Below are 56,711 nucleotides of genomic sequence, written 5' to 3'. Positions count from 1 at the left end.
ACGCAGTAATGAGTGAGCCGACTGGTCATCGGCGGCGCGAAGAGCCGGGGTTCCCCCCGTACCTACGGCTCAGCGCATATGGCGCGGGCGGGGCACGTTCCCCCGGTCCCGCCCGCGCCCTTCCTCCGACCCCGGAGTCCGGAGTCCCGGATCACCAGTGGACGACCACCTTGTCGCCCACCCGCACCTGCTCGAAGACCTGCGCCAGCCGCGCCTTGTCCCGGACGTTCACACAGCCGTGCGAGCCGCCGTTGTAGCCGCGCGCCGCGAAGTCGGACGAGTAGTGCACCGCCTGGCCGCGGCTGAAGAACATCGAGTACGGCATCTCGGAGTGGTACAGCGTCGACGTCCACGTCCGCTCCTTGCGGTCCACCTTGAAGGTGCCCTCGCGGGTCGGCGTGTTGACGGAGCCGAAGCGGACGTCCATCGCCGAGACGACCTTCCCGTCGATCATCCAGGCCAGCGTCCGGCTCTCCTTGCTGATGCACAGCACCCGGCCCGTCATGCAGCGCGGGTCCGGCGCGTCCAGCTCGTTGGTGGTCGGCGGCCGCAGCTCGTTCTGCGTCGGCTTCCGCGTCATCGCGACGAGCGCCTCCCAGGTCGCCTCGTCCACGGCGCCCGTCGCCGGCAGCCCCCGCTTCCCCTGGAACGCCGACACCGCCTCGGCGGTGAGGGCGCCGTAGAAGGCGGTGGGGCTGCGGTGGAAGTACCCGAGCTGGCGCAGCCGCGCCTGGAGCTCCCGCACCTGCTCGTTCTCGGTGCCCTTCGCCATCAGCACCCTCTCCGCCGGGGCCGCCGAGGCGGACGGCTTGCCGTCGCCGTCCTGCGACGGGGACGCGGACGCGGAGGGCGAGGCGGACGAGGCGGACGCGGAGGGTGAGGCCGACGAGGAGGAGGGGGAGGGCGAGGGGGACACCGGTGACACGGCCGCCGCCGGTTCCTGCGCGGCCGGCGACGTGGCCGACCCGGCCGCCCCCACGGCCTGGGCGGTACAGCCGGTGGCCAGGGCGATCGCGGCGGCGGCGAGCAGCCCTCTGCCTACGGCGGTCGAGCGACGGTGCATGGGAACCCCCCGGGACGGAACGTGTGTAGGTAGGGATCCTTCCCCGTCCTCCCCGGTTGCCCGACATCGGGGTGGTGTGACGATGCTGTGACGAAGGCGGGCCCGGGAGGACGGAGGAAGGCTGTGAGGAAGGTCCCAGCGTGCGGCCCTCCACCGGCCGCACGCCCGCCGCTACAGTCCGTCGCGAGGGTCGGTACCTGCGAGTAGGTCTATCGGAAGGCACAGCACATGGCGCGCGAGTCGGAGTCGGGACTGCCCATCGAGCCGGTGTACGGGCCGGACGCCCTGTCCGGCTGGGACGCGGCGGAGAAGCTGGGCGAGCCGGGCTCGTACCCCTTCACCCGAGGCGTCTACCCGACGATGTACACGGGCCGCCCCTGGACCATGCGGCAGTACGCCGGCTTCGGTACGGCCGTCGAGTCCAACGCCCGCTACAAGCAGCTGATCGCGAACGGCACGATGGGCCTGTCCGTCGCCTTCGACCTGCCCACGCAGATGGGTCACGACTCGGACGCCCCGATCGCGCACGGCGAGGTCGGCAAGGTCGGCGTGGCGATCGACTCGATCGACGACATGCGCGTCCTGTTCGACGGCATCCCGCTGGACAGGGTGTCCACGTCGATGACGATCAACGCCCCGGCCGCGCTCCTGCTCCTGCTCTACCAACTGGTCGCCGAGGAGCAGGGCGTGCCCGCCGACAAGCTCACCGGCACGATCCAGAACGACGTGCTGAAGGAGTACATCGCCCGCGGCACGTACATCTTCCCGCCGAAGCCGTCCCTCCGGCTGATCGCCGACATCTTCAAGTACTGCAAGGCCGAGATCCCGAAGTGGAACACCATCTCGATCTCCGGCTACCACATGGCGGAGGCCGGCGCCTCGCCCGCGCAGGAGATCGCGTTCACCCTCGCGGACGGCATCGAGTACGTCCGCACGGCCGTCGCCGCGGGCATGGACGTCGACGACTTCGCGCCCCGCCTGTCGTTCTTCTTCGTCGCCCGGACGACGATCCTGGAGGAGGTCGCCAAGTTCCGCGCGGCCCGCCGGATCTGGGCGCGGGTCATGCGCGAGGAGTTCGGCGCGAAGAACCCCAAGTCGTGGATGCTGCGCTTCCACACCCAGACCGCCGGCGTCCAGCTCACCGCCCAGCAGCCCGAGGTCAACCTGGTCCGCGTCGCCGTCCAGGGCCTCGCGGCCGTGCTCGGCGGCACGCAGTCGCTGCACACCAACTCGTTCGACGAGGCCATCGCGCTGCCCACCGACAAGAGCGCCCGCCTCGCCCTGCGCACGCAGCAGGTCCTCGCGTACGAGACGGACGTGACCGCCACCGTCGACCCGTTCGCCGGCTCGTACGTCATCGAGAAGATGACCGACGACGTGGAGGCCCTGGCCCTCGGCCTGATGGCGAAGGTCGAGGACCTGGGCGGCGCCGTCAGCGCCATCGAGCGCGGCTTCCAGAAGAGCGAGATCGAGCGGTCCGCGTACCGCATCGCCCAGGAGACCGACAGCGCCGAGCGGGTCGTCGTCGGCGTCAACCGCTTCACGCTCGACGAGGAGGAGCCGTACGAGCCGCTCCGCGTCGACCCGGCCATCGAGGCCCAGCAGGCCGAGCGCCTCGCCAAGCTCCGCGCCGAACGCGACCAGGACGCGGTCGACGCGGCCCTCACCGAGCTGAGGAAGGCCGCGCAGGGGACGGACAACGTCCTGTACCCGATGAAGGACGCCCTCAGGGCCCGCGCCACGGTCGGCGAGGTCTGCAACGCGCTGCGCGAGGTGTGGGGGACGTACGTCCCGACGGACGCCTTCTGAAACCCCTTCTGACCTGGTCCGTTCCACGGCGCGGACCCGGAGGCGGAGTGGCGCGCGGCTGTGCGACACTCCGCCTCATGCTGGGTGTCACCGATCTGCCGACCTATCTCGCCGGCCTCCTCCTCATCATCCTCCTCCCGGGGCCGAACTCGCTGTACGTGCTGTCCGTCGCCGCCCGGAGCGGCGTCCGGAAGGGGTACGTCGCCGCGTCCGGCGTCTGGTGCGGCGACACGGTGCTCATGACCCTGTCGGCCGCCGGCGTCGCCTCGCTGCTCCAGGCCAACGCCGTGCTGTTCGGGATCGTGAAGTACGCCGGTGCCGGCTACCTGACGTGGCTCGCCGTCGGGATGCTGCGGGCCGCGTGGTCGATGTGGCGCGACCGCGACGACTGGTCGGGGCCGCGGCGGGAGCCGGACGCCGCGGGGCCGGAGGCGGGGGAGCGGCCGCTGCGCCGGGCCTTCGTGATCAGCCTGCTCAACCCCAAGGCGATCCTGTTCTTCGTCGCGTTCTTCGTCCAGTTCGTCGACCCGGCGTACCCGTACCCGGCGCTGTCCTTCGTCGTCCTCGGCACCCTCGCCCAGATGGCGAGCGTCCTCTACCTGTCCCTCCTGATCTTCGCCGGCACGCACCTCGCCGCCGCGTTCCGCCGGCGCAGGCGGCTGTCGGCCACGGCGACCTCGGCGGCGGGCGCGCTGTTCCTGGGCTTCGCGGCGAAGCTGTCCCTCGGCGGCGCCTGACCGGCCGGCGCGGCACCGCCCTCCGGCCGGCGGCGTCCGGCCGGGGCCGGTGGCGGAGCCGGCCGCTTGACCCTGACACCGTGTGAGGCCGTGTCGTAGGAGGCGTCATGTTCACCATCGGAGAATTCGCCCGGCACGGCCGCGTGTCCGTCCGCATGCTGCGCCACTACGACGCCGTCGGACTGCTGCGCCCCGCCCGTGTCGACCCGTACAGCGGCTACCGGTTCTACGAGGCCGGGCAACTGGCCCGGCTCAACCGGGTCATCGCGCTGAAGGACCTCGGCTTCACGCTCGACCAGGTGCGGTCGATCGTGGACGACGAGGTCGGCGCGGACGAGCTGCGCGGGATGCTGCGGCTGCGGCGGGCCGAGCTGGAAGCGGCGGTGGCCGAGGCCACCACCCGGCTCGGGCAGGTCGCGGCGAGGCTCCGAGCCATCGAGAGCGAGGGACACATGCCTCCACAGGACGTCGTCGTCAAGAGCCTCCCGGCCGTGCGGCTGGCCGAACTGAGCGGGACCGCCGCGAGCTTCGCGCCCACCGACATCGGCCCCGTCGTCAGCTCCCTGTACCAGGAGCTGTGCGCCCGCCTGGCCGCCGCCGGGGTCACCGGCTTCGGCCCCGGCCTCACGTACTACGAGGAGTCCCCGGAGGGCGACGGCGCGATCCTCGCCCACGCCGGGATGATCGTCCCGCCCGGCACGGCCGCGCCGGACGTCGACTTCGTCGAGCTCCCGCCCGTCGCCCGCGCGGCCACCGTCATCCACCGCGGGCCGATGGACGAGGTCCTCCCCACGGTCCAGACGCTCGCCGCCTGGACCGCCGCCCACGGCCACCAGGTGACGGGCCACAGCCGCGAGCTGTACCTGGAGTGCCCGGAGGACACGAGCAAGTGGGTGACGGAACTCCAGGAACCCCTGGCCGACCAGGACCACCCGCCCCTGGCCGACTAGAGCCGACCAGGGCCGACCCGGGACCGCCCGCGCCGCGGGCCGGCTAGGACGCCGGCCCGCGGCGCGGGCGGCGCAGGTGGTGGGCGCGGCGGCGGGCGTAGCGGGCCAGGCGGCGGGCCGTGCGGTTGCCGGAGGCCGGCAGGCCGCCCGGGAGGCCCAGGGCGGTGAGACGGCGGCGGCGGAAGTACCGCGCCACCTGGGCCGGGGCGGCCCCCGACAGGTGGCGCTCGGCCGCCGGGCGCAGGTCCGGGCGCACCCGGGGCTGCATCGCGTACCCCACCGCCTCGACCAGCGCGGTCACCTCCGCGTCCACCTCCCGCGGCGCACCCGCGCCACCCGCGTCCAGGTCCGGCAGGAGCACGTCGGCGAGGGTCACCGGCACCCGGTTGCTGTTCTCGTACGGCGTGAGCCGCTCCAGCAGCGTCCCGGTGCCGGTCCGCGCCACCGGGATGCCGTGGAACCGGGCCGCGGTGAACAGCGCCGTCGAGAAGCAGCCCGCCACCAGGTCGGGCCGCATCCGCCGGAACACCACCTCCGCCAGCACCGGCCGTTCGAGGACCGTCAGCTCCGCGCCCAGCGCCTCCGCCTCCCGCTCCAGCGTCCGCGACCAGGACGGCGGGGCCACCGGGTGCGGCTTGAACACCAGCCGCCGGTGCCCGAGCGCGACCGCGCCCCGCACCATCCGCAGGTGCAGCGCCTCCTCCTCGGCGGGGGAGAGGATGTCCAGTGCGGCCAGGTACTGCCCGAGCAGCAGCGCGCCGCCCCCGGCCGGGACCTCCCGCAGCTCCTCCGCCTCGGCCAGCTCGTCCAGCACCTTCGTGAACGCGCCCTCCGGGACCACCACCGGCTCCGCCCCGAACTCGGCCAGCAGCAGCGGTCGCAGCCCCGGCACCAGCTCCGGGTGCAGCACCCGCCGCACCCGCTCCCCGACCAACGGGTCGAGCCGGACCCGGGTCGGGCCGTAGCTCATCAGCCCGTCCGCGTACACGTCGAGGGGCGCGTCCGGGAACAGCTGCGCCAGCGCCAGCGCGGGCGCCACCTGCAGCGACTCCACCACCAGCTCGACCCGCTCGTCGCCCAGCCCCCACAGCAGCCGCAGGTACCGCTCCCACAGCGGCACGTCGTCGGGGCGGGGCGTCCAGCCGGCCGGGTGCAGCGGCGCGATCGTCCCGTTCCAGGACCGCACCCTGTCGAAGCGGCCGCGCAGCCGCTCGAACCCCGGCATCCGGTCGAGCGACGGGGTCGTCTCGGGCACCGCCGCGTTGTTCGACACCAGCAGCACCCGCCGCCCGGCCGGCGGGAGGCAGCCGGCGTCCAGGGCGGCGGCGAGCGTCGCCGCGCCGTACAGGCTGGAGGCGTACAGCAGCTGGACCGTCATGCCGGCACCCCCGCGCCCACCAGGGCGGGCCGGCGCCGCAGCCGGCGCAGCACCGCGGCCCGCTCCGCGTCCATCCGGTCCAGGGCCTCCGCCAGCACGTCCTGCGGCATGCGGCGCAGCGCCGCCGCGCTCCACGTCCGCAATTTCCGCGCGACGACCGGTTCGAACCGTTCCACGGAACCCATGTGGTGGGCGATGATCGCGCAGTACGTGCGCACCGCTTTCGGCATCAGCCGGTCGGCCTCCGGGTCTTTCGCGGTTTCCTCGAGTACCTGGTCGAAAGCCTTGATGAAATCCAGCTGACGTATGTCGCCGATTTGTGTGAGGGAGGAGGAGACCCCGCGCCGGTAGAAGATTCCCGGAGATCCCCCCACCACCGCGAAGGAATCGGCCTCGCGGTGCAGGCGCCAGATCCACGGGCGGTCCTCCGCCGTGCGCAGCCCGTCCGTGAAACGCAGCAGCCCGCGCTCCGCGAGCCGCCGGTGGTACATCCCCGCCCAGGCGTACGGGTAGTCGACCGACGTGGACCGGTCGGCCGGTCCGATCGCGTCGCGCGGCCGCAGCACCTCGCCGCGCCGGCCCACCGGGACCCGCTGGAGCGACCGCTCCGGGCCGGTGCAGCGGACATGGTCGGTGCGCACGAAGTCACACCCCAACTCCTCGATCACGGAGAGGACTTGGGCATAGTGACCGGGCGCCAGCCAGTCGTCGCCGTCCAGGAACGCGACGTACTCGCCGCGCGCCGCGTCCAGCCCGGTGTTCCGGGCCGTCGCCAGGCCCCTGTTGCGTTCGTGCCGCAGCAGCACCGCGCCCGGGACCTCCCGCGCGGCCCGCCGGAGGATCTCCGGCGTACCGTCCGTGGAACAGTCGTCGACCAGCAGGAATTCGAAATCGTCGCGGGCGTTCGCGCGCAGGCTTCGGAGGGCGTCGGGCGCGTATCTCTGCACATTGAAGAACGGCACGACGACGGAGAGCTTGACCACCCCCCGGACGTTAGGGGGCGGGCCCCGCATTCTTCCCCACAGGGGAAGGGATGCGCGGTGAACACTGGGCGGCGTACCGCTGAACCGGACGGCCGCCGGGCGCTGTTCACCGTTTGTTGCGATCGAGTTGGGCCGCGCACCGAAATGGATTCCTAACGTCCTCGGCGTGCCTTCGCCCACTCTTCGGATCGCCGTTCTCGCGGACTCCGACACCCGCTGGAAATGGGGCGCGCTCACCGCGCGCCGGATCGCCCCGCCCGACACCGCGGGCCCGGACGTCACCGGGTACGCGCTGCGCGGCCGCGCCACCCCGACCGCCCGGCAGCTCGCCGAGGCCGGTCTGGGCACGCCCCGCGAGGTGACGGGCGCGGAGTTCCTGCGGGCCCTCGGGGAGGAGGCGTACGACGTGGTCGTCCTCGCCCTCGTCGGCGGCACCGTGCAGGCGCTCCTCCACGGACTGGCCCGGACGGCCCCGCGCCGCCGCCCCGTCGTCGTCACCGGCTACGTCGGCGTCGTCTACGAGAAGCTCGCCGACGGGCTGCTGCTGCGGCACGGCGCCGACGTCGTCCTGGCGAACTCCCCGTACGACGCGAGGCGGTTCCGCAGCGTGTACGAGGGGGTCGGCGCCGACGCGTCGGCGGTCGTCGAGGCCGCGCTGCCGTTCCTCGGCGGGACGCCCCACCGGCCCGTGCCGGGGCGGCACACCGTCGTGTTCGCCGCGCAGCCCTCCGTACCGGCGTCGCGCGCCGACCGCCTGTACCTGCTGCGCCGGCTGGCCGGCCACGCCCGGCTGCACCCGGGCCGCGAGGTGCTGCTGAAGCTCCGCTCCAAGCCGGGCGAGCACACCACGCACATCGAGGAGCTGCCGTACCAGAAGCTCGCCCGCACCCTGCCGCTGCCGCCCAACCTGCGCCTGGTGTACGGGCACATGGGCGAGGTCCTGGACCGGACGGACCTGCTGGTCACCGTCTCGTCGACGGCCGCCATGGAGTCCCTGCACCGGGGCGTGCCGACGGCCGTCCTCACCGACCTGGGCGTGCGCGAGGCGCTCGGCAACCACCACTTCGTCGGCTCCGGGCTGCTCACCTCCTGGGACCGCCTCGACGCCAGCCACCACCCGGTGCCGGACCCGGCGTGGCTCGCCGACCAGGGCGTGGCGCCCGCCGAGGGCGGCGCACGGGACCCCGACGCGGCCTTCGCGGCGGCCCGCCGGCGCGTCGCCGACCTGCTGGCGCGGGACACCCTGCCGCCGATCGCCCCGTACTACACGGCCGCCTCCGCCCCCGGCTACCTCCCCGGCATCCTCGCCCGCCACCGCCTGGACGCCGAGGCGCCCGAGCCCGGCGCGCGCGGCGTGCGGCGGGTCCTGCGCGACGTGGCGCGCGGGGCCGCGCGGGGCGCGTACCGGCACGGCGTCCAGCACGTGGCGCCCGTCATCCGCCGGCTGGGGGAGCTGTGAGCGCCCCGCGCACCGTCCTGGCGGTGATACCGGCCCGGGGCGGCTCCAAGGGCGTCCCCGGCAAGAACCTCGCCCCGGTCGGCGGCGTCCCCCTGGTCGCCCGCGCCGTCCGCGCCTGCCTGGGCGCCCGCCGCGTCACGCACGTGGCGGTCTCGACGGACGACCCGGACATCGCGGCGGTCGCGGCGGGCGCCGGCGCCGAGGTGGTCCACCGCCCGGACGGCCTCGCCGGCGACACGGCCACCAGCGAGGCGGCCGTCCTGCACGCCCTGGACGCCCACGCCTCCCGGCACGGCCGCCCCGCCGACGTGGTCCTCCTCGTCCAGTGCACCAGCCCGTTCCTCACCTCCGGGGACGTCGACGGCGTCACCGCGGAGGTCCTCGACCACGGCGCCGACACGGCCCTCACGGTCGCCCCCTCCCACGGCTTCCTCTGGCGGCACGGCGCCCCGGCGGACCCCGCCGACCGTGACGCCGTGGGGGTCAACCACGACAAGGCGCACCGCCCCCGCCGCCAGGACCGGAGCCCCGAGTACCTGGAGACGGGTGCCGCGTACGCCATGGACGCCGCCGGGTTCCGCGCCCGCGGGCACCGCTTCTTCGGCCGCACCGCCCTCGTCCCGACCGACCCGGCGCGCGTCCTGGAGATCGACGACCCGCACGACCTCGCCCGCGCCCGCGCGCTGGCGCCGCTCCTCGACCCGGTGGACACCCCGACCCGCGCCGACGTGGACGCGGTGGTCCTCGACTTCGACGGCACCCAGACCGACGACCGGGTCCTGATCGACTCCGACGGCCGCGAACTGGTCGCCGTCCACCGCGGCGACGGCCTCGGCGTCGCCGCGCTCCGCCGCGCCGGGCTGCACCTGCTGATCCTCTCCACCGAGAAGAACCCCGTCGTCGCCGCCCGCGCCCGCAAGCTCCACGTCCCGGTCCTGCACGGCATCGACCGCAAGGACGCCGCCCTCAAGCACTGGTGCGAGGAGTACGGCGTCGACCCCCAGCGGGTCCTGTACGCCGGCAACGACGTCAACGACCTGCCCTGCCTCGGCCTCGTCGGCTGGCCGGTGGCCGTCGCCGACGCCCACGCCGCCGTGCGCGCCGCCGCCCGCGCCGTCACCACCGCGCGGGGCGGCGCGGGCGCCGTGCGCGAGATCGCCGCCTGGCTGCTCGGCCCCGGACTCGACCCCACCGCCCACCCCCGCTCCCCCCAAGGAAAGTGACCATGAACGACCAGCGCACGCGCACCCTCGGCAGCCGCACCGTCGGCCCCGACCACCCCGTCTACGTCACCGGCGAGATCGGCATCAACCACAACGGCGACCTCGACAAGGCCCTCGCCCTCGTCGACGCCGCGGCCGACGCGGGCTGCGACGCCGTGAAGTTCCAGAAGCGCACCCCCGAGATCTGCACCCCCCGCGACCAGTGGGACGTCGAGCGCGACACCCCCTGGGGCCGGATGACGTACATCGACTACCGGCATCGCGTCGAGTTCGGCGAGGCCGAGTACCGCGCCATCGACGAGCACTGCCGGGCCCGCGGCATCGACTGGTTCGCCTCCCCGTGGGACACCGAGGCCGTCGCCTTCCTGGAGAAGTTCGACGTCCCCGCCCACAAGATCGCCTCGGCGTCCCTCACCGACGACGAGCTGCTGCGCGCCGTCCGCGCCACCGGCCGCACCGTCGTCCTGTCCACCGGCATGTCGACGCCCAGGCAGATCCGGCACGCCGTCGAGGTCCTCGGCTCCGACAACATCCTGCTCTGCCACGCCACCTCCACCTACCCGGCGAAGGCCGAGGAGCTGAACCTCCGCGTCATCGAGTCCCTGCGCCGCGACTACCCCAACATCCCCATCGGCTACAGCGGCCACGAGACCGGTCTGCAGACCACCCTCGCCGCCGTCGCCCTCGGCGCGGTCTTCGTCGAGCGGCACATCACCCTCGACCGCGCGATGTGGGGCTCCGACCAGGCCGCCTCGGTCGAACCGCAGGGCCTCACCCGCCTCGTGCGCGACATCCGCACCATCGAGACCGCCCTCGGCGACGGGGTGAAGCGGGTGTACGAGTCGGAGATGGCACCCATGAAGAAGCTCCGCAGGGTCCTGGCCCCGGCATGAACACCGCCCTCGCCGAGAGCCCCGTCCAGGTCCTGAACGTCCTGGAGTGGGCGTACGCGCGGCCCGAGGGGTCCGAGCCGCTCACCCTCGTCGTCCTCCCGCCGACCGACCCCATGTCGCGGGGCCAGCTGCGCCGCATGGCCCGGCTGGCCCGCGACGAGGGCGTCACCGTCCGCTGGCACGAGGCCCGCGGCGGCGCGGGCCGGGGCGGCGGCCCCGCCCGTACGCTCCGGGACCTCGCGCCGCTGCTGCGGGGCGCCGGCCACGTCCTGGTCGGCGACCCGTTCTCGCGGTACGTGCAGCTGCTGCTCGGCGTGTTCCCGCCGCGCCGCGTCACCGTCGTCGACGACGGCACGGCCACCATGGAGTACGCCGCCCAGCTGTCCCGCGGCGAGCGCCTGGTGCGCTGGCACCGGCGCGGCGGCCGCAGCCCGCGCGAGTTGGCCCTCGCCCCGGTCACCGCCCTGGCCCGCCGCCGGCTGGCGCCCGGCCGGCACCGCACGGTCGAGATCTTCACCGCCCTGCCGGTGGAGGCGCCCGAGGGTACGGTGGTGAGCGGGAACCGTTTCGACTGGACCCGCGCCCGCTTCGGGCCGCCGCGGCTCACCGGGGGCGCGGACCTGGTCGGCACGTCCCTGGTGGAGACCGGTGTGGTCGACCCCGACCGGTACGTGGAGGCCGTCGCCGCCCTCGCGGCGGCGCACGGGGTGAGGCGCTACTTCGCGCACCGCCGCGAGAGCGTGACCAAGCTGCACCGCATCGCCACGACGACCGGACTGGAGATCGTCCGCCCCGAGCTGCCGCTGGAGGTGATCGCACGGCGCGGCCCCATCGCACGCACGGTGCTCAGCTTCCCGTCCACGGTCGTGCACACCCTCCCGGCGGCCCTCGCCGGCACGGGCGTCGCGATCACCGTCTGCGACGTGGCCCCCGAGTGGCTGCGGGCGGGCGCCCCGCCCCGGGCGCGCGGCTTCCTCGCGGCGGTGACCGAGACGGCGCGGTCGGCGCACGGACTGTCGCTCACCGGAGCGTGAACGGATGTCGACTGCGGGCCCCGTCCGAGGGTAGAGGAAGATCAAAGCAACCCCCGAAACGCGTGAGCTTACCCACTTCGGTCCCCCCTCAAGCCCGATCGAGCGGGTTTCTTTCCCCTAACGGGCTGAAGTTTTGTAGATCACACGTAAGTTGGGGGGTGAAGCCGCCTACCCTGTGATGGGTGAACAAGTTGATGTCCCGCGAGCCCGAAGCCGACGTTCCCGGCGAAACGCCCCTCCTCGGTACGCTGCCGGAGTCCCTCCGTACCGAGCTGATCGCCTTCCGCCGGGATCTGCACATGCACCCGGAGCTCGGCAACCAGGAGTTTCGCACCACCGCCGCCCTCAAGGCCCGGCTGGAGGCCGCCGGTCTCCACCCCCGGGTCCTCCCCGGCGGCACCGGGCTCATCTGCGACATCGGCACCTGGGACGGCCACCGCCCCATGCTCGCCCTGCGCGCGGACATCGACGCCCTGCCCATCCCGGACACCAAGGTCGACTGCGCGTACCGCTCGACCGTGCCGGACCGCGCCCACGCCTGCGGCCACGACGTCCACACCACCACGGTCCTCGGCGCCGGCCTCGTCCTCGCGGACCTGCACCGCCAGGGCCTCCTGCCGCGCCCCGTGCGCCTCCTCTTCCAGCCCGCCGAGGAGGTCCTCCCCGGCGGCGCCGTCGACGCGATCGAGGCGGGCGTCCTGGACGGCGTCGGCCGGATCATCGCCGTCCACTGCGACCCGCGCGTGGACGCCGGCAAGATCGGCCTGCGCGTCGGCCCCATCACCTCCGCGTGCGACCGCCTGGAGGTCACCCTCGACGGCCCCGGCGGCCACACGGCCCGCCCGCACCTGACCACCGACATGGTCACCGCCGTCGCGCGGGTCGCCGCCGACGTCCCGGCCCTCCTCGCCCGCCGCATCGACGCGCGCTCCGGCCTGGTCCTCACCTGGGGCCGCATCGAGGCCGGCCACGCCCCCAACGTCATCCCCCAGCACGCCGAACTGGGCGGCACGGTCCGCTGCCTCGACCTGGAGGCCTGGCGCGGCGCGCCGGACCAGGTGCACGCGGCGATCGACGAGGTCGCGACGCTGCACGGCGCCAAGTCCCAGATCAACTACGTCCGGGGCGTCCCGCCGGTCGTCAACGACCCGGTCGTCACGGAACTCCTGCGCGAGTCCATGGAGCGCCGCCGGGGCCCGTACTCGGTGGAGAACACCGAGCAGTCCCTGGGCGGCGAGGACTTCTCCTGGTACCTGGAGCACGTCCCCGGCGCCATGGCCCGCCTGGGCGTCCGCCGCCCGGGCGACCCGACCCACCTCGACCTGCACCGGGGCAACTTCGACGTGGACGAGGCCGCGATCACGGTGGGCGTGGAGCTCTTCACCGCCGCGGCCCTGATCGACGCGGGCGCCTGACCCCCACGGCCGCCCCGCCCGGCGCCCCGCGTCACCCGCGGGCGGCCCCGTGGCCTGCGGGCGGCCGGACCGGGCCCCACGTTCGCCTCCTCGGTGCCGGTGCCGGTGCCCCGGCACCGAGGTCCCGCGCCCGTACGCCGGTACGCGCGCCGGGCCCCTCCGGGCCCGCCCCGCCGGACCCGGGCCCGGTTCCCGTAGGGGCTCCCCCACCCGGTGAGGACGCGACACACGTACGCGGTGACCACCGGTGTGTCGGCCGGGCGCCCGCGCGGTCCGGATCGTCTCCACGAGGACGTCGGCCCGGCGGTCTCACCGGTCCGTGAGGGCGCCGGTGCGGTGGGCGAAGGCCCGTACGCCGGGCAGGGCGCGGTCGTGACGCACGAGTCCGGCTACCAGGGCCCGGACAGAGCTGCGGCGGACCTCTTGCGGCGCAGCCCGTTCGGCGGCCAGGAGCGCCTGGTAACAGTGGTCGGGCTTGCCCCACTGGTCGAAGGCGCGGGCGACGTCGATCCAGTACCGAGCCTGCCGCTCGGTGGTGGGCAGGGCGGTGGCGTCGACTCGGCGGGCGTGCTCGACTGCCTGCCCCACGTCGCCGAGGAGGTGGCTGACGGAGATCTGGTGGAGGACGACCTGGCTGGGACCGAAGACGTTGCCTCGGAGCAGCGCGTCCTGGCCGAGCTGCCCGGCTGTGGCCTCGGCCTCGGCGATGAGGGCGCGTGCGGCGTGCCGGTCGCCCTGCTTGGCGGCGGTGTAGGCGGCGGTGGCGTACAGGTTTCCCTGGACGGAGAGCCGTTCGGTCAGGTCGGTGGTGCGGTCGCCGGTCAGCTGCTGTGCGGCGGCCACGGCGACTTCCGTGGCGCGGCCGTGGTGACCCTGGCGGCGCCATACGGACGAGACCATGCGATGGGCCTCGGCGACCGCAAGGGCGTCCGCGCCGTTGACGGCCGCGGTGAGGGCGCGGTCGGCGGTGACGGCGGCCAGGGCGTCTTCGTCGAGCTTGATGCACAGCCGGGTCGCGGTGGTGTAGAGCTCGGCGACCGCGGTCGCCCCCCTCTCCGGGTGGCCGTCCTCGCCGAGGGCCTGGGCGAGCGCGATCCGGGCCGGGAGGGCGCGGGCGAGAGCGTCGTAGCGGCAGGCGCCGAAGTCCCGCCGGGAGGCGTTCACCGCCGCGACCACGGACGACGGGGTGGGGTCCAGGGCGGAGGCGTGGCCGCGCTGCCGGTGCAGCAAGAGGTCCTCCAGCCCTGACAGGCTCGGCTTCGCCGGAGCGTGGGCGGCGGCGGAAGGCCCCAGAACCGCACTGGTGGTGGCTCCGGCCACAGCGGCCAGGAGTCGACGGCGTCGCACTGGATCGTCCCCCTCTTCACCGAACAGGGTCTGCGGGCCCACCCTAGTGGCGCCGGACCGGTCCGGCGCCGCTGGTCGGTGTCGCGGCGCGAGCCCGAGCAGGTGTGGCGGAATGTCCAGACAACCGGCGAGCCGCCGAAGCAGCAGGACGTCCCGCATCGGCTGCTTGCCGCGCTCCATCCGGGACAGGGAAGCGGCGGTGTACCCGACCTGTCTGCCGAGATCGGCGAGGGTGATGTCAGCCGCGCGGCGGGCCAACCGAACGATCGCACCGGCGTCACGGCGGGCGAGGGCATCACGCATGGCTACTGACTGCCAGATCGGATGAGTGCTGTCCACGGCTCACCTCCTGCTGGGCACATTGTCCCGCCAAAGCACCGCTTTTTTACGAGGAGTTGCAAGCCGTTTACGCCGCGTGCAAATCGGGTGCGCGCCATACGGGTGCACCTGCCCTCGGCAGGCGGACTGCGGTGTCCTCGTGAGCACGGGCGGCACGTACGGAGCGGGTCGCAGACGATCCCCAAGGGGTGAGAGACATGAAGGAGAGCGCGGCGGTGCAGGACACATGGGCATCGGTCACCCACGCGACGCCTCTGAAGCGCGACGTGATGTACGACGACCGCGCCCAGCAGGCTGCCCTGGGCATCCAGCTCCACCACACCGACGGCCGGACCACCGAGTCGGCGTTGGTCCTGACCCCCGACCAGGTGGAGCTGTACGCCATCCAGTTCCAGCAGCTCATCGCCAAGCGCGAACAGGCCCGTCGGGCGGGCTGGTGACACCGAACACCTCACCACAGCGTGGAGGCGCCGTGTACGACAGCCACACGGAGGAACTCGTCGGCAGGACCGTGCTGGTCACCGGTGGAGCCGGGCTGATCGGCAGCCGGATCACCGGTTGCCTGCGCCGGGCCGGGGCCCGCCCGATCTCCCTGTGCTCGCTGGACGCGTACCCCCGACACACCTACCGCGACCTGTTCGGCGTCGACCCCACCCGTCCGGACGTCATCGTCGGCAACATCCAGAACCCGGGCCTGCTCAGGAAGGTGCTGGCCGAGTGCGACTACGTGATCCACGCCGCCGCCCTCGCGGATGTCGCCGCGTGCACCCGCACACCCATCGCCGCGATCCACACCAACGTCATCGGAACTCAGGTACTGCTTGACGCGGTGGCTGCCTGCGAGCGGATCCGCCGGCTGGTCTTCGTCTCCTCTGCCAGCGTCTACGGCAATGGAGCCCCGGAGGGCCGGGCACGTCCGTGCGAGGAGCACCGGACGGTGCGGAAGCTGCTGGAAACGGTGTACGGCCGGGTGCCGCCGCAGTTCCACGAGCACACGGCTTTGCGGCCGATGTCCGTCTACGCCAACACCAAGGCATGGGGTGAGACGCAGACCACCCTCATCCTGGGCTCTCGAGGCACTTCATACACGATCGTGCGGTACTTCTCCGTCTACGGTGAGCCGCAGGTGATCAAGGAGAACAGCCATTCGTGGGTGGTGGCCTGGTTCGCCACCCGTGCCGCTCTGGGGCTGCCGTTGCATCTCAACGGCGGCGGTCACCAGGTCCGGGACCTGGTCCACGTCGACGACGTCGCCGCTGCCACCGTACGAGCCCTGGTCGCCCCGCGAGCCCACAACGAAACGGTCAACATCGGCACCGGCAACCCCACGACCATCCGAACCGTGGCCGAACTGGTCGCCGAGCGATACCCGGGGACCCGATTCGTGGAGACGCCGATGCCGCCTGGTGACCCGCTCGGTGGCTACGCGGCCACCCACCGCATGGAATCGGTGCTCGGCTGGCGACCGGCGATCACCGTCAAGGAGGGGGTGATCCGCTACACGAACTGGTTGAGCAAGACGCCCGGAGCGATCCCCGGGTGGCTCCGGGCCGAATCCGAAGGCTCGACTGCCTGATCAGACGATCGGCGGCCGGCCCAGGCGGGTCATACGCCGGACTGTGGACCATCGCATCGGCCGACGGGGCGGGCACGCGGTGCGCACACCCTCGGCGAAGCCGCCGAACCAGGCCCGCAGATCCGTCGCAGAACGGGTGCGGACGATCGTGAGTCCGATCCAGACACCCAGGTAGACGGGGACGAGGAGGGCTGGAAGGTGCCTCTTGGCGAGCCAGACCCGATTGCGGGCGACCATGCGGTGGAAGACCGCGTGCCGGGTCGGCGACGTCCACGGATGTCGGAGCACCAGACGGGGCTCGTAGAGCACCTTCCAGTCCGCGTCCAGCGCCCGCCAGGAGAGGTCGGTCTCCTCGTGTGCGTAGAAGAACGGCTCAGGCCAGTCACCGACCTCCTGAAGCATCCGCATGGACAGCCCGTGCCCGCCACCGAGGAAAGTGGTGACCGGCCCGCCCCGCATCGGATCCGCCGCACGTAGGCGCGGAACGTGACGGCGCTGGGTGCGGCCCCGCTCATCGGCGATACGAAAACCGACGATTCCCAGACGCGGGTCCGCCGCGAACAGGCGGGTAAGCCGAGTGAAGACATCCGGGCTGATCAGCAGACCGTCATCGTCCAGGTTCACCACCACATCGACGTCGCCGAACTCCCTCAGCCGGGCCAGAGCGACGTTGCGGCCACCGGAGATCCCCAGGTTCTCCGGCAGCTCGATACCTGTCACCTCGTCCGGCAGGGACGGCAGCGGCGAGCCGTTGCCGACGACCACCACCCGCGTGGCAGGTGTGTCCTGCCCGGCGACCGACTCAAGGAGCTCGGCCAGCTCGGCAGGTCGTGTGCCCATGGTCAAAATGGCGACGCCCACGCGCGGGTGCCTCACGGACGAACTCTCCGTTCCTCGGTTCCGGTGCCGGTGATGCTAGCCATTCCGGGGCTGAGCCACTCACCACATCCCGAAAGGCCACCGATGCCGGACATCCACCTCGGCGACTACCTCACCGTCCCCACCGGCGGAATGCTGGCCGGTACCCCCTACGAGCAGATGGAGGAGACAGAACTGACCGACTTCCTCGTGCTCTGGGAGGACTGGCACCGCCAGGCCCTGTCCCGCCTCCCGTACCGCGTCCACCCCACCGCGCAGATCCACCCGACCGCGCTCATCGGCGATGACGTGATCATCGGTCCCCGTGTACGGGTGTGGGAGTTCTCCACCGTCCGTGACGGCTCTGTGCTCTGCTCCGACGTCTCGGTCGGTTTCAACTGCGAAGTCACCCGCTCGTTCCTCGGTGAACGGGCGATCCTCGGCCACCGCATCGGGATCAACCGCACCCTCGTCGGCGCTGACGCCCACCTGTCCGCCAACCTGACGGTCGCGGCCATCAGCATGTGGAGCACCCACATGAGCAACCCCGAGCGAGAGATCGTCCTGCGCACTCCTGACGGTCTCTACCGGTGCGGCACGCCGCGCTTCGGCGCACTGATCGGCGACCGGGTCCAGACCGGCAACAGCATCAGTCTCGGCCCCGGTCTCGCGCTCGGCCGCGACTGCCGGATCGCCAGCGGAGTCACCCTCGCCGCGCGAACCATCCCCGACCACAGCGTCGTCACCGCACCCCACACCTCCGAAACCCACGTCCGTCGGCGACCCGTACGCCGCGGGAGGAGCTTGGCGGCCGGCTCGCAGGACACCTAGCGGACTCGGTCTCCCGCGTCCGTCCGGGAACCGCGTCAGGCGGCGCCGTGCGTGCCGGTCGAGTGCGCGGGTGCCGCAAGGGGATCACCGTCTGCGGCACGGGAACACCTCGGCCGGAACGCCGCCCGTGGTCCCCACCCGACGGCCCAGCAGGCGCACCCCCCACACGAGGGGACCGCTGCGCGCAGGGAGGGCCGCCACCCGCGCGCTCGTCGTTCGGCGGGGGAGCGGGACCCGGAGCCGGCCCCGTACGGCCGTCGCCCGACTGGCCGGAACCCGCCGTTGCTCCGGCCGGGTGAACCTCCGTCCGTCCGCCGGGCGCCGCGTGGACAACCCGTGGTCGGCGGGACACGCTGGGGAGTCCCGTACCAGCTTCACCCTGCCGGAAGGCGGCCTGCGGGCGGCCTGTTCGCGACGAATCGATAACGGCTTCCGTACAGGGCTTTATCTGACATCTACGCGCGTTACGATCGCGGCGAAACCAGCGCCGGAAGAGGCGCTTCGGTCAGGTCGAAGGAGCCCCCCTTGCGCCGGATCACCAGGATCGCCACCGCGGGCATCGCGTCCGCGGCGCTCGCGCTCAGCGTGTCCGCCTGTGGCAGTGACAAGAAGTCGGACACCGCCGGCGACGCGAAGGACGGCAAGGCCGCCATCGCGTACGACATCGGTGGCCGCGGCGACCAGTCGTTCAACGACGCCGCGTTCGCCGGTCTGGAGAAGGCCGAGAAGGAGTTCGGCATCTCCGGCACGGAGGCCGAGCCCAGCGAGGGCGAGGGCGACCCGGACAAGGTCCAGCGCCTCACCTCGCTCGCCCGCGCCGGCAACAACCCGGTCATCGGTGTCGGCTTCGCGTACGCCCCGGCCATCGCCGAGGTCGCGCCGAAGTTCCCGGACACCACGTTCGGTCTGATCGACGACACGTCGAAGACCGGCAAGAACATCGCCAACCTGGTCTTCAACGAGGAGCAGGGCTCCTACCTGGCCGGCGTCGCCGCCGCCAAGGTGACCAAGTCGAACACCGTCGGCTTCATCGGCGGCGTCGAGACCCCGCTCATCAAGAAGTTCGAGGCGGGCTTCGTCCAGGGCGTCAAGGACACCAACAAGAACGTCAACGTCAAGGTCCAGTACCTGACGCAGCCGCCGGACTTCGGTGGCTTCTCCAAGCCCGACCTGGGCAAGGCCGCCGCGCAGGGCCAGATCGACGCGGGCGCCGACGTGATCTACGCGGCGGCCGGCCTCGCCGGCTCCGGCTCCATCGAGGCCGCCGCCAAGGCCAAGAAGTGGGCCATCGGCGTCGACTCGGACCAGTACAACCAGTCCGGTCTCGCCGCGTACAAGGAGTACATCCTCACCTCGGTGACCAAGGACGTCTCCGGCTCCGTCTACAACCTGATCAAGTCGGTCAAGGACGGCAAGCCGCAGAGCGGTGAGGTCCGCTACGGCCTCGACGCGAACGGCGTGGGCCTGTCCACCTCGAACCCGGCCTTCACCAAGCTGACCGAGGTCACCGCCGCGGTCGACAAGGCCAAGGCCGACATCGCGTCCGGCAAGGTCAAGGTCAACACCGCCCCGTAACCCAGTCACGGGGCCGGGACCCCGACCCAGGGGTCCGGAGGACGGTGTCCCCACCGCCCTCCGGACCCCGGGTCACGTCCTGGCCATGGGTTTTTGGCATCAGGGATCGCTACGCGCGTAGAACCCTCTCCGGCGCGATAACTTCGGCCACACCGAGCCCCACCGTGCCCAGCGTGCCCGCCCGTCCTCCTGCTTCTTCGCTCCTTTCTCGCCAAGGAGAGTGCGTCATCAACGCGTCCAGCCCCCCTGCCGTGGAACTGCGCGGCATCACCAAGCGCTTCCCCGGCGTCGTCGCCAACCACGACATCGACATCACCATCCGCAAGGGCACCGTCCACGCCCTGGTCGGTGAGAACGGTGCCGGCAAGTCGACCCTGATGAAGATCCTCTACGGCATGCAGAAGCCGGACGAGGGCACCATCACGATCGACGGCAACCAGGTCTCCTTCGCCAGCCCCGCCGACGCCATCGCGACCGGCATCGGCATGGTCCACCAGCACTTCATGCTGGCGGACAACCTCACGGTGCTGGAGAACGTCGTCCTCGGCGGCGAGAAGCTCCACGGCATCGGCTCCCGCGCCCGCGACAAGATCAAGGAGATCTCCGACGCGTACGGGCTGAACATCCGCCCCGACGCGCTCGTCGAGCAGCTCGGCGTCGCCGACCGCCAGCGCGTGGAGATCCTCAAGGTCCTCTACCGCGGCGCCCGCACGCTGATCCTCGACGAGCCGACCGCCGTGCTCGTCCCGCAGGAGGTCGACGCGCTCTTCGACAACCTGCGCGAGCTCAAGGCGGAGGGCCTCACCGTCATCTTCATCTCCCACAAGCTGGGCGAGGTGCTGTCCGTCGCCGACGACATCACCGTCATCCGGCGCGGTACGACGGTGGGCACGGCCGACCCGAAGACCACCACGCCCAAGCAGCTCGCCGAGCTGATGGTCGGCAGCGAGCTGCCCTCGCCCGAGACCCGCGAGTCGACGGTCACCGACGTGCCGATGCTCCAGGTCGACGGCCTGCGCCTCGCGCAGACCGACCCCGACGGCGTGGTCCGCGAGGTCCTCGGCGGGATCACGTTCACCATCCACAAGGGCGAGGTCCTGGGCATCGCCGGCGTGGAGGGCAACGGCCAGACCGAGCTGATCGAGGCCCTGATCGGCATGCGCGCCCCCGACGGCGGCGTCATCACCCTCGACGGCCGGGACGTCTCCCGCGCCTCCACGCGCAAGCGCCGCGAGGGCGGCATCGGCTACATCCCCGAGGACCGCCACCGCCACGGCCTGCTGCTGGAGTCCCCGCTGTGGGAGAACCGCATCCTCGGCCACGTCACCGAGGCGCCCAACAGCAGGCGCGGCATCCTCGACCCGAAGGCGGCCCGCCAGGACACCGAGAGGATCGTGCGCGAGTACGACGTGCGCACCCCCGGCATCGAGGTCACCGCTGCGTCCCTCTCCGGCGGCAACCAGCAGAAGCTGATCGTCGGCCGCGAGATGAGCCACAACCCGAAGTTCCTGATCGCCGCCCACCCCACCCGCGGTGTGGACGTCGGCGCACAGGCGCAGATCTGGGACCAGATCCGGGAAGCCCGCCGCGAGGGCCTCGCGGTGCTGCTGATCTCCGCCGACCTGGACGAGCTGATCGGGCTCTCCGACACCCTGCGGGTGATGTACCGCGGCCGCCTGGTCGCGGACGCGGACCCCGCCACGATCACCCCCGAGGAGCTGGGCTCGGCCATGACCGGCGCCGCCACCGGCCACCTTGAGCACAACCACGACGCGGACGGTGAAGGCCGATGAAGAAGTTCGACAAGGACAAGGTGCTGCTGGGCATCGCGGGCCCGGCGCTCGCCCTGGCCGTGGCCTTCGTCCTCACCACGCTCGTCCTGCTCGTCTCGGGCCTCGACCCGATCGAGCCCTACAGCCTGATGATCCAGGAAGCCGAGTACCCGGACATCCAGGTCCTCATCCTGAACCAGACGGGCACGTACTACCTGGCAGCCCTGGCCGTCGCCATCGGCTTCCGGATGAACCTGTTCAACATCGGTGTCGACGGCCAGTACCGCCTCGCCGCGATGGTCGCCGCCGTGGTCGGCGCGTCCGTCGAGCTGCCGGGCCCGCTGCACGTCCTGCTGATCGTGCTCGTCGCGGTCCTCGTGGGCGCCTTCTGGGCCGGCGTCGCCGGCTTCCTGAAGACCACCCGCGGCGTCAGCGAGGTCGTCTCGACGATCATGCTCAACGCCATCGCGACCAGCCTGATCGCCTGGCTGATCCTGCCCGCCAACCTCGGCGAGCAGCTGAAGGGCTCCAACGACCTCACCACCGGCGAGATCGCCGAGTCGGGCTGGATGACCGGCCTGGCGGTCGAGGGCGGCAACATCTACGGCTTCACCTTCGTCGCCTTCGCCCTCGGCGTCGTCTACTGGTTCGTCCTCAACCGCACCCGGTTCGGCTTCGACCTGCGCGCCACCGGCGCCAGCGAGTCCGCCGCCCAGGCGAGCGGCGTCGACGCCAAGAAGATGGTGCTCACCGCCATGCTGATCTCCGGCGGCATCGCGGGCCTCACCGGTCTGCCCCTGCTGCTCGGCCAGACCCACACCTACAGCCTGGCCTTCCCGGCCGGTGTCGGCTTCACGGGCATCACCATCGCCCTGCTCGGCCGGAACAACCCCCTCGGCCTCTTCTTCGCCGCGCTGCTCATCTCCTTCCTGGAGAAGGCGTCCGCCTCGCTGGACCAGTACGGCTACCCGAAGGAGATCACCACGATCATGAAGGGTCTCATCGTGATCGCGGTGGTCGTGTCGTACGAACTCGTCCGGCAGTACGGGCTCCGCCGGCAGCAGCAGAAGGTGGGCGAGGAGCTCGCCGCCCAGGCCCGCAAGAACAAGGAGGACGTGGCGGCATGAGCGAGTCCACGAGCACTGTTACCCCCGCGGCGACCGCGCCGCGGAAGGGCGGCGGGCGCCGCAGGCTGTCCCTGCCCGTCATCCTGCTGATCATCGCGGCCGGTCTCGCGCTGTTCTCGCTGGTCCGCGTCATCAGCGGCGCCAACGACCTGACCTCGGTCGGCCAGGTGTCCGGCGCCCTCCAGCTGGCCGTGCCGATCGGCCTGGCCGGCCTCGGCGGCCTGTGGGCCGAGCGGGCCGGCGTGGTCAACATCGGCCTCGAGGGCATGATGATCCTCGGGACCTGGTTCGGCGCCTGGGCCGGCTACCAGTGGGGCCCGTGGACCGGCGTCCTGCTCGGCCTCGTCGGCGGCGCGCTCGGCGGTCTGCTGCACGCGGTCATGACGGTCAGCTTCAACGTCAACCACATCGTCTCCGGTGTGGCGATCAACATCCTGGCCCTCGGAGCCACCCAGTACCTGTCGAACTTCACGTTCGCCGAGGCCCCCGGCGGCTCCTCCAAGCAGTCCCCGCGCATCGAGGCGATCGACCGCATCACCGTTCCCGGGCTGTCGGACTGGCTGGGCGACCTCCAGGCCAGGCACTGGTTCTTCGTCTCCGACCTGGCCGGCGTGATCGGCGGTGTGATCACCAACCTGTCGCTGCTGACCGTGGTCGCGCTGCTGCTGATCCCCGCCACCTGGTGGATCCTGTGGCGCACCGGCTTCGGCCTGCGGCTGCGCTCCTGCGGCGAGAACCCGGTCGCCGCCGAGTCCCTGGGCGTCAACGTCTACAAGTACAAGTACATCGCCGTCCTCGTCTCCGGCGCCCTCGCCGGCCTCGGCGGCGCGTTCCTGGCGATCGTGTCGACCGGCATCTACCAGGAGGGCCAGACCGGCGGCCGCGGCTTCATCGGCCTCGCGGCGATGATCTTCGGCAACTGGATGCCGGGCGGCCTGGCCCTGGGTGCCGGCCTGTTCGGCTTCACCGACAGCCTCAAGCTGCGCGGCGGCGCCGAGAACGTCCACGCGATGCTGCTCCTGCTGGCGATCCTGCTGGTCATCGCACTGGTGTGGACGCTGTACAAGAAGAAGTACGTGGCGGCCGCCGTCTCCGCCGTCTCCGCCGCCGTCCTCTTCGCCTGGTACGCGATGACGGACACCCTGCCCAGCCAGTTCGTCGACGCCGCGCCGTACGTCACGACGCTGCTCGTGCTGGCCCTGTCCGCGCAGCGGCTGAGGATGCCCAAGGCCGACGGCCTGCCCTACAAGAAGGGCCAGGGCAAGTGACCGTCGCCGCGGAGCCGTCCTCCTTCGACTGGGACGCCCTGTACGCCGCCGCGCGGGACGCCATGTCCCACGCGTACGCGCCGTACTCCGGCTACCCGGTCGGGGCGGCGGCCACCGTCGACGACGGCCGCACGGTCACCGGCTGCAACGTGGAGAACGCCTCGTACGGCATCGGCCTGTGCGCCGAGTGCGGGCTCGTCTCCCAGCTCCAGGCCACGGGCGGCGGCCGGCTCACGCACTTCGTGTGCGTGGACGGCCGCGGCGAGACGCTCGTGCCCTGCGGTCGCTGCCGGCAGCTGCTGTTCGAGTTCGGCGGCGGCGAGCTGCTGCTGGACACCCCGGACGGCGTACGGACGCTGGACGAGATGCTGCCGCAGGCGTTCGGCCCCGCGCACCTCACCTAGGTCGTGTCTTCACAGTCCCCGAGTGGGGCGCGGCCCCTCCCTTCCCCCGGGTGGGAGGGGCCGCGCCACCCCCTGTCTCTATGCGCGTAGACGCTTCGTCGTAGCCCGCTGGAAGGAACACTGAGCCCATGGACGCGATTTCCGTCATCCGCACGAAGCGGGACCGGGGCGAACTGACCCCGGAGCAGATCGACTGGGTCATCGACGCGTACACACGCGGCGAGGTCGCCGACGAGCAGATGTCGTCCCTCGCGATGGCGATCCTGCTCAACGGCATGAACCGGGCGGAGATCGCCCGCTGGACCGCCGCCATGATCGCCTCGGGTGAGCGGATGGACTTCTCCTCGCTCTCCCGCCCCACCGCCGACAAGCACTCCACCGGCGGCGTCGGCGACAAGATCACGCTGCCGCTCGCCCCGCTCGTCGCCGCGTGCGGCGCCGCCGTGCCGCAGCTCAGCGGCCGGGGCCTCGGCCACACCGGCGGCACCCTCGACAAGCTGGAGTCCATCCCCGGCTGGCGCGCCCTGCTGTCCAACGAGGAGATGCTGCACGTCCTCGACACGACCGGCGCCGTGATCTGCGCGGCGGGCGACGGCCTCGCCCCGGCCGACAAGAAGCTGTACGCGCTGCGCGACGTGACCGGCACGGTCGAGGCGATCCCGCTGATCGCCTCCTCGATCATGTCGAAGAAGATCGCCGAGGGGACGGGCTCGCTCGTCCTGGACGTGAAGGTCGGCTCCGGCGCCTTCATGAAGAACATCGACGACGCCCGCGAGCTGGCCTCCACCATGGTCGGCCTGGGCACCGACCACGGCGTGCGCACGGTCGCCCTGCTCACCGACATGTCGACACCGCTGGGCCTGACGGCGGGCAACGCCCTGGAGGTCCGCGAGTCCGTCGAGGTCCTCGCCGGCGGCGGCCCCGCCGACGTCGTCGAACTGACCGTCGCGCTCGCCCGCGAGATGCTCGACGCGGCCGGCATCAAGGACGCCGACCCGGCGAAGGCCCTCGCCGACGGCTCCGCGATGGACGTGTGGCGCCGCATGATCGCCGCGCAGGGCGGCGACCCGGACGCCGAGCTGCCGGTCGCCCGCGAGCAGCACGTCGTGACCGCCGCCTCCTCCGGCGTCCTGACCCGCCTCGACGCGTACGGCGTCGGCGTCGCCGCCTGGCGCCTCGGTGCGGGCCGCGCCCGCAAGGAGGACCCGGTGCAGGCGGGCGCCGGTGTGGAGCTGCACGCCAAGCCGGGCGACACGGTCACCGCCGGCCAGCCGCTGATGACGCTGCACACCGACACGCCGGAGAAGTTCGACTACGCCCTGAAGTCCCTGGAGGGCGCCTGGGACGTCGCCCCGGCGGGCACCGCCTTCACCCCGCGGCCGATCGTCCTCGACCGCATCGCCTGACACCCGCGCGGCGGGCCGCCCGGCGGCCCGCCCCGCACGCGCCGGACCCGACCGCCTCGGCGGTGGGTGACAGGCGGGCGGCGGTCGCCCGCCCCGCACGCGCCGGACCCGACCCCCGCCGCGCCCGATGAGTTCCGGGCGCGGTGGGGGTCTGGTCTGGTGTGGATGACACGGATCCGATCGTTCTGCGCGTCGGCGGGCTGATCGAGCCCGCCGACGCGCCACGCCTGTGCGGCGAGCTGGCCGCGCTCCTCGACGGCGCCGCCCCGGGCGCGGCGGCCACCGTCGACGCGGCCGCGCTCGTACGTCCCGGCCTGGCCGCCGTCGACGCGCTCGCCCGGCTGCACCTGACCGCCCACCGCCTGGGCCACCCGCTCACCGTGCGGAACGCGCGGCCCGACCTGCGGGCCCTGCTGACGCTGGTCGGGCTCGCGGACCGGCTGCTCAGGCCTCCAGACGATCCGGGAGGCCGAACAGCGGGAACCACCGCTTCACGTCCAGGAAGGACGTGATCCCCGAGACCTTCCCGTCGACGACCTCGACGACCATGAGCGCCCACGGGGTGAACCCGCCCGCCGGGTCCGGGTGGTAGTGCGCGAACGCCGGCGTGCCGTTCGCCGCCGTCGCCACCAGGCGCGAGCCCCGGCAGACCGCGCCGACCCCCAGCATCCAGCCCACGATGTCGTCGTGGCCGCGCAGCCAGAGGTCGTAGGGCGGCATGGACAGCGTCGCGTCCTCGTGGAGCAGCGCCGTCAGCGCCGCCATGTCGTACGCCTCGAACGCCGCCACGTACCGGTCCAGGAGGTCCTTCTGCTCCTCGTCCAGCGGGTCGGCCGCGTCCGTGCGGGCCGGTCTCGACGCGGCGAGCGTCGCCCGGGCCCGCTGGAGCGCGCTGTTCACCGACGCGACCGAGGTGTCCAGCAGCTCGGCCACCTCGCTCGCCTTCCAGGCCAGCACCTCCCGCAGGATCAGCACCGCCCGCTGCCTGGCCGGCAGGTGCTGGAGCGCCGCGACGAACGCCAGGCGCACCGACTCGCGGGCCAGGGCCGCCTCCGCGGGGTCGGCGGCCTGCGGCAGCACCCGCCCGTCGGGCACCGGCTCCAGCCAGGTGGCCTCGGGGCGGGCGGTGAGCTGGGCCTGCGCGACGGGCGTCGACGCCGTGAGGTCCATCGGGCGGGCCCGGCGGTTGCCCGCGTGGAGCGCGTCCATGCAGACGTTCGTCGCGATCCGGTACAGCCAGGAGCGCAGCGACGAACGGCCCTCGAACCGGTCGAGGGCGCGCCAGGCGCGGACCATCGTGTCCTGCACGGCGTCCTCCGCCTCGAAGGCCGAGCCGAGCATCCGGTAGCAGTAGCCGGTCAGCTCCTTGCGGTACTCCTCGAGCCGGGCCTCCAGGACCTCCGGAGCCGCCACATCCGCCATCGCGTCCACCCCTGTCGCGCTGTGCCTTCCGTCTTTCGGGGAAGCTACCGGAGGGCACTGACAACGCGGCCCGGAGCGGCGCGTCACGTACCGGGCTTGCGCCCGTACACGAACACGTCGTCGCCGTTCCGCAGCAGGTTCCAGTATGCCTTCGCGTCGGCGGGCCGCATGTTGACGCAGCCCCCGGAACCCGGCGGGTTGTACATGGACTTGGTGGTCGAGTGGAACGCCTGCCCGCCGTCGAAGAACTGCGAGTACGGCATCCACACCTTGTAGATCGTCGACCAGTGGTTGAGGCTGCGGTGGTAGACCTTCCGCGCGCCCGTGCGGGTCTCCGCACCGTCCCGGCCCGTGCGGACCGGCACCGGCCCGTACACCAGCTTCGCCCCGTCCTGGACCCAGCTGAGCTGCCGGGTCAGGTCGACGCAGGCGATCCGGCCCTTGTTGACCGGGCAGGCGCCCGCCTTGTTGGGCGTCTTCCCGGCGGCCCGCTGCTTCAGGATCGTGTCCATCGTGCGCCAGGTCAGCGGACCGGCGTAGCCGGCGGCCGGCGTGATGCCGTGCGTCTTCTGGAACGACCGGATCGCCTGGCAGTCCGCCGTGGACTGCCGGCCGTCGACCGGCCTGCCCAGGAACTTCTCGACCTGCTTCTGGTACGGCCCGGCCTGCGTCGTGCACGACGACGCCGCCTGCGCGGGCCCCGCGCCCACGGCCAGCGCCAGCGGTACGACCAGCCCGGTCACGCCCAGTGCGGCGCCCGTGCGCCGCCGTGCCCCGCCCTTGACCCCCATGGTCCTTTTCCCCTCCTGCGCCCCGCGCTCTCGTCCGTCCCGTAGGACGTTCGGTGCGAAGGGGTGGTTACGTCAAGAGCCGACTCTTTTCCGTTATGGGAGCAGTACGCGGAGCGGACCGGCGGGCACGGAGCGCGACGGAGTACCGCCGGCGCGCGCCTCAGCGGGGCCCGCCCGCCGCGACGACCGCGCTCCGCCGCCCCGCCGGGCGGGCGCGGCCGGACTCCGGCCGTGTCCGCTCCGCCACGCGCGCGCGGTGCGTGCCGTACAGGGTGAGGGAGACGACGCCGAGGACGGCGACCAGGCCCAGCAGGACCGTGCCCGACCAGCCGCCCGCGTGGTAGGCGACGGCGCCGAGCGTGCCGCCCGCGCTGCTGCCCAGGTAGTACGCCGACTGGTACAGCGCCGACGCCTGCGCCCGGCCGGTGGTCGCCGCGCGGCTCACCGACGACGAGGCGACGGCGTGGCCGGCGAAGAACCCCGCCGTGATGAGCACCAGGCCCGCCAGCACGGCGGCCAGCGACCCGGCCAGCGACAGCAGCAGACCGGCCGCCGTCGTGGTCACCGCCAGGTACAGCGCCCCGCGCCGCCCCATGCGCCCGACCAGCCTGCCGGCCGCGGCGGACGACGCCGTACCGACCAGGTACACGAGGAACACCGACCCGACGACGCCCTGCGGCAGCGAGAACGGGGCCTCCACCAGCCGGTAGCCGATCACCGTGTACACGGCGCCGAACACCGTCATGAACAGCCCGCCGATCGCGTACAGCCGCAGCAGCAGCGGGTCCGACAGGTGCGTGCGCACCGTCCGCGCCATCGCGCGCGGGTCCAGCGGCGACGGCGCGAAGTGCCGCGCGGCCGGCAGCAGCAGCCGGTACGCCACGACGCACGCCACCGCCGTCAGCCCCACGGCGGCGAGCCCCGCCCGCCAGCCCCACAGCTGCGCCACCCAGCCGGTCACGATGCGGCCGCTCATCCCGCCGATGCTGTTGCCCGCGACGAACAGCCCGATCGCCGCGACCAGCGCCCTGGGCCGCACCTCCTCCGCCAGGTACGCCATCGCCGACGCCGGCACCCCGGCCAGGGCCGCGCCCTGGACGGCGCGCAGCACGACCAGCCACTCCAGGTTCGGCGCGAACGGCACGAGCAGGCCCACCGCGACGGCCGTCACCAGCGAGCCGGTCATCACGGCCCGGCGGCCGAACCGCTCCGACAGGGCGCTCATCGGCAGCACGCACAGCGCGAGCGCGCCGGTCGCGGCGGAGACGGTCCAGCTGGCGGCCGACGCGGTGACCGCGAAGTCGGCGGAGACGGCCGGGAGCAGGGCCTGGGTCGAGTAGAGGAGGGCGAAGGTCGCGACACCGGCGGCGAAGAGGGCGAAGCTCATCCGGCGGTGGCCGGGGCGTCCGGGGGCGAGGCGCGTGTCGGCGTCCACGGTCGTCGTGGACGCCTTGGTACTGGCGGGAGACATGCCTCGACCGTACGGAGCGCCCGGTTCATGCGTCCAATGCATGGAACGGCTTTAATCGTTCCCATGGTGCATGAGTACAGGTCACAGCCCCGGCTGTCACTGAACAGTAACGAAGAAGAAATCGGCCTGCTGCTCGCGCCTCGCCTGGCGTACTTCGCGGCCGTGGCCCGCCACGAGCACGTGACCAGGGCCGCGCAGGAGACGGGCGTCCCGCAGTCGACGCTGTCGCGGGCCGTGGCGCGCCTGGAGGAGGACCTGGGCGTCACGCTGTTCGCGCGGAAGGGCCGGGTCCTGTCGCTGACCCCGGCGGGCCGGACGTTCCTGCTGTCGGTGGAGCGGGCCCTCGGCGAGGTGGAGCGGGCCGCCGAGGCCGTGCGCGCCGACGTCGACCCGACGGCGGGGCGCGTCGCGTTCGGCTTCCTGCACACGATGGGTTCGGAGACCGTACCGGGTCTGCTGCGGGCGTTCCGCGTCGACCACCCGAAGGTCCGCTTCACGCTCGTCCAGAACTACGGCGAGGCGATGATCGAACGGCTCAGGGCGGGGGAGTTGGACCTGTGCCTGACCTCGCCGGTGCCCGACGCCCCGGACCTGGCCGCCCGCCGCCTCGACGAGCAGCGGCTGCGGCTCGTCGTGCCGGACGACCACCGGCTGGCCGGCCGCAAGCGCATCCGGCTCGCGGAGGCGGCCGACGAGGCGTTCGTGACCCTGGAGCCGGGGTACGGGCTGCGCCGCATCACCGACGACCTGTGCGCCGAGGCGGGGTTCCGGCCGCGCGTCGCGTTCGAGGGCGAGGAGGCGGAGACGCTGCGCGGGCTGGTCGCGGCCGGTCTGGGCGTCGCCCTGCTGCCGCCGCCCGCGGTGCCCCGCCCGGGCGTCGTCGAGCTGACGGTGACGGCGCCGCGCGCGGTCCGCGAGATCGGCGTCGCCTGGCAGGCGGGCCGCCCGGACACGCCTCCGGTGGCGGCGTTCAAGAAGTTCCTGCTGTCGCGCCGCGGCAGGCTCCTGGGCGTCTCCGAGCAGTAGGCGGGCGCCGTGCGGCATCGGGCGGCGCGCGCCGGGTACCCGGCGGCCATGACCAGGAACGACGACCAGAACCCCGTACGGCCGGACGACGCGGACCGGGAGCGTCGGGTGGACCAGCGCAGCGGCCACGAGGCGGAGGCCGCCGAGGCGGCCCGCCGGGCGGAGGAGGAGCGGGCGGCGTCGCGGCCGTTCAGCTATCCGCACCCCGAGCGCCGCCCCGGTGTCCGCGCCACCCGCCACATCGCGCGCGAGGAGGCCGACGCGGACAGCGTCCCCGGTGTCCCGGGCGGCTACGGCACGACCGGCGGCGGGCAGCCCGGCGGCAGTCCCGGCATCAACCCGGACCGCCGGGGCACCCTCGACCCGTCCGAGTACGCCGACACCATCGCCGGCGGCGAACCCGACCCGCGCCGCGACCCGAGGGAGGACTGAGTCAGGGCCGCAGCGAGCGCCCGAACCCGGCCGCCAGCGGCATCCGCAGGCCCAGCGGCGGCGGCGCCGCGAACGCGTCGGTGACCGGGCGGGTGTACGGGCGGTCGAAGAGGGACCCCAGCACGAAGTCCGCCGCCAGGGCGAGGACCTCGTCGTGGTGCTGGCGCAGTGCGTGCCCGTCGGAGTGGACCTCGAAGCGGCACGTCGACCGGTTCGCCTTCTTCGCCCGCACCGCCAGCCAGTACGACAGGTCGGGGTGGGCGGCGGCGTCCGTCGTGCCGTGCACGATCATCACCTGGCGGCCCACCAGCTGCCGGACCGGTTCCGGCTCGGCGGCCACGTCGTCCTCCGGCAGCCACGGCGCGAGCGCCAGCACGGACGCCACGGCCGCGTGCCCGGCCGCCCGCAGCGCGGCCCGTCCGCCCATGCCGTGCCCGACGAGGCAGACCGGTACGTCGCCGTGGCGCCGCACCACCTCGGTGACCGCCCACCGCGCGTCCGCCGCGAGCTGCGCGTCGGTGCCGTTCCAGCCGCGCCCCCGGTAGCGCACCACGTGCGCGGCCAGCCCCTCGTCCCGCCCCGCCCGCACGAGCCGACGCGCCAGCGGCAGCAGCGCGGCGTGGTGCAGCGGCGAGGGCCGGCGTGCCGACTCGGGCGCGCCGTCGGGGAGGAGGAGCACCACCCCGCCGACCGTCGCCGCCGAATCCGAACCCCCTACGGCCCGCCCCAGGCGGGGCTGCCGGGCGCGGCCCGGACCTACGAGTACGTGGTGTGCCATGGCAGAACAGTCTCAGAAGACGAGGTGTACGCCACCCGTACACGCGGTCACCGTTCCGTATCGGGTGTCCCCGCTCCCCCCTCCGGTCCCACCTGCCCCACAGAGCCGGAAAGTGATCCCCCGTCGGACCGCTCACACGAGCGAAGGGGCCCACCTGCGCAGGGAGGGGAGGACGCCCCCGTGAGCCGTTCACACGACCGGAGGGACACGACCCCGTGCCGGGGAGGGGGGAGGGTGCCCACGTGGGCCGCTCGTGGAGCCGAAGGGGCGCGCGGGTGTGCGGAGGGGCCACGCCTTGTGCCGGGGTGGGGGAGGGTGCCATGTGGGGCCGCTTGTGGAGCCGAAGGGGCGCGCGGGTGTGCGGAGGGGCCACGCCCTGTGCCGGGGAGGGGGAGGGTGCCCCATTGGGCCGCTCGTGGAGCCGAAGGGGCGCGCGGGTGTCGGGAAGACGAGCGCGCGCAGGCCCCGAGGAACGAGGGGCCGAGCACGGTCGACTTCCCGACACCCGCTGAAAGCGCCCCGGAGGCGGAACGAGCCCAGAATAAAAAGATGCCGAGTCAGAACCCCGCCCTCCCCACCCCCGACCAGATCCGCCGCGCCCCGAAGGTCCTGCTCCACGACCACCTCGACGGGGGGCTGCGCCCCGGCACGGTCGTCGACCTGGCCCGTGCGGGTGGTTACGACGCCCTGCCCGAGACCGAGCCGGACCGGCTCGGCAGGTGGTTCCGGGAGGCCGCCGACTCCGGTTCCCTGGAGCGGTACCTGGAGACGTTCGCCCACACCTGTGCCGTCATGCAGACCCGTGAGGCCCTCTTCCGGGTCGCCTCCGAGTGCGCGCAGGACCTCGCCGAGGACGGTGTCGTGTACGCGGAGGTCCGCTACGCCCCCGAGCAGCACCTGGAGGGCGGTCTCACCCTCGACGAGGTCGTCGCCGCCGTCAACGACGGTTTCCGGGAGGGTGAGCGCCGTGCCCGCGAGAGCGGTCGCCGCATCCGTGTCGGTGCCCTGCTCACCGCGATGCGGCACGCCGCCCGTGCCCTGGAGATCGCCGAACTGGCCAACGCCCACCGTGACGTGGGTGTGGTCGGCTTCGACATCGCGGGCGCCGAGGCCGGCTATCCGCCCACCCGGCACCTCGACGCGTTCGAGTACCTGAAGCGGGAGAACAACCACTTCACCATCCACGCCGGGGAGGCGTTCGGCCTGCCGTCGATCTGGCAGGCCCTCCAGTGGTGCGGCGCCGACCGCCTGGGCCACGGCGTCCGCATCATCGACGACATCCGGGTCGCCGACGACGGCACCGTCGCGCTGGGCCGCCTCGCCGCGTACGTGCGCGACAAGCGCGTCCCGCTGGAGATGTGCCCGACCTCCAACCTGCAGACCGGCGCCGCGGCCTCCTACGCGGAGCACCCGATCGGCCTGCTCCGCCGCCTCCACTTCCGGGCGACCGTCAACACCGACAACCGGCTGATGTCCGGTACCAGCATGAGCCGCGAGTTCGAGCTGCTGAGCGAGGCTTTCGGCTACACGCTCGACGACATCCAGTGGTTCACGGTCAACGCGATGAAATCGGCGTTCATTCCTTTCGACGAACGACTGGCGATGATCAACGATGTGATCAAGCCGGGATACGCCGAACTGAAGTCCGAATGGCTGTTCAGTCAGACCGCCACCACCAGCGCCTCTTCTGGAGAAGAGGACTGACACGGCGTCACGGCCGACGGGCGGGGACGGCCGGCGCGGGGAATTCCGGGCCGTCCTCCGTGTTTGCGGGCCGAGCCGCGCGGTGGCTAGGTTGCGGAGCTGCTCATCCCCGATTTCCCGCAAGGACGAATTTCGATGAAGCACTCCGCTGCCAAGACCCTCGGTGTCGCCGCGCTCGGCGCCGCCTTCGCCGTCTCCGCCGCCGGCAGCGCCTCCGCGCTCACCACGCTCCCCACCGACTCGGCCCTGAAGACCGCCAAGCAGGCGCTGCCGGTCGGGCTGGTCGCCTCCGCGCTGCCCGGCGGCCCGGACGGCAGGGCCGCCACCCGGCTGGAGGGCGCCCTCGACACCGTCGCCCAGGCCGCCTCCGCGGTCCCGACCAAGACCCCGCACGACCCGGTCACCAAGCTCCTGGGCGGCCTGCCCGTCGAGGGCACCTCCCCGGTCTCCGCCGGCCTCGGCTGAACCGGCCCCCCGACCCGTACGACGTACGACGGCGGTGGACGCGCCCGGAAGGGGCGCGCCCACCGCCGTCGTGTCGGGGGGAGGGGCTTCGGCGGGGAGGCGGGGAGGCGGGGACCGCGGCCGCTACCAGGCCGGGGTCGCGGACTTCTGCGCCGGCAGGAGTATCCACAGCGCCAGGTACAGCAGGAACTGCGGGCCCGGCAGCAGGCACGACGCCACGAAGATCACGCGCATCGTGGTCGCCGAGGTGCCGAAGCGCCGTGCCAGCGCCGCGCACACTCCACCGATCACGCGTCCGTCACGGGGGCGGGCAAGTGCGGCCATGGTGGGCTCCTTCGTGAGGTGCTTCGTGGAAGCCGCCGTCGGGCTTCCGATGACTCCATCCTCACCCGCCTACCCCGGACAAAGCATCGGACTACGGGGCGATCCCGACCCTGGGAATCCTCGGGGTAGCCCCCTGGGGTCCGTCCTCCCGGCGAAGGGCCCCGCCCTGCGGACGCTTCCTCCCCGGGACGGACCACCCACCGGCGCGCGGCCCGCCCGCCGTGCCGCCCGGCGCGGACATCCTGCGCCGCAGCCGCGCCCGGAACGCCGGCACCACGGCCAGGTGCGCCAGCGCCACCCCCGCCGTGTTCAGCAGCACCGCGTCCACGTCCACGACGCGGCCCGGCACCGCCGTCTGCAGCAGTTCGATCCCCAGGGACACCAGCGCCCCCGCCGCCACCGTCCGCACCAGCGACGCCCACGGCGCCACGTCGAGCCGCGCGTCCGCCAGCGGCAGCAGCACGCCCAGCGGCGCCAGCAGCACCAGCCCCTCACCGATCCGGCGCACCGCCTCGACCGGGCCCAGCGCCAGATCGGCCCTGATCCCGGCGAGCGGTTCCAGATTCGCCGCCGTCACCCACATCACGTCCAGCGGTCGCAGCGTCAGCCACCCCACGAGCACCAGATGGACGGAGAGAAGAGCGAGCCCCGCCACGCGGTAGCGGATGGCGGCCATGCCGCCCGGACCTTGACGCTGCACGCCCCCCAAGACGCGGCCACCGGCAGGATCGGTTCCGCCTTCCCGCTTTTGGCTCGTTCCGCCTCCGGGGCGCGGGCCGCCCGGCGCGGCCGCCCGCGCCCCGTCAGGGAGCCTGCGTCGGTACGGCCGACTCCGGGCGCTCCTTGACGCTCTCGTCGCACACGTAGCGCCGTACCGGGTACTTCCCCGGCCCGCCCAGCACCACGGCGCCGCGCACCGAGGTCACGTCCGCCTCCCCGTACGTGCACACGATCTGCGCCAGTGCCGCCGGCGGCAGGTCCTCCGGCTGCCGGCTCAGCCGCAGCGCGCCCTCCGGGTCGCCCGCGCGGCCCGCCGCCACCGTCAGCGGCCCCTCCACGTAGGTGGTGAAGCCCGCCTGCCGCTCGCTCTGCGACGGCTGCTCCCGCATCGCGTCGAGCAGCGCCTGCGCGGTGGCCACCCGCGCCGCCCCGGCCGACGTGCCGTCCCCGGGCCGTACGGTGCGGTCCACCGCCTCCAGGCCCGACGCGCACACCAGGTACACCCGCGCCGGCATCCCCGCGTCGGGCGCCGTCGTCCCCGCGCTCGTCTCCGACAGGCTGCACGGCACCCGCGAGGGCGCCCCGCCCGCGTCGACCGGCACCGACGTCGTGCGGATGCCGCACCCGGCGGTCACCGCCGCCAGCGCGGCCACCCCGGCCAGCGCCCGCCACCGGCGGGCTGCCGGACCCCCGGCGGGCCGTGGGCCCGGGGCCCGGTCCGCCGTCCGCCCACCGGTGTCAGGCACGCGTATCCCGCTCGCCACTGTGCTGTCCCTCATCCCCTGGACCGTCGTTCCCTCGGCCGCCGCGGCCGTCCCCGCCACCGCGCGCGGGGCCACCCTCCCCGGCGCCCCCGTCGCGGGCCGCGACCTCCGAACCGTCGCGGGGAAGCCGCAGCGTGAACACCGCGCCGTCCCCGTCCGGCGAGTTGGCCGCGGTGATGTCACCACCGTGGATCAGCGCGCTCTCCATGGCGATCGACAGCCCCAGCCCGCTGCCCTCCGACCGCGGCCGGGACGCGCTCGCCTTGTAGAACCGGTCGAAGACGTGCGGCAGCACGTCCTCCGGGATACCCGGCCCGTGGTCCCGCACCCGCACGATCAGGTCGTCGTCCACCGTCCGCACCGACACCCGCACCGGCGAACCGCCGTGCTTGAGCGCGTTGCCGATCAGGTTGGCGAGTATCACGTCCAGCCGCCGCGGGTCCAGCCGCGCCACGATGCCCCGCTCGGCGTCCAGCTCCACCGCGTCCAGCCACGCCCGCGCGTCGATGCACGCCGTCACCTGGTCGGCCACGTCCACGTCGTCCAGGACCAGCCTCGCCGTACCGGCGTCGAACCGGGTGACCTCCATCAGGTTGTCGACCAGCGTGTTCAGCCGCCGCGTCTCGCTGATCACCAGCGACACCGCCGGGGCGACCATCGGGTCGAGGCTGTCCTGCTCCTCCTCCAGGACCTCCGTCACCGCCGTCAGCGCCGTCATCGGCGTCCGCAGCTCGTGCGACATGTCCGCCACGAACCGGCGGCTGGACTCCTCCCGCGCGCTCATGTCCGCGACCTTCTTCTGCAGACTCTCCGCCGCGCTGTTGAACGTCCGCGCCAGCTCCGCGAGCTCGTCCGTGCCGGACACCCGCAGCCGCGTGTCGAGCTTGCCCTCGCCGAGCCGCCGCGCCGCCTCGCCCAGCCGGTGCACCGGCTTCAGCACCGTCGTCGCCGCCACCTGCGCCAGCAGCGCGGACCCCAGCAGGGCCAGCAGCGTCGCCACCCCCAGCGACCAGCCCAGCGAGTTCAGGTCCTGCCGCTCCGGCTCCAGCGACTTCAGCATGTACCCGGTCGGCCCGCCGCCGATGATCCGCGTACCGCCCACCAGGTACGGCGTGCCGCGCAGCGTCGTCCGCAGCCAGAACACGTGGTACGAGTGCCTGTTGCCGGCCGTGAGCTCCTGCTCCTCGTCCACCGCCGCCCGCAGCGACGCGGGCACGTCGCTCAGCGTGAACCGGTCCGGGTCCGAGGCGCCGACGATCGGCTTGCCCGCGTCCCGTTCGCCCAGCAGCACCACGCTGTACCCGCCGCCGCCCGCGGCCATCAGCTCGGAGGTCCGCCGCAGCTCCTCCTCCGTGGGCCGCAGCGGCAGCGCGGCCGCCCGGTTCTGCATCTCCTGCTTGAAGTCGCCGAGCGCCGCCTCCTGCGTACGCGTCAGCACCGCCTCGCGGTTCAGCCAGTACGCGATCCCCGACGCCGACACGGCCGCCGTCAGGGCGACCAGGCCGAACACGATGATCAGCCGCACCCGCAGACTCGTCCACCGCTTCCCCGCGCTCAGCGCTCTCCGCCCGCCCTTCGCGGCACCGCTCGACGTGCCGTCCCGTTCCTCACGCATGCTCACGCGGGGACGTCGAGCCGGTAACCGACGCCGCGCACCGTACGGATCAGGGTCGGTGACGAGGGAACGTCCTCCACCTTCGCCCGCAGCCGCTGCACGCACGCGTCCACCAGACGCGAGTCGCCCAGGTAGTCGTGCTCCCACACCAGCCGCAGCAGCTGCTGCCGCGACAGCGCCTGGCCCGGCCGGCGGCTCAGCTCCAGCAGCAGCCGCAGCTCGGTCGGCGTCAGCTGGAGCTCCTCGCCGTTCTTCGTCACCGTCATCGCCGACCGGTCGATGACCAGCGCCCCGAAGGTCGCCGAGTCCGTCGTCTCCCGCTCCCCGCGCCGCAGTACGGCACGGATCCGGGCGTCCAGCACCCGCCCCTGCACCGGCTTGACGACGTAGTCGTCCGCGCCCGACTCCAGGCCGACCACCACGTCGATGTCGTCGCTGCGCGCGGTCAGCAGGATGATCGGCAGCTGGTCCGTGCGCCGGATGCGCCGGCACACCTCGAAACCGTCGATGCCGGGCAGCATCACGTCCAGGACGATCAGGTCCGGCCGCTGTTCCCGGAGCAGTTTCAGGCCGTCCTCACCCGTCGCCGCGGTGGCCACACGGTGGCCCTGACGGGACAGCGAAAGTTCGAGGGCCGTGCGGATGGCGTCGTCGTCCTCGATCAGCAACAGGAAAGGCACGGCGTCATTCTGTCCCATGGGGGGAGACGAGTTCGACCCGTGGAGCGCTCCCACGGCCCCTTCCGGTACCGGACCGGTACGTCACGGGCCCCTGTGACACGCCTGTGACAGTCGGCGGACACCGTCATGAACTCCCCTCGGCAGTCTTTTTTCCACACGGACGAACCGACTCCACGACGACAGGGGGGCGTGATGAACGCAGTGCAGCACAGCACCACCTCGAACGCAGTTGTCACGCGTCTCCACGATGTCGCGCGGAGCACCGAGAAGTCCGGCGCCGTGAACGGGCGGGGGTGCGTTCGCGGCGCCGGGCGTCAGCACAAGGCGCCTTACATGGTCGCCCTGTCTGACGGGGGAAGGGCGTACGGGGAGGCCACGGGGGAGCGGAGGGCCCCGGCGAGGAAGGGGAACGCGGAAGCCGCGTTCACCGCCTACGTCCAGGAGCGCCGCGCCTCCCTGTACGCCACCGCCTACCACCTGACCGGCGACCGGCACGAGGCCGAGGACCTGCTGCAGAGCGCGCTGTTCTCGACGTACCGGGCCTGGGACCGGATCAGCGACAAGGCGGCGGTCGGCGGCTACCTGCGCCGCACGATGACCAACCTGCACATCAGCGCCTGGCGGCGCCGCAAGCTCAACGAGTACCCGACGGAGGAGCTGCCGGAGACGGTGGGCGACTCCGACGCGATGCGCGGCACAGAACTGCGCGCGGTGCTCTGGCAGGCGCTCGCCCGGCTGCCCGAACTGCAGCGCACCATGCTGGTCCTGCGCTACTACGAGGGCCGCACCGATCCGGAGATCGCGGAGATCCTGGACATCAGCGTCGGCACGGTGAAGTCGAGCATCTGGCGGTCGCTCCGCCGGCTGCGCGAGGACGAGGTCCTCAGCTTCGGCCGTGACCAGGAGGAGTCCTTCGGCCAGCTCGTGGCCTGAGGGCGCGGGGGGAACCCACGGGGGACGTGGGGGGAACCCCACGGGAAAGGGCGGGGACCCACGGGGGACGTGGGGGACCCGCGGGAAGGACCGGGGGACCCACGGGGGACGTGGGGGACCCCGCGGGGGGAACACGGGGGAACGCAAAAAAAGGGGGGTACCACGGGGGGAACACCTGCGCCGGACAAGCTGGGGGGCTTGTCCGGCGCACGCCTTTGCCCGGTCCTTCCGGCAGTTCACCCGCGCGGCCGTCGTCCGGCTCGTCCGCGGTCCTCCCGCCGGCCTCCGCCGCGCCCGCCCTACGCCGGTTCCGGCGCCCTCGGGCTGCGGTGCCGGCCCGCCGCCGCGGCGGCCAGCCGGCCCAGCGCCTCGTCCTTGGCGCACGGGTACGCGCCCAGCGCCGTCTGCCGGGCCACGATCGACCGCTCGGCCCGCATCAGCCGCCAGCCCCGACGCAGCAGGAACGGCACCGACTTGCGGCTCTCGCGCAGGTCCCGCAGCAGCCGGCGGCGGAACGTCGTGGACGGCCGGCCGCGCAGGCACAGCGCGTCCGCCAGCACGCCCAGCTCCTCGCAGCGGCGCACGATGTCGGCCGCGAAGATGCCCTCCGCGACGAACAGCGGCGTGCGCGCGATGTCCAGGGTCTCGCGGGCGACGCGGGAGCTGGTGGAGATGTCGTACACGGGAACCGTCGTACGGCCCGTGGCGCACAGCTCGGCGATCGCGGCGACCGCCGCGTCGGCGTCCCACGACCCGGGGGAGTCCCAGTCGATGTCCGTACTGCCCGCGACGAGGGGCAGGGTCGGGTCGTCGCCCTCCTTGTAGAAGTCGTCGAGCCGGAGCACGGGGAGGCCGGCGCGGGCGGCGAGGGACGACTTGCCGGAGCCTGAGGGGCCCGCGAGCAGCACGACGCGGGTCGGGATCGGTTGGGAACTCACGGGACACCAGTGTGAACCATTGACCCGGTAGGGGGATCCCACCGGAGACCCGTGGTATCGAGCATCACACCTCCCCTACGGTGTGTGCCCGACCGAGCACCCTCCAGGCAGGAAATCCCATGAACCCCTTGCTGAAGGCCGGACTGACCGTGTCGGCCCTGGGCGCCGCCCTCGGAGCCGCCGGCGGCCCGGCCCAGGCGGCCGACTCGCGGGAAGGCGGCGCCGTGACGGCCGCGCGGGCCCTGACCGGCGCGGTCCCGCACACGGTCGCCCCGGTGAAGCACCTGAAGGTCAACCCGCTGGCGGGGACGGGCGTGGACCCGCTGGACAACGGGGCTGCCACGCAGGTGGCGGACTTCGCGCCCGTCGACACGAGGTCGGTGACCGGTTCGCTCACCAGCGCGCCGCACCTGCCCGCCGTCGGGCCGCTGCTGGGCGGGGCGCTCCCCGGCTGAGCCGCGGCCGGGCCGGGCGCCCCGTGCACGAGGCGGCCCCGCCTCCCCCGGACGGAGGGGAGGCGGGGCCGCTGCGCGCCGGGGCGGAGCCGGGGCCGGCGTCGCTCAGTACGCCGAGCCGGACACGCCCAGGGAGCCGGTCGGGTGCCAGACCGTCTTGGTCTCCAGGAACGCCGTGAGGCGGCCCGTACCCGGGTCGGCGGACCAGTCGACGCCGTCCGCGCCCTGGGGACGCACGACGCGCTTGAGGTTGTCGGCCGCCGCGACCTCCAGGTCGCGGGCGAGCTCGGGGCCCGCGCCCGTCAGGTCGAGGGCGTTGACGTCCTGGTGCGCGGCGAGCGGCGTGGCGATCTCCGCCGTACGGCCCGACAGGATGTTCACGACCCCGCCCGGAACGTCCGACGTGGCCAGCACCTCGGCGAGGGACAGGGCGGGCAGCGGGGCCTTCTCGCTGGCCACGACGACCGCCGTGTTGCCCGTCGCGATCACCGGGGCGAGCACCGACACGAGGCCCAGCAGCGACGACTCCTGCGGGGCGACGACGGCGACGACACCGGTCGGCTCCGGCGTGGACAGGTTGAAGAACGGCCCCGACACCGGGTTGGCGCCGCCGAGGACCTGGCTCACCTTGTCCGTCCAGCCCGCGTACCAGACCCAGCGGTCCACGGCGGCCTCGACGACCTCGACGGCCTTCGACTTCGACAGGCCCTCCGCGTCCGCCACCTCGCGGACGAACTGGCCCCTGCGGCCCTCCATCATCTCCGCGACCCGGTACAGGATCTGGCCGCGCAGGTACGCCGTGGCGCCGGACCAGCCGCCGAACGCCTTGCGCGCGGCGACGACCGCGTCACGCGCGTCCTTGCGGGAGGAGAGCGGCGCGTTGGCCAGCCACTTGTCCCTGCTGTCCGTCACTTCGTACACCCGGCCGCTCTCGCTGCGGGGGAACTTGCCCCCGACGTACAGCTTGTAGGTCTTGAAGACGCTCAGGCGGTTGTGATCATCAGACATCGAGGTACGCCTCCAGACCGTGCCGGCCGCCCTCGCGGCCGAAGCCCGACTCCTTGTAGCCGCCGAACGGCGACGTCGGGTCCAGCTTGTTGAACGTGTTGGCCCAGACGACACCCGCGCGGAGCTTGTCGGCGACCGCGAGGATGCGGGAGCCCTTCTCCGACCAGATGCCCGCCGACAGGCCGTACTGGCTGTTGTTCGCCTTGGCGACGGCCTCGGCCGGCGTGCGGAACGTCAGCACCGACAGGACCGGGCCGAAGATCTCGTCCCGGGCGACGGTGTGCGCCTGCGTGACGCCCGTGAACAGCGTCGGCGCGAACCAGTAGCCCGTCGACGGCAGCTCGCAGGCGGGCGACCAGCGCTCGGCGCCCTCCGCCTCGCCGGTCTCCGCGAGCGCCTTGATGCGGGCCAGCTGCTCGGCCGAGTTGATCGCGCCGATGTCCGTGTTCTTGTCCAGCGGGTCACCGAGGCGCAGCGTCGACAGGCGGCGCTTCAGGGCGTCCAGGAACTCGTCCTGCACCGACTCCTGCACCAGGAGGCGGGAGCCCGCGCAGCAGACCTGGCCCTGGTTGAAGAAGATGCCCGTGATGATGCCCTCGACGGCCTGGTCGATCGGGGCGTCGTCGAAGACGATGTTGGCGCCCTTGCCGCCCAGCTCCAGCGTGAGCTTCTTGCGGGTGCCCGCGACCTGGCGCGCGATGGCCTTGCCGACGGCGGTGGAGCCGGTGAAGGCCACCTTGTCGACGTCCGGGTGCTCGACCAGCGCGGCGCCGGCGTCCCCGTACCCGGGGAGGATGTTGACGACGCCCCTGGGCAGGCCCGCCTGACGGCACACGTCCGCGAAGAACAGCGCCGACAGCGGGGTCGTCTCGGCCGGCTTGAGGACGACCGTGTTGCCCGCGGCGAGCGCCGGGGCGATCTTCCAGGCCAGCATCAGCAGCGGGAAGTTCCAGGGGATGACCTGGCCGGCCACGCCCAGCGGCTTCGGGTCGGGGCCGAAGCCCGCGTGGCCGAGCTTGTCGGCCCAGCCCGCGTAGTAGAAGAAGTGCCCGGCGACCAGGGGGAGGTCGTGGTCGCGGGTCTCCTTGATCGGCTTGCCGTTGTCCAGGGTCTCCAGGACGGCCAGCTCGCGGGAGCGCTCCTGGATGATCCGCGCGATGCGGAACAGGTACTTGGCGCGCTCGGAGCCGGGCAGCGCCGACCACTTGGCGAACGCCTTGCGGGCGGCCCTCACGGCCCGGTCCACGTCCTCGGCGCCGGCCTGCGCGACCTCGGAGAGGACCTCCTCGGAGGAGGGGGAGACCGTCTTGAAGACCTTGCCGTCCGCGGCGTCGGTGAACTCGCCGTCGATGAACAGGCCGTACGACGGGGCGATGTCGACGACCGAGCGGGACTCGGGGGCGGGTGCGTACTCGAATGCAGATGCCATGGTGATCAGTCCACCGTCACGTAGTCGGGACCGGAGTACCGTCCGGTGGCCAGCTTCTGTCGCTGCATGAGCAGGTCGTTCAGCAGGCTCGACGCGCCGAAGCGGAACCAGTGGTCGTCCAGCCAGTCCTCGCCCGCGGTCTCGTTGACCAGGACCAGGAACTTGATCGCGTCCTTGGTGGTGCGGATGCCGCCCGCGGGCTTCACGCCCACCTGGACACCCGTCTGGGCGCGGAAGTCGCGCACGGCCTCCAGCATCAGGAGCGTGTTGGCGGGGGTGGCGTTGACCGCGACCTTGCCGGTCGAGGTCTTGATGAAGTCCGCGCCCGCGAGCATGCCGAGCCAGGAGGCGCGGCGGATGTTGTCGTACGTGGACAGCTCACCGGTCTCGAAGATGACCTTCAGCCGGGCGGGGCCGGAGGCCTCCTTCACGGCGCGGATCTCCTCGTAGACCTTCATGTAGTGCCCGGCGAGGAAGGCGCCCCGGTCGATCACCATGTCGATCTCGTCCGCCCCGGCGGCGACGGCGTCACGGGTGTCCGCGAGCTTCACGTCGAGCGCGGCGCGGCCGGCGGGGAAGGCGGTGGCGACGGAGGCGACCTTCACGTCCGTCGCGCCCGCGGCGGCGAGGGCGGCCTTGGCGGTCGCCACCATGTCGGGGTAGACGCAGACGGCGGCCGTGTGCGGCGTGGTCCGGTCGGTGGGGTCGGGACGGACGGCCTTGGCGGCGAGCCCCCGGACCTTGCCCGGGGTGTCCGCGCCTTCGAGCGTCGTCAGGTCGATCATCGAGATGGCCAGGTCGATGGCGTACGCCTTGGCCGTGGTCTTGATCGAGCGCGTACCGAGGGAGGCGGCGCGCGCCTCGAGGCCGACGGCATCCACACCGGGCAGCCCGTGGAGGAAGCGGCGCAGTGTGCTGTCGGACGCGGTCACGTCAGCAAGTGCATTGGTGGGCATGGTCACCAGGGGAGCATATCTACGCGCGTAGCGGCCTGTACAGCCCCGGGCGGGGAGCGGGCGCATCCGAGAGGCGGAAGTCGCAGGTGAGCGCGGGGCGGGTGAGCTGCGCCACGCCGTACGCGCCGGGTGGGGGCCCTGGTGCGCCGGACGGGCGGCGGCCCGGCCGGGCCGCCTGGCGGGGCGGCCCTCCCGGGGTCCCGGCGGGGCGGCCTTCCCGGGGCCGGACAACAGAAAAGGCGGGAGCCCGTGCTCCTCGCCACTCTCAACCTATAGCGCACCGGGGGACTTGCGGCAAGGCCCCGGTCGTGCAGCACAATCACAGGCCGATGCCGGAACCTGCATGATTGCGAGATTCACTAAATATGAGCGCTTTTGTCCATGGTGGGGCTCGTGGTGCGGGTGAGGGCGCGGACGCGCGGCGCCGGATCGGAGGCGTCGCCGCGGACCCCCTGGCCACCAGCGCGTTCGACCTCCCCGACCGCCTCGCCCACAAGGCCGACCCGGCGCTGATCGCCCGCGACGAGGAGCACTTCGCGGCGATCGTGCGGTGCCTGGAGGAGACGATCGCCGAACTGTCCGACCGCCTCGACGCCGAACGCAGGGCACCCGGCGGCGTCGGCCGGGAGGCGATGGAGCGGGACATCGAGATCCACCGGCTGACCGGCCGCCTGCGCGCCCTGCGCCGCTTCGGCCTCGACCTGTGCCTCGGGCACATGGTCGGCGCGGACGACCCCGAGCCCGTGTACGTCGGGCGGCTCGGCCTCACGGACAGCGAGGGCCGCCGGCTGCTGGTGGACTGGCGCTCCCCGGCGGCCGAGCCGTTCTTCGCGGCGACCCACGCCCACCCGATGGGCCTGGCGAGCCGCCGCCGCTACCGCTGGACCCGCGGCCGGGTCGGCGACTACTGGGACGAGGTGTTCACCGCCGACGGCCTGGAGGGCAACGCCGCGCTGGACGACCAGTCCGCCTTCATCGCCAGCCTGGGGGCCGACCGGTCGGCGCGGATGCGGGACGTGCTCGCCACCATCCAGGCCGACCAGGACGCCGTCATCCGGGCGGGGTCGCGCGGGGCCCTGGTCGTGGACGGCGGCCCGGGCACGGGCAAGACCGTCGTCGCCCTGCACCGCTCGGCCTACCTCCTCTACTCCGACCCCCGCCTGGGGCACCGCCGGGGCGGCGTGCTCTTCGTCGGCCCGCACCAGCCGTACCTGGCGTACGTCGCCGACGTCCTGCCCAGCCTCGGGGAGGAGGGCGTGCGGACCTGCACCCTGCGCGACCTCGTCGCCGAGGGGGCGACGGCGGGGGTCGAGGCCGACCCGGAGGCGGCCCGCCTGAAGGCGTCCGCGGACATGGTGAGGGCGATCGAGAAGGCCGTCCGGTTCTACGAGGCGCCGCCCACCGAGGGGATGACGGTCACGACCCCCTGGGGCGAGGTGCGGCTGAGCGCCGACGACTGGGCGGAGGCGTTCGAGGCGGCGGAGCCCGGCACGCCGCACAACGAGGCGCGGGAGCTGATCTGGGAGGAACTGGTCACGATCCTGCTCGACCGGCTCGGCGGCGACGTACCGGCCGCGCTGTTCCGCAGGGCGCTGCGCCGGGACGGGGAGCTGACCGGGGCGCTCGGCGCGGCGTGGCCGCTGATCGAGGCGGCCGACCTCGTGGGGGACCTGTGGTCGGTACCGGCGTACCTGCGGATGTGCGCCCCCTGGCTGAGCCCCGACGAGGTGCGCAGGCTCCGGCGCGAGGACGCCCAGGCGTGGACGGTGTCGGACCTGCCGCTCCTGGACGCGGCGCGGCAGCGGCTCGGCGACCCGAAGGGCGCCCTGGTCAAGCGCCGTCGCGCGGCCGCGGTCGCCGCCGAACGCGAGCGCATGGCCGGCGTCATCGACACCGTGCTCGCGGCCGACGACGACGGCGAGGGCGCGGTGACGATGCTGCACGGGCAGGACCTGCGGGACAGCCTGGTGGACGAGTCCGCGCTGCCCGACACCGCGGTGGACCCCCTCGCCGGGCCGTTCGCGCACGTCGTCGTGGACGAGGCGCAGGAACTGACCGACGCGGAGTGGCAGATGCTGCTGCTGCGCTGCCCGTCCCGGAGCTTCACCGTCGTCGGGGACCGCGCCCAGGCCCGGCACGGGTTCACCGAGTCGTGGCGGGAACGGCTGCGGCGGGTCGGGCTGGACCGGGTCGAGGTGGCGTCGCTGAGCGTCAACTACCGGACCCCGGAGGAGATCATGGCGGAGGCCGAGCCGGTCATCCGGGCCGCGATCCCGGACGCCAACGTGCCGACGTCCGTCCGCAGCAGCGGCGTCCCGGTCGCGCACGGGTCCGCGGCGGACCTGGACGCGGTCCTCGACGCCTGGCTCGACGCGCACGCGGACGGTGTCGCCTGCGTCATCGGCGCCCCCGCCTTCCGGGAGAGGCCCCGGGTCCGGTCGCTGACCCCGGAGCTGTCGAAGGGCCTGGAGTTCGACCTGGTCGTCCTCGTGGACCCGGAGCGGTTCGGCGGGGGCGTGGCGGGGGCGGTCGACCGCTACGTGGCGATGACCAGGGCGACCCAGCGGCTCGTGGTCCTGACCGGCCCCTGAGCGGCGCCGGACGGCCGGCCCGTCCCCCGGGCCCTCGCGGAAGCGCGGGGTCCGGGAGGCGGTGACCGCCGCCCTCCGCCGCTCGACGCCCCCCCGTCGCTCGCGGTCGTGGTCGCGGCGGGTGGGGCGCTGCGGCGGTTCCGGTGGTGTTCCCTCCCGGCGGCGGGCACGTCGGGGCCGGGTGGCGCGGACCCCGCCTCGGGCCCGGTCTCCCGCTCCGGATCCGGCCGCCCGTCCCCGGCCCCGGGCGGTCGACGCCGGTCGGTCGACGTCAGGCGGTCGACGCCGGTCAGTCGACGCCGTAGCGCGTCGCGATGCCGGCGAGCACGAGTTCCAGCCCCTCCTCGAAGTGCCGGTCGTAGTCCGCGAAGATCTCGGCGCCCGCGGCGGCGGCCAGCGGGAAGTCGGCCATCATCCGGGCGCGTTCCCCGACGTCGTACCCCTCGCGCCGCTCGCCGGGCAGCGGCTCGACGCCCTGCTCCTCGATGACGAAGCCGACCGTGTACAGGTACGTCGTCGTGGTCGCGCGGACCGCCTGGGGGAGGGTGAGGCCGGCGGCCGTGAGGAGGCGCAGGTTCTCCTCCATCTGCTCGGCGTGCTCGACGCCCGTGAAGCGCGAGCCGCTGAAGACCCTCGCGCCGTCGCGGTAGCCGCGCAGCGCCCCGCGCAGGCCGTGGCCGTACGCGCGCAGCCGCTCCCGCCAGGTGTCCGTGGGGCGGAGGGGGATCTGGGCGACCATGCGGCGGTACATCTCCGTGGCCATCTCGTCGAGCAGCGCCTGCTTGTCCTTGAAGTGCCAGTACAGGGCGGGTGCCTTGACGCCCAGCTCGCGGCCGATGGCGCTCAGCGTCAGGCCCTCCAGGCCCGTCTCGTTGAGGAGCTTCAGGGCCGCGTCCGCGACCCGCTTGCGGTCGAGGGGCGGACGGTTTCTCGCGTTCACGCTTGACAGCTTAACGCCGTTAAGGGCATCGTCGCACCTGACCGTACTTAACGGCGTTAAGGAGCGTGGGGCATGGCGGCACAGGTGGACGTACTGGTGGTGGGCGCGGGCCCGAGCGGGCTGGCCCTCGGCATCGACCTCGCCCGGCGCGGGGTGGACGCGCTCGTCGTCGAGCGGGCCGACGGCCTGTTCCCCGGCTCGCGCGGCAAGGGGCTCCAGCCGCGCACCATGGAGGTCTTCGACGACCTCGGCGTCCTGGACGCGATCCGTGAGGCCGGCGGCACCTACCCGGTCGGGATGATCTGGCGGGACGGGCGGCGCGTGGGCGAGCACCGGATGTCCGACCCGCCGGAGGAGACCGAGGGCGTCCCGTACGGCGAACCCTGGATGGTGCCGCAGTGGCGCACCCAGGAGATCCTGCTGGCGCGGCTGGAGGAGCTGGGCGGGCGGGTCGCCTTCCGCCGGGAGGCGGTCGGTCTCGTACCGGACGCGGACGGGGTGACCGTGCGCTTCGCCGACGGCGCGGACGTGCGGGCCCGGTACGCGGTCGCCGCCGACGGGGGCCGCTCGACGGTGCGCCGGGCGCTGGGCGTCGGGATGACCGGCGAGGCGGTCGACCCCCTCCCCGCGCTGGTGGCGGACGTCCGCCTCACCGGCCTGGACCGCGACAACTGGCACTTCTTCCCGGGTGGCGGGGGCGGCGAGGGCGGTGACCTGCTCATGGCGCTCTGCCCGCTCGCGGGCACGGAGGACTTCCAGCTCGTGGCGCGGTTCCCGGAGGGCACCGCGGTGGACCCGTCCCCCGACGGCGTACGCGACCTCGTCGCCGCCCGCTCGCACCTCCGCCGCGAGGACGTGACCGACGTGCGCTGGGCTTCGGACTTCCGCCCGCGCGCGGCCCTGGCGGACCGCTTCCGCGAGGGCCGGGTCCTCCTCGTCGGCGACGCGGCGCACATCCACCCACCCGCCGGCGGCCAGGGCCTCAACACCAGCGTGCAGGACGCCTACAACCTGGGCTGGAAGCTGGGCGCGGTCCTGCGGGACGGCGCGCCCGCCTCGCTCCTCGACACCTACGAGGAGGAGCGGCGCCCCGTCGCCGCCGACGTGCTCCGCCTGTCGACGAGCGTGCACCGCGGCGAGACCCGCCGAGGCGGGGCGACCCGCCAACTCGGCCTCGGCTACCGCACCTCGTCCCTCACCGAGGAGACCCGCCGGACCCCGGGCCCGGTGAGGGCGGGCGACCGCGCCCCGGACGCGACGATGGGCGGGGTGCGGCTGTTCGACGCGTTCCGGGGGCCGCACTGGACCCTGCTGACCGCCGGCGCGGACCTGGCGCGGACGTACGGCACGGGGGTGTTCCTGATCCGCCCGGACGGCTACGTGGGCTGGGCGGGGGAGAGCGCGGAGGGCCTGGCCGCGTACACGGCACGCGTGGGGGTCGGGGACGCGTACCGGACCCTCGGCTGACCGCCACCGCGGCCCCGGGGCGCGCGGGCGCCCCGCCGCGGGCGGCCCGGGCGCCGGAGGGCGAGCCGAGAGGGGCCCGGGCGCCGGAGGGCGAGCCGGGAGAGGCCCGGGCGCTAGAGGGCCAGCCGGGAGAGGCCCGCGGCCACCGCGTCGGCGAAGGCGCGCACCCGGGCGTTCTCCCGGCCCGCGTGCCAGACCAGGCCGAGCGCCGACTCGGGCAGGCCGGTCACCGGTACGTACACGACGTCCCGCCGGGAGTGGTACTCGCTGGTCGGGCGGCAGAGCAGCAGCGCCCCCCGGTTGGCCGCCACCAGGGACAGGCCCTCCTGGAGGGTGCCGACGAGCGGTCCGCGCGGGATCGGGGCGCCGGACGGGGTGCGGGCGGGCGCCTGCGCCTCCCGCCAGTACTCCGGCGCCGGGGCGGCCACCCCGACGAGCGGCGAACCCGCCAGCTCCTCCACGTCCAGCAGGGACCGCTCCGCGAAGGGGTGCCGGCGGGAGACCGCCAGGCACTGCGGCTGGCGGGAGAAGACGGGCCCGAGCACCAGGCCGGGCTCCCGCACCGGCAGCAGCACCGCGGCGGTGTCCACCTCGTCCCGGTGCAGCGCGCCGAAGGGGTCGGAGAGCGGCAGCTCGGTGATCCGGGTCGCGCAGCCGGGGTGCCGGTCCTCGAACTCCCCGACCACCTCCATGAACCCGTACCCCGCCACGCCCTGGAAGCCGATGCGCAGCGGGCCGCCGTCGCCGAGGGCCGCCGCGCGGGCGTCCTCGACGGTGGCGCGCAGGGCGGCGTACGCGGGGCGGAGCGCGCCCAGGAAGTCCTCACCGAAGGGGGTCAGCCGCACCCGCCGGCTGGTGCGGTCCACCAGGCGGGCGCCGACGCGCCGCTCCAGCGCTCGGATCAGCTGGCTGACCCGGCCCTGGGAGACGTACATCCGCTCCCCGGTCCGCCCGAAGTGCAGCTCCTCCGCGAGGACCAGGAAGCACTCCAGTTCGCGGATCTCCACCGTCCCCACCGGCATCCGCTCCCCGGTGGTCGCTCCCGGTCCGGCGCCGGTCACGGTCACGCACCTCCCTGCGGCCCGTACGGGCGGCCCCGTGCGGTCCACGCTCCACGCCGTCGTTCCATTAGCCCCGCTCATGGAAGCATGAGGACTTCGTTCTTGTTCCGCCTCCGGCCCGGAAGTTGGCTGGGGCCATGGCGAAAATCGACGACCCGTCCGCCCTGTCCGCCCCGTCCGATCGGCCCGCCCCGCCCCTCCCGCCCGCGAGCGTGCCCGCGGGGGGCGGATGGCCCGCGGTGGCGGCGGTGGCGGCCGGGACCTTCACCGTCGTCACGTCGGAGATGCTGCCGGTGGGCCTGCTCACCCCGATCAGCGGCTCCCTGGGCGTGAGCGGGGGCACGGCCGGGTTGACGCTCACCGTCACCGGCCTGGTCGGCGCCCTCTCCGCGCCGCTGGTCACCGCGGCGGTGGGCCGGACCGACCGGCGCGTGGTGCTCTGCTCCCTGATGGTGCTGCTGGCGGCGGCCAACGCGCTGGCCGCCTGGTCGCCCGACTTCGCGGTCATGACGGCGGCCCGGGTGCTCGTCGGCGTCGGCATGGGCGGCGTCTGGTCGCTCGCGGGCGGGCTGGGGGCGCGGCTGGTCCCGGCCGGGTCCGTCGGGCCGGCCACCTCCGTGGTCTTCAGTGGCGTCGCCGTCGCCTCGGTGGTGGGGGTGCCGGCCGGCGCGTACCTCGGTGAACTGGCCGGCTGGCGCGGCTCCTTCCTCGCCGCCGCGGGGCTGGCCCTGCTGGTGGCGGCGGCCCTGGCCGTACTGCTGCCGCCGCTTCCCGCCGAGCGGGCGGTCGCACTGGGTGGCGTGGTGCGGCTGTTCGGCGACGCCCGGGTGGCCACCGGGCTCGCGGTGGTGGCCCTGCTGGTGACCGGCCACTTCGCCGCGTACACCTACGTCCGTCCGGTCCTGGAGGAGGTCTCCGGCGTCCGGGCCTCGATGATCGGCACGCTGCTGCTGGTGTACGGCGTGGCCGGCATCGCGGGCAACTTCGTCGCCGGCGCCCGGCTGGGCCGGTCGGTGCGCGGCACCGTGCTGGCGATCGGCCTGGCGCTGGCCGCCTCGGTGCTGCTGATCCCGCTGCTCGGGGTGTCCGTGGCGGGCGCCGCGGTCCTGCTGCTGGTGTGGGGCCTGGCCTACGGCGGCGTGTCGGTGAGCGCCCAGACCTGGCTGGCGCTGGCCGCCCCGGAGGCCCGGGAGGGCGTGACCTCGCTGTTCGTGGGCGTGTTCAACGGGGCCATCGCGCTGGGCGCCTTCGCGGGCGGCCTCGCGGTGAACGCCTCCGGCCCCCACGCGGTGCTGTGGCTGGGCGGCGCGCTGGCGCTCGGCGCCCTGCCGGTCACCCTCCTCGGACGGGCACCCGAGGTCTCCGTGCCGAGCACGGGGTCCGGGGGCTGAGTGAGGCGTTCGGCGAAGCCGGTTCCCGGGACCGGGCCGAGCGGCCGACCCGGCCCGGGGCCGTCCGCTCCTCCCCGGTCACCGGGCCGTACGGACGGCCCCGGCCCCGCCCCGGCACGTGCTCCCTACGGGCGGTTCCCGGTGTGCGCCGGCCCCGGCCCCGGCCGCGGCACGAGGACCAGCTCGGTCCGTACCGTCCCGCGCGGCACCGGCCCCTCCGTGACACCCCACCGGTCGGCCAGGGCGTCGACGATCAGCGGGCCGCGCCCGCTCTCGCTGCCGGCCGGAGAGGGCTTCGGGGGCACGCGGGCACCCGCTCGGCGCGGGTGCCGGTCACCTCGACGCCGCAGGGTCCGGCCGGCGTCGGTGAGGCGCGGGGCGGGCAGGAGGTCGCGCCCCGGCACCCTTCCGCGCAGGGCCGCGTCGGCGGTGGGTTCGGCGACGAGCCGGAGCGCGTCGTGCGCCGCCTCCCGCGGCACGTCGGTGCCGCGCGGCCACGCGGCGGCGAGCTCCCGCGCCTTGCGCGTTCAGTGGCCGGGGGTCACCGCTCCTGTTCGTTTCCGGAAGGGGACGAACGCGTCGGGGGGATGGTGCGGTACTTCGTGTAGGAGCGCAGAGTGAGCCGCTCCAGCCAGGCGTCTCCGGCGACGGCGTAGGTGAGTACCGGATAGTGCCACGTCCGCAGGTCCGTCAGGGTTTCGCGGAGCGCCCAGCGCGTCCACAACCGGGTGAGGTCCTCGGGGGCGGTTTCGTCGGCTCCGTCGTGGTGGAGGAGTTCGGCCGCGAGTTCACCGAGCGGCAGTGTCCGTCGGCCGCCGACCAGCGGCTGGAAGAGGTCGTCCACGCGTACTTCCGTCCGGCAGGGGCCGAGGGACTCCAGCCAGTCGGTGTCGAAGAACACCTGGCTGGAGCCGCTCGCGAGGCCGCGGTAGGCGTACTCGCGGGCCAGGATCGTGCTCCGGGTCGCTGTCGTCTTCGGCAGGGCCATCCCGGCGGCCCCCTCCAGAGCGAGGATCTTGGGGGCGACGACCTGGTCCTGAGCCGGTCGTCCCGCACGGGTCAGGTCGGTGCGCACGCCGTCGGCGAGTCCGACCGTGTAGTAGGGGAGCGGGTGGTCGGCGTCGACGCGTCTGCTGCCCTGGAGCGCCGCTGCCGCGTTGTAGACGTCGATGGTCCCGGGGTCGCACTGGAGGAAGCGCGGCAGCAACCGGCCTCCGCCGGGTGATATCAGGTCGCGTGCCGCGGACAGGACGGGGGCGTTGCCGCCCACGAGCTCCAGGCTGCGACGCAGGCACTGCCGGAAGTAGTCCAGCAGACTGCCTTCCGGGCGCGGTTCCGGCATGAGGTGGCGGAGCCTGCGCAGCGCCGGCTCGTGATCCCGGGGGCGGGCCAGGGTACGCAGGACGGCTTCCTCGTGCTTGGCGATGATGTCGCGGAGCCCGGGCGCGGCGATCCGCATGGGGACGGCGGTGATCGCCCGGTCGGGGCCAGCCAGACTCCACATGCCGTGCTTGCGGGAGGTCTCGCGGACGAGCCGCTCGACGGTCGTGGAGCGGTGCCGGGCCAGCACGGCGAGTGGCACCCGGCGGTCCAGCGCCGTGTAGTCGGCGCGCGCGAGGTTCGCGAAGAGCAGCCCGTCCGGGCAGAAGGCGGCCAGCGGCCGGCAGTTGGTCCAGCCCTTCTTGCTCAGCACCTCCTTGCGGATGACGCGGAACTCCCGCAGATCCTCCTCCCCACGGGCGACCCCCGCGTTGTCGATGTCGTCGATGACGTAGGTCCCGGCACCGCGGAACGCGAAGGCGATCGCCGGCGCGATCGTCCACGGGCTCTGGTACAGGGCGAGCGGAGGAACCGCCGAAGGCGCCACGTCGACCAGCCGCATGTCCGCGAGAGGGCCCGCCTGGTGGCCGGTCACCGTCGTACTCATGTCTCGTCCTCGCCCTCCGGTCGCGGATGGAAGGGGAAGTCGACGCCGACCCCGTCCCTGAGCGCCGTCCGGTAGGCCGCCCAGGAGAGCGCGAGATCCTGCCAGGGCAATCCGACCGGGGTGTAGACCGTCACCTGCTCGGCATCGGTCCTCGCCGGGACCGTCCCCTCGACGATCCGGCCCAGGACGGCTGCGGCATCCCCGCGCCGCAGGCCCGCACTGCCCAGCGCGCCGGACGTCACGGCCAGGTCGAGGTCGTCCACGATGACCCGGGCGTGCCGCAGCAGCTGGACGTCGAGCTCGGTCTTGCCCGGTTCGTCCGCTCCCAGCGAGGTGATGTGTGAACCCGGACGGACATCAGGAAGGTGCAGCAGCGGGCGGCGGGACCAGGTCGCGACGACGATGCTGCCGCAGTCGCGGGCGACCTCGCGCGCGCTGCCGACGACCCGGCATTCGAGCCCGGCTCGCTGCCAGGTCTCGGCCATCCGGTGAGCCCGCCGGTCGTCGACGTCGTGGATGAAGGCTCGCTCCACCGTGCGCAGCCGGGTCAGCCCGCGCAGCGTCATGTCCGCCTGGGCCCCGGCGCCGATGATCCCCACGGTGCGCGTTCCGGCCGCGCTGAGCAGGTCGGTGGCCAGAGCCGCCGACAGCCCGGTCCGCCACGCGGTCACGAAGGCGGAGTCCAGCAGCGCGAGCAACCGCCCCGTCCCCAGGTCGTGGAGGCAGACGATGCCGGAGATCGCCGGGTCGGCGCCGGGGAACTTCGCGTTCACCTTGACCGTGTAGGCGGGGATGCCCGCCAGCAGCCCCGGCAGCAGTACGGCGATGCTCCCCGGCGACGCCGGCAGGTCCTGGTGGACGCGTCGCGGGGGCGCCGGCGCGGCGAGGGCGGCGACGAAGCCCCGGCGCAACGCCCGGACACCGGCCTGCGGCGTGAGCAGCCGGCGCAGTTCGGCGGCGCCGAGCAGCAGTGTCACGAGAGAACCCCCGCCTCCCGCCGGTGTCGGAACCGGACGGCCGCCAGCCTACCGAAGGCCGTGGCGGCGGCTCCCGCGACGAGCAGGGGTGCGCTCACCACCGTCATGGGGCGTCCCTTCCGGACTGGCCGGGGGCCGTTCCCGTCCGGCCGCACACGGCGACGATGGCACCCAAGGCCGTGGAGGCGAGACCGGCGAACAGCAGTGCCGTGTCGACACCGAGGAACCTGCCGAGGACCACAGCCGAGACGGCGCTGCCGAGGAACGCTCCCCCGTAGGCGATGGACCGGCAGGTCCCGGCCACGCGTCCCAGCAGTTCTCCGGGAACGACCGTCTGGCGCATGGCACGCCAGTACACGGTGTAGAGCACCGTGCCGGTGGCGAAGGCGATCTGCGCGATGACGACGGCGCCCAGCGAGGTGAGGACCCCCAGGCCGGCCACGGCCGCACCCTGCAGGGCCACCGACAGCCCCATGACCACGAGGTAACCGCGGGAGGGCGCCCTCCAGGACAGCAGGAGCGCGATGGCGACGGACGTCACCCCGGACGCCGCGAACACGAGCCCCACGGTGTCCGCTCCCAGGCCGAGGTCGTGCTGCATGCGGTAGACCACCATGGGCTCGTACGCGCCGAACACGAAGTTGACCACGGTGCTCGTGAGGACGCCGACGCGGACGGCGGTGTCGCCGGTGACGAGGTACCGCATCCCGGTGGCCAGGTCACGCCACTGGCTCGCCAGGCCCCCGCGGGCGGGCTCCACGGGGCGCGCCGGTGAAGTGATGCGGTGGAGCAGCAGGTAGGCCACGACGAAGGAGACGCTGTTGATCAGTACGGCCTGCTCGGGGGCGAGACGGCTGACGGCGAAACCCGCCGCCGCGGGACCCAGTACGACGCAGGCCGTTCGCGACGCCTCGGTGGCGGCGTTCGCGCGGGGCAGCGCGTGGTGGGGGACGAAGTGGGGCAGGGCGCTGTCGAAGCTCGCCGCGGCCACCGGAGCCATGAGGCCCAGCAGGACCGCGATCACGGCCAGCCCCCCGACGCTGACGTGCGTGGCGGAGAACACCGCGTAGGCCAGCAGCAGCGCCAGCGCCGAGCACAGGTGACACAGCCGGAGCAGCCTGACACGGTCCTGGCGGTCGGCCAGCACGCCTCCCCAGACGCCCGTGAAGACCTGCGGGAGCAGGGCACAGGCGTAGACGAGGCTCATGGCCGAGGCGGTCCCGCCCACCTGGTAGACGATCAACGGCACGGCGAGGACGTAGAACTCGTCCCCGGCGACATTGACCGTGTACGCGGCCCAGAGGCGGGCGAAGCGACCTGCCGGAGCGGCGGACGGCGGGCGGGACTTCGGGAGCGGTTCTGTCGTCACAGGCTGAAGTAGTCGACCTTCAGACGGGGGATGTAGTTGGACACGTCCGAGTAGTACAGGATGATCCCGTCGTTGTACTGGTCGAACGAGTGCTTGAGGTCGTGCAGGTTGTTGACCGCGCGGTGCGCCTGCTCCGCGGGGATGTACTTGCGTCCCTCCAGAGCCTCCTCCAGCAGGCCGGTGTGGTTCGCCTCGACGTCCGTCCTGACGTGGGAGACCAGCGGTTCGAGGCAGTCCTTCGGATAGCCGTAGGCCTCGGCCAGCCGCTGCAGGGTCTCGGCACCCTCGACGGTCTCCGTGCCACGGGCCTCGAAGAGCTTCGTGCACGCCAGGTACCCGAGGGTGTCCTCCCGCGCGATCTCGCAGAGGTTGTTGGTCCACGACCAGGTGCCGATGATGGGGTGGGCGTTCTCCACCTCTTCCTTGGTCAGGCCCATGCGGATGAGGCTGTCCCGGGCCATCCAGGCATGATCGTATTCCTCGGCGAGATACTCCGAGAGCAGCCTCTTCCACTGAGGGTCCGAGCAGTGGGCGATGGCCGTGGAGATGTGGCGGCTCGCCGAGTTTATGTAGTGGTACGTTTCCAGGACGAGTCCCAGGAAGACCTCCTTGCGGTACTCCTGGTTTTCGAGACCGGACCACAGGCGGTGATAGCCGATCTGCTCGGTCCACATGGCCGTGGACTTGTCGATCTGCTTCAGGAAGACATCGACGGGGATGTTCTCGAGTTCGGAATTCTCCTCGCGCAGCAGTCCCTGCTCCGCAAATGCGTTGACTATCCCGAGCACGTCTTCCGGGGTGACGTGCGTGATCTCCGAGATCTGCTGGATCGTGTGGCGGCCGTCCAGGTAGCGCTTGAGGTTCAGGAAGTCCTTGAGCTGTGCACCGTGCTGCTCCAGCTGGAAGTGCTGGTCACCGACGATCATGAGCACGTCGTCCCCGCTGCTGGGGACGAAGAAGGTGCAATGCCTGAGACGCGGGCGGAATTCCAGGTCACGCTTGAGCATGCGGCGATCCTTTCGTCAAACAACGAAGGGGAGGCACACGGGTGTGCCTCCCCTTCGTCACTGATGGTCGTCAGCCACAGAGAACGGCACCAGCGATCTTGCTCATCGCGGGCTTCTCGACCGGCTTGATGGTGATGGACATGAGAATCACCTTGCCCTCTCTACAGGAAGAAGGCCGGGTTTTCCGGCCCATAGAAAAACTTAGGCGCAGCCGTCCAGTCTCATCAATACCGAAATCAGGATTTTACATTCCGGCGGCTTGATTTATTCCCTCGGACTCGTTTTTGTCGGTGCCTTTATCCTGTTTTGTGTGGCGTGCGGCGAGGGATCGCCCTCCCGGCTTTGACGTGAAACCGGCGGCGGCCGGCTCACCGGGCCGGTTCGAGGCGACCGCGCACCGGTGCGGGGAGGGGGTGGGGCAGAATCGGCCCCATGACAAGCCCTGAGCAGCCCGGAGAGTCCGGGAAGACGTCCGAGCCCGCCTACGCCGACCGCTCCTACCGGTCGGCACCGGCCATGGTGGGCGGTGCGCTGCTGCTCGGCATCGGCCTGTGGATGGGCGGCGACGCCCTGTTCCGCGGTGGCGGCCGTACGCCCTGGACGGCGGCGGCCGCGCTGCTGCT

The 56,711-nt window shown here is 73.2% G+C and carries 53 protein-coding genes and 1 pseudogene (1 of these 54 only partly in view); 28 read left to right on the top strand and 26 right to left on the bottom strand.

Features of this window, described 5'->3' with window-relative positions; genetic code table 11:
- Positions 1-151: 151 nt before the first annotated feature.
- Complete coding sequence (locus IE106_RS02540; RefSeq protein WP_229839946.1) at positions 152-1,063, bottom strand: L,D-transpeptidase family protein; 912 nt, start codon at positions 1,061-1,063, stop codon at positions 152-154.
- Between the two features lie 228 nt (positions 1,064-1,291).
- Here IE106_RS02540 and IE106_RS02535 point away from each other — a divergent pair, with 228 nt between their 5' ends.
- The 3 genes from IE106_RS02535 to IE106_RS02525 all read left to right on the top strand — a co-directional run bounded on the left by IE106_RS02535 (position 1,292) and on the right by IE106_RS02525 (position 4,559).
- Positions 1,292-2,872, top strand: coding sequence for an acyl-CoA mutase large subunit family protein (locus tag IE106_RS02535; RefSeq protein WP_189529564.1), 1,581 nt, complete (start codon positions 1,292-1,294; stop codon positions 2,870-2,872).
- A 77-nt stretch (positions 2,873-2,949) separates the two neighbouring features.
- Entirely contained in the window at positions 2,950-3,609 is a 660-nt protein-coding gene (gene leuE / locus IE106_RS02530; RefSeq protein ID WP_189529563.1) for a leucine efflux protein LeuE, read from the top strand.
- Positions 3,610-3,716: 107 nt separating this feature from the next.
- Complete coding sequence (locus tag IE106_RS02525; RefSeq protein ID WP_189529562.1) at positions 3,717-4,559, top strand: MerR family transcriptional regulator; 843 nt, start codon at positions 3,717-3,719, stop codon at positions 4,557-4,559.
- Between the two features lie 43 nt (positions 4,560-4,602).
- Here IE106_RS02525 and IE106_RS02520 read toward each other — a convergent pair whose 3' ends face one another.
- Both IE106_RS02520 and IE106_RS02515 read right to left on the bottom strand, forming a co-directional pair.
- Positions 4,603-5,937 (bottom strand): polysialyltransferase family glycosyltransferase, encoded by a 1,335-nt coding sequence (locus tag IE106_RS02520; RefSeq protein WP_189529561.1) that lies wholly within the window; start codon positions 5,935-5,937, stop codon positions 4,603-4,605.
- Positions 5,934-6,920 carry a glycosyltransferase family 2 protein gene (locus IE106_RS02515; RefSeq protein ID WP_189529560.1) on the bottom strand — a complete coding sequence of 329 codons (987 nt, stop codon included), beginning with the start codon at positions 6,918-6,920 and terminating at the stop codon, positions 5,934-5,936. Before IE106_RS02515 ends, IE106_RS02520 begins: the two co-directional genes overlap by 4 nt.
- Before the next feature lie 166 nt (positions 6,921-7,086).
- Between IE106_RS02515 and IE106_RS02510 the strand changes: the two genes are divergently transcribed.
- From IE106_RS02510 to IE106_RS02490, 5 genes are all read left to right on the top strand, one after another.
- Positions 7,087-8,379, top strand: a complete 1,293-nt coding sequence (locus IE106_RS02510) for a DUF6716 putative glycosyltransferase (protein ID WP_189529559.1) — start codon at positions 7,087-7,089, stop codon at positions 8,377-8,379.
- A complete protein-coding gene (locus IE106_RS02505; protein WP_189529558.1) occupies positions 8,376-9,602 on the top strand; it encodes an acylneuraminate cytidylyltransferase in 1,227 nt (408 codons plus the stop codon). The genes IE106_RS02510 and IE106_RS02505 overlap by 4 nt, the downstream gene beginning before the upstream one ends.
- A 2-nt stretch (positions 9,603-9,604) precedes the next feature.
- Complete coding sequence (locus tag IE106_RS02500; protein WP_189529557.1) at positions 9,605-10,495, top strand: N-acetylneuraminate synthase family protein; 891 nt, start codon at positions 9,605-9,607, stop codon at positions 10,493-10,495.
- Positions 10,492-11,529, top strand: a complete 1,038-nt coding sequence (locus IE106_RS02495; RefSeq protein WP_189529556.1) for a hypothetical protein — start codon at positions 10,492-10,494, stop codon at positions 11,527-11,529. Before IE106_RS02500 ends, IE106_RS02495 begins: the two co-directional genes overlap by 4 nt.
- A 194-nt stretch (positions 11,530-11,723) precedes the next feature.
- Entirely contained in the window at positions 11,724-12,944 is a 1,221-nt protein-coding gene (locus IE106_RS02490) for an amidohydrolase (protein WP_189529962.1), read from the top strand.
- A 309-nt stretch (positions 12,945-13,253) separates the two neighbouring features.
- Here the strand turns inward: IE106_RS02490 and IE106_RS02485 are convergent, their stop codons facing one another.
- Together IE106_RS02485 and IE106_RS30095 are read right to left on the bottom strand one after the other, a co-directional pair.
- On the bottom strand, positions 13,254-14,174 hold the full coding sequence (locus tag IE106_RS02485) for an XRE family transcriptional regulator (protein WP_229839993.1): 921 nt from the start codon (positions 14,172-14,174) through the stop codon (positions 13,254-13,256).
- Positions 14,175-14,465: 291 nt separating this feature from the next.
- A pseudogene (locus IE106_RS30095) lies at positions 14,466-14,594 on the bottom strand (hypothetical protein); the annotation flags it as partial.
- A 233-nt stretch (positions 14,595-14,827) separates the two neighbouring features.
- Between IE106_RS30095 and IE106_RS02480 the strand changes: the two are divergent.
- Positions 14,828-15,070, top strand: a complete 243-nt coding sequence (locus IE106_RS02480) for a hypothetical protein (protein ID WP_189529554.1) — start codon at positions 14,828-14,830, stop codon at positions 15,068-15,070.
- A 32-nt stretch (positions 15,071-15,102) separates the two neighbouring features.
- Complete coding sequence (locus IE106_RS02475; protein WP_189529553.1) at positions 15,103-16,206, top strand: NAD-dependent epimerase/dehydratase family protein; 1,104 nt, start codon at positions 15,103-15,105, stop codon at positions 16,204-16,206.
- Here IE106_RS02475 and IE106_RS02470 read toward each other — a convergent pair whose 3' ends face one another.
- A complete protein-coding gene (locus IE106_RS02470) occupies positions 16,207-17,082 on the bottom strand; it encodes a glycosyltransferase family 2 protein (protein ID WP_189529552.1) in 876 nt (291 codons plus the stop codon).
- Between the two features lie 87 nt (positions 17,083-17,169).
- Here IE106_RS02470 and IE106_RS02465 point away from each other — a divergent pair, with 87 nt between their 5' ends.
- The 8 genes from IE106_RS02465 (at position 17,170) to IE106_RS02430 (ending at position 25,959) form a co-directional block, all read left to right on the top strand.
- Entirely contained in the window at positions 17,170-17,895 is a 726-nt protein-coding gene (locus tag IE106_RS02465) for an LbetaH domain-containing protein (RefSeq protein ID WP_189529551.1), read from the top strand.
- 525 nt (positions 17,896-18,420) lie between these two features.
- Positions 18,421-19,470: a BMP family lipoprotein gene (locus IE106_RS02460; protein ID WP_189529550.1), complete on the top strand. Its 1,050-nt coding sequence runs from the start codon at positions 18,421-18,423 to the stop codon at positions 19,468-19,470.
- A gap of 251 nt (positions 19,471-19,721) precedes the next feature.
- Positions 19,722-21,263, top strand: a complete 1,542-nt coding sequence (locus IE106_RS02455; RefSeq protein WP_229839944.1) for an ABC transporter ATP-binding protein — start codon at positions 19,722-19,724, stop codon at positions 21,261-21,263.
- Positions 21,260-22,369: an ABC transporter permease gene (locus IE106_RS02450; protein ID WP_189529548.1), complete on the top strand. Its 1,110-nt coding sequence runs from the start codon at positions 21,260-21,262 to the stop codon at positions 22,367-22,369. Before IE106_RS02455 ends, IE106_RS02450 begins: the two co-directional genes overlap by 4 nt.
- A complete protein-coding gene (locus IE106_RS02445; protein ID WP_189529547.1) occupies positions 22,366-23,637 on the top strand; it encodes an ABC transporter permease in 1,272 nt (423 codons plus the stop codon). Before IE106_RS02450 ends, IE106_RS02445 begins: the two co-directional genes overlap by 4 nt.
- Complete coding sequence (locus tag IE106_RS02440; RefSeq protein ID WP_189529546.1) at positions 23,634-24,041, top strand: cytidine deaminase; 408 nt, start codon at positions 23,634-23,636, stop codon at positions 24,039-24,041. The genes IE106_RS02445 and IE106_RS02440 overlap by 4 nt, the downstream gene beginning before the upstream one ends.
- 128 nt (positions 24,042-24,169) lie before the next feature.
- The gene (locus IE106_RS02435; protein WP_189529545.1) at positions 24,170-25,447 is read left to right on the top strand and encodes a thymidine phosphorylase; all 1,278 of its coding nucleotides are present in this window, start codon (positions 24,170-24,172) and stop codon (positions 25,445-25,447) included.
- 161 nt (positions 25,448-25,608) lie between these two features.
- Positions 25,609-25,959: an STAS domain-containing protein gene (locus IE106_RS02430; RefSeq protein WP_189529544.1), complete on the top strand. Its 351-nt coding sequence runs from the start codon at positions 25,609-25,611 to the stop codon at positions 25,957-25,959.
- On the opposite strand, the gene IE106_RS02425 is transcribed toward IE106_RS02430, so the two are convergent.
- From IE106_RS02425 to IE106_RS02415, 3 genes are all read right to left on the bottom strand, one after another.
- Positions 25,892-26,869, bottom strand: a complete 978-nt coding sequence (locus IE106_RS02425) for a sigma-70 family RNA polymerase sigma factor (RefSeq protein WP_189529543.1) — start codon at positions 26,867-26,869, stop codon at positions 25,892-25,894. The genes IE106_RS02430 and IE106_RS02425 overlap by 68 nt on opposite strands.
- Before the next feature lie 83 nt (positions 26,870-26,952).
- Positions 26,953-27,660: a L,D-transpeptidase family protein gene (locus IE106_RS02420; RefSeq protein WP_189529542.1), complete on the bottom strand. Its 708-nt coding sequence runs from the start codon at positions 27,658-27,660 to the stop codon at positions 26,953-26,955.
- A 160-nt stretch (positions 27,661-27,820) separates the two neighbouring features.
- The gene (locus IE106_RS02415) at positions 27,821-29,131 is read right to left on the bottom strand and encodes an MFS transporter (RefSeq protein WP_189529541.1); all 1,311 of its coding nucleotides are present in this window, start codon (positions 29,129-29,131) and stop codon (positions 27,821-27,823) included.
- Between the two features lie 63 nt (positions 29,132-29,194).
- On the opposite strand from IE106_RS02415, the gene IE106_RS02410 reads away from it, so the two are divergent.
- Both IE106_RS02410 and IE106_RS02405 read left to right on the top strand, forming a co-directional pair.
- Positions 29,195-30,157 carry a LysR family transcriptional regulator gene (locus tag IE106_RS02410; RefSeq protein ID WP_189529540.1) on the top strand — a complete coding sequence of 321 codons (963 nt, stop codon included), beginning with the start codon at positions 29,195-29,197 and terminating at the stop codon, positions 30,155-30,157.
- Between the two features lie 48 nt (positions 30,158-30,205).
- Entirely contained in the window at positions 30,206-30,589 is a 384-nt protein-coding gene (locus IE106_RS02405; RefSeq protein ID WP_189529539.1) for a hypothetical protein, read from the top strand.
- Position 30,590: 1 nt separating this feature from the next.
- Here IE106_RS02405 and IE106_RS02400 read toward each other — a convergent pair whose 3' ends face one another.
- Positions 30,591-31,367: an alpha/beta fold hydrolase gene (locus tag IE106_RS02400; protein WP_189529538.1), complete on the bottom strand. Its 777-nt coding sequence runs from the start codon at positions 31,365-31,367 to the stop codon at positions 30,591-30,593.
- Between the two features lie 549 nt (positions 31,368-31,916).
- Between IE106_RS02400 and IE106_RS02395 the strand changes: the two genes are divergently transcribed.
- The gene (locus IE106_RS02395) at positions 31,917-33,071 is read left to right on the top strand and encodes an adenosine deaminase (RefSeq protein WP_189529537.1); all 1,155 of its coding nucleotides are present in this window, start codon (positions 31,917-31,919) and stop codon (positions 33,069-33,071) included.
- A gap of 135 nt (positions 33,072-33,206) precedes the next feature.
- Complete coding sequence (locus IE106_RS02390; protein ID WP_189529536.1) at positions 33,207-33,536, top strand: ATP-binding protein; 330 nt, start codon at positions 33,207-33,209, stop codon at positions 33,534-33,536.
- 123 nt (positions 33,537-33,659) lie between these two features.
- Here IE106_RS02390 and IE106_RS02385 read toward each other — a convergent pair whose 3' ends face one another.
- The 5 genes from IE106_RS02385 to afsQ1 all read right to left on the bottom strand — a co-directional run bounded on the left by IE106_RS02385 (position 33,660) and on the right by afsQ1 (position 37,639).
- Entirely contained in the window at positions 33,660-33,860 is a 201-nt protein-coding gene (locus tag IE106_RS02385; protein WP_189529535.1) for a PspC domain-containing protein, read from the bottom strand.
- A gap of 91 nt (positions 33,861-33,951) precedes the next feature.
- Positions 33,952-34,536: a VanZ family protein gene (locus tag IE106_RS02380; RefSeq protein WP_189529534.1), complete on the bottom strand. Its 585-nt coding sequence runs from the start codon at positions 34,534-34,536 to the stop codon at positions 33,952-33,954.
- A 127-nt stretch (positions 34,537-34,663) separates the two neighbouring features.
- A complete protein-coding gene (locus tag IE106_RS02375) occupies positions 34,664-35,326 on the bottom strand; it encodes a hypothetical protein (protein WP_229839943.1) in 663 nt (220 codons plus the stop codon).
- Complete coding sequence (locus tag IE106_RS02370; protein WP_189529958.1) at positions 35,319-36,959, bottom strand: ATP-binding protein; 1,641 nt, start codon at positions 36,957-36,959, stop codon at positions 35,319-35,321. The genes IE106_RS02375 and IE106_RS02370 overlap by 8 nt, the downstream gene beginning before the upstream one ends.
- A 2-nt stretch (positions 36,960-36,961) precedes the next feature.
- The gene (afsQ1, locus tag IE106_RS02365; protein WP_189529533.1) at positions 36,962-37,639 is read right to left on the bottom strand and encodes a two-component system response regulator AfsQ1; all 678 of its coding nucleotides are present in this window, start codon (positions 37,637-37,639) and stop codon (positions 36,962-36,964) included.
- 192 nt (positions 37,640-37,831) lie between these two features.
- On the opposite strand from afsQ1, the gene IE106_RS02360 reads away from it, so the two are divergent.
- The gene (locus tag IE106_RS02360) at positions 37,832-38,572 is read left to right on the top strand and encodes a SigE family RNA polymerase sigma factor (protein WP_189529532.1); all 741 of its coding nucleotides are present in this window, start codon (positions 37,832-37,834) and stop codon (positions 38,570-38,572) included.
- A 299-nt stretch (positions 38,573-38,871) separates the two neighbouring features.
- On the opposite strand, the gene IE106_RS02355 is transcribed toward IE106_RS02360, so the two are convergent.
- Complete coding sequence (locus IE106_RS02355) at positions 38,872-39,510, bottom strand: hypothetical protein (RefSeq protein ID WP_189529531.1); 639 nt, start codon at positions 39,508-39,510, stop codon at positions 38,872-38,874.
- A gap of 119 nt (positions 39,511-39,629) precedes the next feature.
- On the opposite strand from IE106_RS02355, the gene IE106_RS02350 reads away from it, so the two are divergent.
- Positions 39,630-39,965: a hypothetical protein gene (locus IE106_RS02350; protein WP_189529530.1), complete on the top strand. Its 336-nt coding sequence runs from the start codon at positions 39,630-39,632 to the stop codon at positions 39,963-39,965.
- Between the two features lie 105 nt (positions 39,966-40,070).
- On the opposite strand, the gene IE106_RS02345 is transcribed toward IE106_RS02350, so the two are convergent.
- From IE106_RS02345 to deoC, 3 genes are read right to left on the bottom strand one after another with little or no spacing between them, the layout of a single operon-like run.
- Entirely contained in the window at positions 40,071-40,973 is a 903-nt protein-coding gene (locus tag IE106_RS02345) for an aldehyde dehydrogenase family protein (protein WP_189529529.1), read from the bottom strand.
- Entirely contained in the window at positions 40,966-42,402 is a 1,437-nt protein-coding gene (locus tag IE106_RS02340; protein ID WP_189529528.1) for an aldehyde dehydrogenase family protein, read from the bottom strand. Before IE106_RS02340 ends, IE106_RS02345 begins: the two co-directional genes overlap by 8 nt.
- A 5-nt stretch (positions 42,403-42,407) precedes the next feature.
- Positions 42,408-43,358, bottom strand: a complete 951-nt coding sequence (gene deoC, locus IE106_RS02335) for a deoxyribose-phosphate aldolase (protein WP_189529956.1) — start codon at positions 43,356-43,358, stop codon at positions 42,408-42,410.
- Positions 43,359-43,723: 365 nt separating this feature from the next.
- Here deoC and helR point away from each other — a divergent pair, with 365 nt between their 5' ends.
- Entirely contained in the window at positions 43,724-45,949 is a 2,226-nt protein-coding gene (gene helR, locus IE106_RS02330; RefSeq protein ID WP_229839942.1) for an RNA polymerase recycling motor ATPase HelR, read from the top strand.
- A 289-nt stretch (positions 45,950-46,238) separates the two neighbouring features.
- On the opposite strand, the gene IE106_RS02325 is transcribed toward helR, so the two are convergent.
- Positions 46,239-46,889 carry a TetR/AcrR family transcriptional regulator gene (locus IE106_RS02325; RefSeq protein ID WP_189529527.1) on the bottom strand — a complete coding sequence of 217 codons (651 nt, stop codon included), beginning with the start codon at positions 46,887-46,889 and terminating at the stop codon, positions 46,239-46,241.
- Positions 46,890-46,961: 72 nt separating this feature from the next.
- Here IE106_RS02325 and IE106_RS02320 point away from each other — a divergent pair, with 72 nt between their 5' ends.
- Positions 46,962-48,356, top strand: coding sequence for an FAD-dependent monooxygenase (locus IE106_RS02320; RefSeq protein WP_189529526.1), 1,395 nt, complete (start codon positions 46,962-46,964; stop codon positions 48,354-48,356).
- 113 nt (positions 48,357-48,469) lie between these two features.
- Here IE106_RS02320 and IE106_RS02315 read toward each other — a convergent pair whose 3' ends face one another.
- Complete coding sequence (locus IE106_RS02315; RefSeq protein ID WP_189529952.1) at positions 48,470-49,372, bottom strand: LysR family transcriptional regulator; 903 nt, start codon at positions 49,370-49,372, stop codon at positions 48,470-48,472.
- A 284-nt stretch (positions 49,373-49,656) separates the two neighbouring features.
- On the opposite strand from IE106_RS02315, the gene IE106_RS02310 reads away from it, so the two are divergent.
- Positions 49,657-50,808, top strand: coding sequence for an MFS transporter (locus IE106_RS02310; protein WP_229839991.1), 1,152 nt, complete (start codon positions 49,657-49,659; stop codon positions 50,806-50,808).
- A gap of 125 nt (positions 50,809-50,933) precedes the next feature.
- Here IE106_RS02310 and IE106_RS02305 read toward each other — a convergent pair whose 3' ends face one another.
- The 5 genes from IE106_RS02305 to IE106_RS02285 all read right to left on the bottom strand — a co-directional run bounded on the left by IE106_RS02305 (position 50,934) and on the right by IE106_RS02285 (position 56,088).
- Positions 50,934-51,287, bottom strand: a complete 354-nt coding sequence (locus IE106_RS02305) for an ATP-binding protein (RefSeq protein WP_189529524.1) — start codon at positions 51,285-51,287, stop codon at positions 50,934-50,936.
- A 62-nt stretch (positions 51,288-51,349) separates the two neighbouring features.
- A complete protein-coding gene (locus IE106_RS02300) occupies positions 51,350-52,735 on the bottom strand; it encodes a hypothetical protein (protein WP_189529523.1) in 1,386 nt (461 codons plus the stop codon).
- The gene (locus IE106_RS02295; RefSeq protein ID WP_189529522.1) at positions 52,732-53,712 is read right to left on the bottom strand and encodes an ornithine cyclodeaminase family protein; all 981 of its coding nucleotides are present in this window, start codon (positions 53,710-53,712) and stop codon (positions 52,732-52,734) included. Before IE106_RS02295 ends, IE106_RS02300 begins: the two co-directional genes overlap by 4 nt.
- Positions 53,713-53,815: 103 nt before the next feature.
- The gene (locus IE106_RS02290) at positions 53,816-55,081 is read right to left on the bottom strand and encodes an MFS transporter (RefSeq protein ID WP_189529521.1); all 1,266 of its coding nucleotides are present in this window, start codon (positions 55,079-55,081) and stop codon (positions 53,816-53,818) included.
- On the bottom strand, positions 55,078-56,088 hold the full coding sequence (locus IE106_RS02285) for an iron-containing redox enzyme family protein (protein WP_189529520.1): 1,011 nt from the start codon (positions 56,086-56,088) through the stop codon (positions 55,078-55,080). The genes IE106_RS02290 and IE106_RS02285 overlap by 4 nt, the downstream gene beginning before the upstream one ends.
- Before the next feature lie 432 nt (positions 56,089-56,520).
- Between IE106_RS02285 and IE106_RS02280 the strand changes: the two genes are divergently transcribed.
- Positions 56,521-56,711: the beginning of a PH domain-containing protein gene (locus IE106_RS02280; protein WP_189529519.1), read on the top strand. Its footprint extends 400 nt past the window's final position; the window shows 191 of its 591 coding nt (coding positions 1-191); the start codon lies at positions 56,521-56,523; the stop codon falls past the right edge of the window.

Origin of the sequence: Streptomyces roseolilacinus, assembly GCF_014649335.1 — a bacterium.
In the GTDB taxonomy this organism is placed as follows: Bacteria; Actinomycetota; Actinomycetes; order Streptomycetales; family Streptomycetaceae; genus Streptomyces; species Streptomyces roseolilacinus.
This window is presented reverse-complemented; position numbering and strand designations above follow the sequence as displayed.

Coding starts and splice junctions, on each gene's coding strand:
- IE106_RS02540 (WP_229839946.1), bottom strand. CDS start 1,063: ATGCACCGTCGCTCGACCGCCGTAGGCAGAGGGCTGCTCGCCGCCGCC.
- IE106_RS02535 (WP_189529564.1), top strand. CDS start 1,292: ATGGCGCGCGAGTCGGAGTCGGGACTGCCCATCGAGCCGGTGTACGGG.
- leuE (WP_189529563.1), top strand. CDS start 2,950: ATGCTGGGTGTCACCGATCTGCCGACCTATCTCGCCGGCCTCCTCCTC.
- IE106_RS02525 (WP_189529562.1), top strand. CDS start 3,717: ATGTTCACCATCGGAGAATTCGCCCGGCACGGCCGCGTGTCCGTCCGC.
- IE106_RS02520 (WP_189529561.1), bottom strand. CDS start 5,937: ATGACGGTCCAGCTGCTGTACGCCTCCAGCCTGTACGGCGCGGCGACG.
- IE106_RS02500 (WP_189529557.1), top strand. CDS start 9,605: ATGAACGACCAGCGCACGCGCACCCTCGGCAGCCGCACCGTCGGCCCC.
- IE106_RS02495 (WP_189529556.1), top strand. CDS start 10,492: ATGAACACCGCCCTCGCCGAGAGCCCCGTCCAGGTCCTGAACGTCCTG.
- IE106_RS02490 (WP_189529962.1), top strand. CDS start 11,724: ATGTCCCGCGAGCCCGAAGCCGACGTTCCCGGCGAAACGCCCCTCCTC.
- IE106_RS02480 (WP_189529554.1), top strand. CDS start 14,828: ATGAAGGAGAGCGCGGCGGTGCAGGACACATGGGCATCGGTCACCCAC.
- IE106_RS02465 (WP_189529551.1), top strand. CDS start 17,170: ATGCCGGACATCCACCTCGGCGACTACCTCACCGTCCCCACCGGCGGA.
- IE106_RS02450 (WP_189529548.1), top strand. CDS start 21,260: ATGAAGAAGTTCGACAAGGACAAGGTGCTGCTGGGCATCGCGGGCCCG.
- IE106_RS02445 (WP_189529547.1), top strand. CDS start 22,366: ATGAGCGAGTCCACGAGCACTGTTACCCCCGCGGCGACCGCGCCGCGG.
- IE106_RS02435 (WP_189529545.1), top strand. CDS start 24,170: ATGGACGCGATTTCCGTCATCCGCACGAAGCGGGACCGGGGCGAACTG.
- IE106_RS02425 (WP_189529543.1), bottom strand. CDS start 26,869: ATGGCGGATGTGGCGGCTCCGGAGGTCCTGGAGGCCCGGCTCGAGGAG.
- IE106_RS02420 (WP_189529542.1), bottom strand. CDS start 27,660: ATGGGGGTCAAGGGCGGGGCACGGCGGCGCACGGGCGCCGCACTGGGC.
- IE106_RS02415 (WP_189529541.1), bottom strand. CDS start 29,131: ATGTCTCCCGCCAGTACCAAGGCGTCCACGACGACCGTGGACGCCGAC.
- IE106_RS02410 (WP_189529540.1), top strand. CDS start 29,195: ATGGTGCATGAGTACAGGTCACAGCCCCGGCTGTCACTGAACAGTAAC.
- IE106_RS02405 (WP_189529539.1), top strand. CDS start 30,206: ATGACCAGGAACGACGACCAGAACCCCGTACGGCCGGACGACGCGGAC.
- IE106_RS02400 (WP_189529538.1), bottom strand. CDS start 31,367: ATGGCACACCACGTACTCGTAGGTCCGGGCCGCGCCCGGCAGCCCCGC.
- IE106_RS02395 (WP_189529537.1), top strand. CDS start 31,917: ATGCCGAGTCAGAACCCCGCCCTCCCCACCCCCGACCAGATCCGCCGC.
- IE106_RS02390 (WP_189529536.1), top strand. CDS start 33,207: ATGAAGCACTCCGCTGCCAAGACCCTCGGTGTCGCCGCGCTCGGCGCC.
- IE106_RS02385 (WP_189529535.1), bottom strand. CDS start 33,860: ATGGCCGCACTTGCCCGCCCCCGTGACGGACGCGTGATCGGTGGAGTG.
- IE106_RS02380 (WP_189529534.1), bottom strand. CDS start 34,536: ATGGCCGCCATCCGCTACCGCGTGGCGGGGCTCGCTCTTCTCTCCGTC.
- IE106_RS02370 (WP_189529958.1), bottom strand. CDS start 36,959: ATGCGTGAGGAACGGGACGGCACGTCGAGCGGTGCCGCGAAGGGCGGG.
- IE106_RS02360 (WP_189529532.1), top strand. CDS start 37,832: ATGAACGCAGTGCAGCACAGCACCACCTCGAACGCAGTTGTCACGCGT.
- IE106_RS02350 (WP_189529530.1), top strand. CDS start 39,630: ATGAACCCCTTGCTGAAGGCCGGACTGACCGTGTCGGCCCTGGGCGCC.
- IE106_RS02345 (WP_189529529.1), bottom strand. CDS start 40,973: ATGTCTGATGATCACAACCGCCTGAGCGTCTTCAAGACCTACAAGCTG.
- IE106_RS02340 (WP_189529528.1), bottom strand. CDS start 42,402: ATGGCATCTGCATTCGAGTACGCACCCGCCCCCGAGTCCCGCTCGGTC.
- deoC (WP_189529956.1), bottom strand. CDS start 43,358: ATGCCCACCAATGCACTTGCTGACGTGACCGCGTCCGACAGCACACTG.
- helR (WP_229839942.1), top strand. CDS start 43,724: ATGAGCGCTTTTGTCCATGGTGGGGCTCGTGGTGCGGGTGAGGGCGCG.
- IE106_RS02320 (WP_189529526.1), top strand. CDS start 46,962: ATGGCGGCACAGGTGGACGTACTGGTGGTGGGCGCGGGCCCGAGCGGG.
- IE106_RS02300 (WP_189529523.1), bottom strand. CDS start 52,735: ATGAGTACGACGGTGACCGGCCACCAGGCGGGCCCTCTCGCGGACATG.
- IE106_RS02285 (WP_189529520.1), bottom strand. CDS start 56,088: ATGCTCAAGCGTGACCTGGAATTCCGCCCGCGTCTCAGGCATTGCACC.